Source organism: Corynebacterium mendelii, assembly GCF_017307055.1.
In the GTDB taxonomy this organism is placed as follows: Bacteria; Actinomycetota; Actinomycetes; order Mycobacteriales; family Mycobacteriaceae; genus Corynebacterium; species Corynebacterium mendelii.
In genome coordinates, this window is the sequence record NZ_JAFLEQ010000008.1 from 712,342 (window position 1) to 770,012 (window position 57,671).

General features: G+C 63.2%; 47 protein-coding genes, 3 tRNA genes and 1 pseudogene. 34 read left to right on the top strand and 17 right to left on the bottom strand.

Annotated elements, in window-relative coordinates; genetic code table 11:
• Positions 1-124: 124 nt before the first annotated feature.
• Complete coding sequence (locus tag JZY06_RS06300; RefSeq protein ID WP_207278672.1) at positions 125-1,531, bottom strand: carboxylesterase family protein; 1,407 nt, start codon at positions 1,529-1,531, stop codon at positions 125-127.
• Positions 1,532-1,596: 65 nt separating this feature from the next.
• Between JZY06_RS06300 and JZY06_RS12260 the strand changes: the two genes are divergently transcribed.
• On the top strand, positions 1,597-1,914 hold the full coding sequence (locus JZY06_RS12260) for a hypothetical protein (protein ID WP_242516668.1): 318 nt from the start codon (positions 1,597-1,599) through the stop codon (positions 1,912-1,914).
• Between the two features lie 192 nt (positions 1,915-2,106).
• Entirely contained in the window at positions 2,107-2,235 is a 129-nt protein-coding gene (locus JZY06_RS12440) for a hypothetical protein (RefSeq protein ID WP_255568460.1), read from the top strand.
• Positions 2,236-2,557: 322 nt separating this feature from the next.
• Here JZY06_RS12440 and malQ read toward each other — a convergent pair whose 3' ends face one another.
• Positions 2,558-4,753 carry a 4-alpha-glucanotransferase gene (gene malQ / locus JZY06_RS06310; protein ID WP_207278673.1) on the bottom strand — a complete coding sequence of 732 codons (2,196 nt, stop codon included), beginning with the start codon at positions 4,751-4,753 and terminating at the stop codon, positions 2,558-2,560.
• A 474-nt stretch (positions 4,754-5,227) separates the two neighbouring features.
• Here malQ and JZY06_RS06315 point away from each other — a divergent pair, with 474 nt between their 5' ends.
• From JZY06_RS06315 to JZY06_RS06385, 15 genes are all read left to right on the top strand, one after another.
• Positions 5,228-7,063, top strand: a complete 1,836-nt coding sequence (locus tag JZY06_RS06315; protein WP_330617159.1) for an AMP-dependent synthetase/ligase — start codon at positions 5,228-5,230, stop codon at positions 7,061-7,063.
• Between the two features lie 798 nt (positions 7,064-7,861).
• A complete protein-coding gene (locus tag JZY06_RS06320; protein WP_242516670.1) occupies positions 7,862-8,554 on the top strand; it encodes a hypothetical protein in 693 nt (230 codons plus the stop codon).
• 58 nt (positions 8,555-8,612) lie between these two features.
• Positions 8,613-9,788, top strand: a complete 1,176-nt coding sequence (gene hemW / locus JZY06_RS06325; RefSeq protein ID WP_207278676.1) for a radical SAM family heme chaperone HemW — start codon at positions 8,613-8,615, stop codon at positions 9,786-9,788.
• Positions 9,789-9,900: 112 nt separating this feature from the next.
• Entirely contained in the window at positions 9,901-10,920 is a 1,020-nt protein-coding gene (gene hrcA, locus JZY06_RS06330; RefSeq protein WP_207278677.1) for a heat-inducible transcriptional repressor HrcA, read from the top strand.
• Between the two features lie 569 nt (positions 10,921-11,489).
• On the top strand, positions 11,490-12,629 hold the full coding sequence (gene dnaJ / locus JZY06_RS06335) for a molecular chaperone DnaJ (RefSeq protein ID WP_207278770.1): 1,140 nt from the start codon (positions 11,490-11,492) through the stop codon (positions 12,627-12,629).
• A 130-nt stretch (positions 12,630-12,759) separates the two neighbouring features.
• Entirely contained in the window at positions 12,760-13,605 is an 846-nt protein-coding gene (locus tag JZY06_RS06340; protein WP_330617151.1) for a 16S rRNA (uracil(1498)-N(3))-methyltransferase, read from the top strand.
• 164 nt (positions 13,606-13,769) lie between these two features.
• Positions 13,770-14,765, top strand: coding sequence for a PhoH family protein (locus JZY06_RS06345; RefSeq protein ID WP_207278678.1), 996 nt, complete (start codon positions 13,770-13,772; stop codon positions 14,763-14,765).
• On the top strand, positions 14,762-15,391 hold the full coding sequence (gene ybeY / locus JZY06_RS06350; RefSeq protein WP_207278679.1) for an rRNA maturation RNase YbeY: 630 nt from the start codon (positions 14,762-14,764) through the stop codon (positions 15,389-15,391). The genes JZY06_RS06345 and ybeY overlap by 4 nt, the downstream gene beginning before the upstream one ends.
• A gap of 70 nt (positions 15,392-15,461) precedes the next feature.
• Positions 15,462-16,790, top strand: a complete 1,329-nt coding sequence (locus JZY06_RS06355; RefSeq protein ID WP_377768819.1) for a hemolysin family protein — start codon at positions 15,462-15,464, stop codon at positions 16,788-16,790.
• 192 nt (positions 16,791-16,982) lie between these two features.
• Positions 16,983-17,903, top strand: coding sequence for a GTPase Era (era, locus tag JZY06_RS06360; protein WP_207278680.1), 921 nt, complete (start codon positions 16,983-16,985; stop codon positions 17,901-17,903).
• Between the two features lie 28 nt (positions 17,904-17,931).
• Complete coding sequence (recO, locus tag JZY06_RS06365; protein WP_207278681.1) at positions 17,932-18,699, top strand: DNA repair protein RecO; 768 nt, start codon at positions 17,932-17,934, stop codon at positions 18,697-18,699.
• Between the two features lie 152 nt (positions 18,700-18,851).
• Positions 18,852-19,607, top strand: coding sequence for an isoprenyl transferase (locus tag JZY06_RS06370; RefSeq protein WP_207278682.1), 756 nt, complete (start codon positions 18,852-18,854; stop codon positions 19,605-19,607).
• Between the two features lie 13 nt (positions 19,608-19,620).
• Entirely contained in the window at positions 19,621-20,784 is a 1,164-nt protein-coding gene (locus JZY06_RS06375; protein ID WP_207278683.1) for a VIT1/CCC1 transporter family protein, read from the top strand.
• A 211-nt stretch (positions 20,785-20,995) separates the two neighbouring features.
• On the top strand, positions 20,996-21,808 hold the full coding sequence (locus JZY06_RS06380; protein ID WP_207278684.1) for an ABC transporter ATP-binding protein: 813 nt from the start codon (positions 20,996-20,998) through the stop codon (positions 21,806-21,808).
• On the top strand, positions 21,805-23,391 hold the full coding sequence (locus JZY06_RS06385) for a hypothetical protein (protein ID WP_207278685.1): 1,587 nt from the start codon (positions 21,805-21,807) through the stop codon (positions 23,389-23,391). Before JZY06_RS06380 ends, JZY06_RS06385 begins: the two co-directional genes overlap by 4 nt.
• 91 nt (positions 23,392-23,482) lie before the next feature.
• On the opposite strand, the gene JZY06_RS06390 is transcribed toward JZY06_RS06385, so the two are convergent.
• A complete protein-coding gene (locus JZY06_RS06390; protein WP_207278686.1) occupies positions 23,483-23,950 on the bottom strand; it encodes a Fur family transcriptional regulator in 468 nt (155 codons plus the stop codon).
• Between the two features lie 472 nt (positions 23,951-24,422).
• Here JZY06_RS06390 and JZY06_RS06395 point away from each other — a divergent pair, with 472 nt between their 5' ends.
• The 3 genes from JZY06_RS06395 (at position 24,423) to JZY06_RS06405 (ending at position 27,219) form a co-directional block, all read left to right on the top strand.
• The gene (locus tag JZY06_RS06395; RefSeq protein WP_207278687.1) at positions 24,423-25,808 is read left to right on the top strand and encodes a glycine--tRNA ligase; all 1,386 of its coding nucleotides are present in this window, start codon (positions 24,423-24,425) and stop codon (positions 25,806-25,808) included.
• A 136-nt stretch (positions 25,809-25,944) separates the two neighbouring features.
• A complete protein-coding gene (locus tag JZY06_RS06400) occupies positions 25,945-26,487 on the top strand; it encodes a hypothetical protein (protein ID WP_207278688.1) in 543 nt (180 codons plus the stop codon).
• A 249-nt stretch (positions 26,488-26,736) separates the two neighbouring features.
• A complete protein-coding gene (locus tag JZY06_RS06405; RefSeq protein WP_207278689.1) occupies positions 26,737-27,219 on the top strand; it encodes a hypothetical protein in 483 nt (160 codons plus the stop codon).
• A gap of 153 nt (positions 27,220-27,372) precedes the next feature.
• On the opposite strand, the gene JZY06_RS06410 is transcribed toward JZY06_RS06405, so the two are convergent.
• The gene (locus JZY06_RS06410; protein ID WP_207278690.1) at positions 27,373-29,562 is read right to left on the bottom strand and encodes a TPM domain-containing protein; all 2,190 of its coding nucleotides are present in this window, start codon (positions 29,560-29,562) and stop codon (positions 27,373-27,375) included.
• A 40-nt stretch (positions 29,563-29,602) separates the two neighbouring features.
• On the opposite strand from JZY06_RS06410, the gene JZY06_RS06415 reads away from it, so the two are divergent.
• From JZY06_RS06415 to JZY06_RS06430, 4 genes are all read left to right on the top strand, one after another.
• Positions 29,603-30,412 carry a YdcF family protein gene (locus JZY06_RS06415; protein ID WP_207278691.1) on the top strand — a complete coding sequence of 270 codons (810 nt, stop codon included), beginning with the start codon at positions 29,603-29,605 and terminating at the stop codon, positions 30,410-30,412.
• A 144-nt stretch (positions 30,413-30,556) separates the two neighbouring features.
• Positions 30,557-31,837: a deoxyguanosinetriphosphate triphosphohydrolase gene (locus tag JZY06_RS06420; RefSeq protein ID WP_207278773.1), complete on the top strand. Its 1,281-nt coding sequence runs from the start codon at positions 30,557-30,559 to the stop codon at positions 31,835-31,837.
• Positions 31,838-32,063: 226 nt separating this feature from the next.
• Positions 32,064-33,332: an MFS transporter gene (locus JZY06_RS06425; protein ID WP_207278692.1), complete on the top strand. Its 1,269-nt coding sequence runs from the start codon at positions 32,064-32,066 to the stop codon at positions 33,330-33,332.
• A gap of 115 nt (positions 33,333-33,447) precedes the next feature.
• The gene (locus tag JZY06_RS06430) at positions 33,448-33,795 is read left to right on the top strand and encodes an ArsR/SmtB family transcription factor (protein ID WP_207278693.1); all 348 of its coding nucleotides are present in this window, start codon (positions 33,448-33,450) and stop codon (positions 33,793-33,795) included.
• A 34-nt stretch (positions 33,796-33,829) separates the two neighbouring features.
• Here JZY06_RS06430 and JZY06_RS06440 read toward each other — a convergent pair whose 3' ends face one another.
• Both JZY06_RS06440 and JZY06_RS06445 read right to left on the bottom strand, forming a co-directional pair.
• On the bottom strand, positions 33,830-34,129 hold the full coding sequence (locus JZY06_RS06440; RefSeq protein ID WP_207278694.1) for a hypothetical protein: 300 nt from the start codon (positions 34,127-34,129) through the stop codon (positions 33,830-33,832).
• 17 nt (positions 34,130-34,146) lie between these two features.
• Positions 34,147-34,704, bottom strand: a complete 558-nt coding sequence (locus JZY06_RS06445; RefSeq protein ID WP_207278695.1) for a ribonuclease domain-containing protein — start codon at positions 34,702-34,704, stop codon at positions 34,147-34,149.
• A gap of 131 nt (positions 34,705-34,835) precedes the next feature.
• Here JZY06_RS06445 and dnaG point away from each other — a divergent pair, with 131 nt between their 5' ends.
• Complete coding sequence (gene dnaG, locus JZY06_RS06450; RefSeq protein ID WP_207278696.1) at positions 34,836-36,731, top strand: DNA primase; 1,896 nt, start codon at positions 34,836-34,838, stop codon at positions 36,729-36,731.
• Here dnaG and JZY06_RS06455 read toward each other — a convergent pair.
• The 3 genes from JZY06_RS06455 to JZY06_RS06465 all read right to left on the bottom strand — a co-directional run bounded on the left by JZY06_RS06455 (position 36,725) and on the right by JZY06_RS06465 (position 38,327).
• Entirely contained in the window at positions 36,725-37,597 is an 873-nt protein-coding gene (locus JZY06_RS06455; RefSeq protein WP_207278697.1) for a class I SAM-dependent methyltransferase, read from the bottom strand. The two genes, dnaG and JZY06_RS06455, sit on opposite strands and share 7 nt — an antisense overlap.
• A gap of 244 nt (positions 37,598-37,841) precedes the next feature.
• Positions 37,842-38,084: a hypothetical protein gene (locus tag JZY06_RS06460; RefSeq protein WP_207278698.1), complete on the bottom strand. Its 243-nt coding sequence runs from the start codon at positions 38,082-38,084 to the stop codon at positions 37,842-37,844.
• 171 nt (positions 38,085-38,255) lie between these two features.
• Positions 38,256-38,327: transfer RNA gene (locus JZY06_RS06465), tRNA-Asn, on the bottom strand.
• A 192-nt stretch (positions 38,328-38,519) separates the two neighbouring features.
• Here JZY06_RS06465 and JZY06_RS06470 point away from each other — a divergent pair.
• Positions 38,520-38,593: transfer RNA gene (locus tag JZY06_RS06470), tRNA-Ile, on the top strand.
• 1,100 nt (positions 38,594-39,693) lie between these two features.
• Here the strand turns inward: JZY06_RS06470 and JZY06_RS06475 are convergent.
• Positions 39,694-40,479, bottom strand: a complete 786-nt coding sequence (locus JZY06_RS06475) for a hypothetical protein (protein WP_207278699.1) — start codon at positions 40,477-40,479, stop codon at positions 39,694-39,696.
• 1,047 nt (positions 40,480-41,526) lie between these two features.
• Between JZY06_RS06475 and JZY06_RS06480 the strand changes: the two genes are divergently transcribed.
• On the top strand, positions 41,527-43,017 hold the full coding sequence (locus JZY06_RS06480; protein ID WP_207278700.1) for a dicarboxylate/amino acid:cation symporter: 1,491 nt from the start codon (positions 41,527-41,529) through the stop codon (positions 43,015-43,017).
• 245 nt (positions 43,018-43,262) lie between these two features.
• On the opposite strand, the gene JZY06_RS06485 is transcribed toward JZY06_RS06480, so the two are convergent.
• Positions 43,263-43,682, bottom strand: coding sequence for a hypothetical protein (locus JZY06_RS06485; protein ID WP_207278701.1), 420 nt, complete (start codon positions 43,680-43,682; stop codon positions 43,263-43,265).
• A gap of 111 nt (positions 43,683-43,793) precedes the next feature.
• On the opposite strand from JZY06_RS06485, the pseudogene JZY06_RS06490 reads away from it, so the two are divergent.
• Positions 43,794-44,486 (top strand): annotated as a pseudogene (locus JZY06_RS06490) (trimeric intracellular cation channel family protein); the annotation flags it as partial.
• 372 nt (positions 44,487-44,858) lie between these two features.
• Here JZY06_RS06490 and JZY06_RS06495 read toward each other — a convergent pair.
• Positions 44,859-45,725, bottom strand: coding sequence for a hypothetical protein (locus JZY06_RS06495; RefSeq protein WP_207278703.1), 867 nt, complete (start codon positions 45,723-45,725; stop codon positions 44,859-44,861).
• An 84-nt stretch (positions 45,726-45,809) separates the two neighbouring features.
• Between JZY06_RS06495 and JZY06_RS06500 the strand changes: the two genes are divergently transcribed.
• Both JZY06_RS06500 and JZY06_RS06505 read left to right on the top strand, forming a co-directional pair.
• Complete coding sequence (locus tag JZY06_RS06500) at positions 45,810-46,643, top strand: serine hydrolase domain-containing protein (protein ID WP_207278704.1); 834 nt, start codon at positions 45,810-45,812, stop codon at positions 46,641-46,643.
• 508 nt (positions 46,644-47,151) lie between these two features.
• Positions 47,152-47,550 (top strand): hypothetical protein, encoded by a 399-nt coding sequence (locus JZY06_RS06505; RefSeq protein WP_207278705.1) that lies wholly within the window; start codon positions 47,152-47,154, stop codon positions 47,548-47,550.
• Between the two features lie 10 nt (positions 47,551-47,560).
• Here JZY06_RS06505 and JZY06_RS06510 read toward each other — a convergent pair whose 3' ends face one another.
• Together JZY06_RS06510 and JZY06_RS06515 are read right to left on the bottom strand one after the other, a co-directional pair.
• The gene (locus JZY06_RS06510) at positions 47,561-48,361 is read right to left on the bottom strand and encodes an HAD-IIA family hydrolase (RefSeq protein ID WP_207278706.1); all 801 of its coding nucleotides are present in this window, start codon (positions 48,359-48,361) and stop codon (positions 47,561-47,563) included.
• Between the two features lie 37 nt (positions 48,362-48,398).
• The gene (locus JZY06_RS06515; RefSeq protein WP_207278707.1) at positions 48,399-48,707 is read right to left on the bottom strand and encodes an acyl carrier protein; all 309 of its coding nucleotides are present in this window, start codon (positions 48,705-48,707) and stop codon (positions 48,399-48,401) included.
• A 201-nt stretch (positions 48,708-48,908) separates the two neighbouring features.
• On the opposite strand from JZY06_RS06515, the gene JZY06_RS06520 reads away from it, so the two are divergent.
• Positions 48,909-50,084, top strand: coding sequence for an alpha/beta fold hydrolase (locus JZY06_RS06520; protein WP_207278708.1), 1,176 nt, complete (start codon positions 48,909-48,911; stop codon positions 50,082-50,084).
• Between the two features lie 46 nt (positions 50,085-50,130).
• Here JZY06_RS06520 and JZY06_RS06525 read toward each other — a convergent pair whose 3' ends face one another.
• Complete coding sequence (locus JZY06_RS06525; protein ID WP_207278709.1) at positions 50,131-50,715, bottom strand: LiaF domain-containing protein; 585 nt, start codon at positions 50,713-50,715, stop codon at positions 50,131-50,133.
• A 186-nt stretch (positions 50,716-50,901) separates the two neighbouring features.
• Positions 50,902-53,652 (bottom strand): pyruvate dehydrogenase (acetyl-transferring), homodimeric type, encoded by a 2,751-nt coding sequence (gene aceE / locus JZY06_RS06530; RefSeq protein WP_207278710.1) that lies wholly within the window; start codon positions 53,650-53,652, stop codon positions 50,902-50,904.
• Between the two features lie 479 nt (positions 53,653-54,131).
• On the opposite strand from aceE, the gene JZY06_RS06535 reads away from it, so the two are divergent.
• The 3 genes from JZY06_RS06535 (at position 54,132) to JZY06_RS06545 (ending at position 55,673) form a co-directional block, all read left to right on the top strand.
• A complete protein-coding gene (locus tag JZY06_RS06535; RefSeq protein ID WP_207278774.1) occupies positions 54,132-54,506 on the top strand; it encodes a DUF3052 domain-containing protein in 375 nt (124 codons plus the stop codon).
• An 82-nt stretch (positions 54,507-54,588) separates the two neighbouring features.
• Positions 54,589-54,665 (top strand) — tRNA-Val (locus tag JZY06_RS06540).
• 714 nt (positions 54,666-55,379) lie between these two features.
• Positions 55,380-55,673: a hypothetical protein gene (locus JZY06_RS06545; RefSeq protein ID WP_207278711.1), complete on the top strand. Its 294-nt coding sequence runs from the start codon at positions 55,380-55,382 to the stop codon at positions 55,671-55,673.
• A 325-nt stretch (positions 55,674-55,998) separates the two neighbouring features.
• Here the strand turns inward: JZY06_RS06545 and JZY06_RS06550 are convergent, their stop codons facing one another.
• Positions 55,999-57,606 carry a 3'-5' exonuclease gene (locus tag JZY06_RS06550; protein WP_207278712.1) on the bottom strand — a complete coding sequence of 536 codons (1,608 nt, stop codon included), beginning with the start codon at positions 57,604-57,606 and terminating at the stop codon, positions 55,999-56,001.
• Between the last annotated feature and the right edge of the window lie 65 nt (positions 57,607-57,671).

Below are 57,671 nucleotides of genomic sequence, written 5' to 3' on the forward strand. Positions count from 1 at the left end.
CTCATCCGGTGGTATTGCGCAGGTAAAACAACAAAACCGCAACAGTTGTCCGCTGCCTTTTTCCCGCATCGTGCTGTCGTTTTTTTCGTGCGGATACGGCACCCCCGGTGTGATGCGGGCGGTGCTAGCCGGTGGTGGTGCGCGGCTTGCCGCTGTTGAATGCGGCCCTGACCTGGCGGAGGGGATCGGTGACCGGGCCGATCGCCGAGACCGGTCCGGTCAACGGGATCGACAGTGCCCGGCGGTCGTCGCGGGTGTATTCCGGCCAGTCGGGCTGCTGGCCGCGGGCGAAATCGATGAGTTTGCCGTGCCACCAGCGGGCCACCCCGGCGAGGCGTTCGGGCTGGTTGCCCACCAGTTCGCTGATGCGCCGGGAATGGGCGAAGTCGGGAAAAACCAGGCCCAGATCACAACAGTGGTAGGCCGCCAGCGGCGCGCCGTCGGCGGTGGTGCCGGGAACAACCTGGGACAGCCAGGTGGGGCCCGGGGCGTTGGTGGCGACGTCGTCGACCCACTGGCTGATGACCGCATCGCCTGCCGCCCTGCCGGAGATATGTGCCGGATCGATGCCCCGGCAGTAGTCGAGGTAGTCGTCGATGGAGCCGGTGATGCCGAGAATGTTTTTGCACAGGTCCACCGACAGCGCCCCCAGTTTGAGCCTGTCGAGTCTCACCGCCGCCGGATCGTTGACGAACTCGTCGTGTACCTGCGACACCCAGATCGGCACATCGGCCAGGTCGGTGGCGGAAAACACGGCCGGGCCGACGGTGGCGTCGGTGAAGTAGCGCCGGTGCACCCGGGAAAACAGGGTGTCGAGTTTTTTCTTGGGCATGGACTGGAAATCGGCCCGGGTGAGACCGGTGCGCCCCAGCCGGGCGATGGTTGCCGAACGCTGCTGAAACGACTGGCGGGGAAATCCCGGCGACAGTGCCAGTACCCGGCGGAACAACCCGGTGTAGTGGTCTTTCCGGGCCAGCCACAGCACGATTCCGCCGCCGGCTGATTGGCCGACCAAGGTGACGTTGGTGGGATCCCCGCCGAAGGATTCGATATTGGTGGCCACCCATTCAAGGGCCAGGGCCACATCGTCGATGCCCCGGTAGTGGTCGGGTTCATCATCGTCAAAGGTGGCGAATCCGGCGAATTTTTTCCGGTAGCCCACCCCGACGAATACCGCGTCATCGCGGTTGAAGCTGGTGCGCTGTCCGGGGTGGCGGTCCGGGTGGCCGACCGAATAGTTGCCGCCGTGCACCCACACGATCACGGGAAGATCCCGCGGCGGATGCTGCGGGTCACGCTCCCGGTCGAGGGATCCTTCGGGGGTGCTCACCGTCAGGGCGACTTCCCGGGCCATCGGGGTGGTGCAGTCGACGGGCTCTGCCGTCGGCTGCGGCCGTGTCGACGGCAGGAACGGATCTGTCACCGTGGCGTAGGGGATGCAGTAGAAGACGTAGCGGGCGTCGTCGATTGTTCCGGTGAAGGTTCCGTCCGGGCAGGTGACAGTGACCGTGCGGTCGCGTGAAAGGGCCATACCAGACAAATGTATCAACCGGATGGTTGCCCCGGCCAGCCTGCGGTGCAGTTACCATCTAGGGCATGGATGATCTGGCGGCCCCCGGTGCGGGTGGGAACGCCCTTGACGGGGTGTTGCAGTGGCTGGTGTCGGCGCCGCTGTGGCTGCAGGCGCCGCTGGTGTTCGCGGTGATGCTGCCGTTGTGCGGGGCCGGTGCCGTACTGTATCTGACTGTCATCGATGTGTGTGCCGCCCGCCTGACCCGGTGGCGGCGCCGCCGCGGCCGTGCTACCCCCGCCACCCGCACACCCTCAGGGTTGCCGCCCCGCACACCCCGTTCTTCCACCGGTTTCCGCATCGTCATCGACACTGAACCCACCGATGCGGCCGGAAAGACCTGAGCCTGCCGGTCACCTCGGTTGCCTCGGCCGCGGTTGCGGGCACCCGGGAGTGGATCTTTTCCGCCCGCGACCTAGACTGTTGCCCAGCACGCCTTGCCCCGCACCGCCCACCGGCCCGCGGGAGTACAGGGTGACCGACCTGTCACCACCACCGGTGGCGGGTGAAAAAGACTAGTGAAAAGGGCCGCGAGAATGTCCGGGAACAAACCCACCGACAACCAGCAGCGCTACAAGCCGAAAAAAATCACCGGCGTGAAAATCGCGCTGGCGGTGCTCATCGCCCTGGTCGTCATCGGCTGGGCGGTCAGCCAACTGGGCTGATACGTCACCGGGAACACACCCGGCGCAACGGGCGCGGCGCTGCCCCCGTGCCGGGGGCGGGATGCCACAGGTGCCGGTGCCGTGGTCCGGTAGCTGTGTGCTGTTGCCCCCGCACCCGCACTGCCCCCGCCGGGACGCGTGTTGTGGCGCAGCGGTTGCGCCTGGCCGTGTGATGCGGCAAAAACCCGCGGGTTTGTCGAAGAAAACAGTCACCACGCAGTCAACCCGGCGCATCCACCTGCGGATGCGCCGGGTTGTTGTTGTCAGGCGGCTCAAGCTGAGGGAGGTGTCTTTTCCCCGCGTTGTCCCTTGGCGGTGGTGTCTAGCTGTTCGGCCGGGTGTGCGCCCGGGCGATGCGGGCAAACAGCGGATGGTGGGGCAGATCCTCGATCAGTACCGGATGGCCGTCGCCGTCGCACAGGGGGATGCACCAGTTCGGGTAATCCTCCCGGGTGGTGCCCGGCTGGTTTTGGGTGCGGGTGTCGCCGACCATGTCCACCAGCCCGGTGCATACCAGGGCCGAAGGTGTTCCGGCCGCAAAACGGTGCACCCCCACCAACAGATCGGCGATATCCCCGCGGTCATCCCGCCCGGCGCCGTCGAAGCAGTGCCCCTCCAGGGGGGTTCCGGAAAAACAGCCGGCCTCGGCGACGCGGCTGAGGATCGAATTCTGCCAGGCGGTGTCCTCGCGGTCTTCCTCTTCGACCGGGCGGTTCAAAAGCCCCAGTCGTTCGCGCAGCTGAACATGCTCGCCCTGCAGCAGACCGGCTGTGGGTGGCAGGTCATGGGTGGTCACCGATGTCAGTGCCATCGTCCGGTAGTTGCTCTGGTGCTTGGCCCCCGACCCGTCGGCCTCTGATTCGAACCATAAAACGGAGGTGCCCATAATGCCGCGGTCTGACAGATAATCCTGCACCCACGGCTCGAAGGTGCCCAGATCCTCACCGATGACAACCGCCCCGGCGCGCTGGGCTTCCAGCGCCAAAATCCCCACCATCGCCTCATGGTCGTAGTGGACGTAGGTGCCGGTCAGCGGTGACTGCATGCGGGGAATCCACCACAGGCGGAAAAGCCCCAGAATATGGTCGACCCTGATTCCGCCGGCGCTGCGGAACACGGTGCGCAGCATATCCCGCCACGGGTGGTATCCGGCTTCGGCCAGCTTCACCGGATGCCACGGCGGCTGCGACCAGTCCTGGCCTTTGGAGTTGTAGCCGTCCGGCGGCGCACCCACCGACGCGTCGGCGGCCAGCACATCGCCCAGAGTCGATGCCGAGGCCCCGCCGGGGTGGACACCGACGGCCAGATCGGCCATCAAACCGATCGACATGCCGGCTTTTTCGGCCCGCTGGTGGGCGGCCGACAACTGTTCGTCACAGATGAACTGCAGCCACTTGTAGAAAGTTTTGGTGGCCACCATCGCCGGGGCCGAATCGTCGATGTCGGTTTCGGCGGGGGCTTTCCCGTCGACACCGGCCACCGCATGGCCGGTCCGCCGGTATTTCAGCTCCTCCATCGCACACCAGTGGGCGAAAGCATCCAGCTCCCCGCCCTCCCGGTCGCAGTAGGCGTCGAAAGCGGCCAGCCGGTCCCGGCTGTTGTCCACCGCGAACAGCAGCCGCAGTGCCTCCAGTTTGGCTGCGTAGACCGGGTTGCGTTCAATGATCGCCGCGGTGGAATCACCGGTTTGGCAGGCGGCGGCCAACTCGTCGACCCGCTGTCGGGTGGCGGCATCGGCCAGGGCGTATTCCGCGGTGTCCTGGGGGCGGATGTAGATCGGGTTGACGAAACGGCGGGATGTCGGCAGATACGGCGAATCCTCCACCGGTGGGAAGGGTTCAGCCGCATGCAGCGGATTGACCAGCACGAACTCGGCGCCCGCATGGGCTGCGGCCACCTCGCTCAAAAGACCCAGATCATTGAAGTCACCCATGGCCCACGACTGGGATGAGCGCACCGAATACAACTGCGCCATAATCCCGCTGACCGGATCGGCGGCGTAGCGGTCACCGGTGGTCAGCCGCTGCGGGGTGATGATCAGTGAACAGGTGTCGCTGATCCCATCGGATTCCAGCCGCAGGGTGTGCCAGCCCAACGGCAGGTCGGCGGGCAGCGCAAAAGACGCCTCGCCCCAGGCCTGTCCGTCGACCGTGCGGGGCGGGACAAAATTGTCGACCTGGGTGACTTGTGCGGTACCGCCGTCTTCCAGGCTGATGGTCACCTCGGCGGGGCTTCCGTCATGGACGTGCACTTCAAACACGGCCCGGGTGTTGTGGCGGGCCACGACACACGGCGGCAGCGGCCGGGTGAACTGGCGGTCGTGGTGGCGCTCAATGGCGGCCACTACGTCGGCTTCCGTGGGTTGTCGCGAAGGCTCACACAGATGCACACCCATGGCGGCAAGAATTTTGACCAGGGTGTCCTCGGAGGCGTCGCTCCATTGTCCGTCGGCCGCCCAGTAGCCCGTGGCGACACGGTTGAGCTCGGCGAGTTCATGCAGTGCGTCGTTGAAAGTCACGCCAGTTATCCTGCCACCTGTGCCCCCGGTAGTGTGATTCAGATTTCATCCGGGGGAGGCAACTCCCCCCAAACGATGGTGGGCCGAAGCATTCGGGGTGGTGCGGGCGGTGCCCCGTGCCCGCCGGGAGAACGATGTGCCCGCCGTTTATTCGGTCCGCTCCTCACGGTCGGTTGCCCAACGATCCGTCGACACTGCTGCCGGCAGTGCGCCGACAGTGGTGTGCCCCGCACCGGCGCGCTGATTTTTTCCGGGTCGGGATGTGCCGGTCCGGGACACCGGGCGGTAGGCTCGCATGAGCGCCCCGGTCCCCGGCTTTGCGGTGGCCGCGTGATGGCCGGCCCAGCCGCTGATACCGGGCGAGGAAAAAGGCATCAACAATCGTCAACGACCGTATCCGGCCACCGGTCGGATGGTCGGCGGGCACCGGCTGCCCGGTACGAGCAGAAAGAAAGCAGACAAACCCAAGTGACCGTGGACCAGTACACGACAGAGGCCACCTACGATGTGGGACCCGACGAAACCTGTCTCACCTCTTTGATAGCGCTGTCGCAGGCACGTCCCTACGGGGTGATGTTCACCAAGCCCGCCAACTACGAGTGGGTCAATGTGACCGCCAAAGAGTTCGTCGACGAGGTGTTCGAGGTGGCCAAAGGCCTGGTGGCCAACGGCGTGGAACTCGGCGACCGGGTGGCGCTGCTGTCGGAGACCCGCTACGAATGGTCGCTGCTCGATTTCGCCATCTGGGCCGCCGGGGCGGTCAGCGTCCCGGTCTACGGGTCCAGTTCTTTCAGCCAAATCCAGTGGATCATCGAGGACTCCGGGGCGGTGTTCGCGGTGACTGAAACCATCAACCACACCGATTTGATGAAGCACCTTGAACTCGGCCCCGGCGGGGCGCCCGGAATCAAGGACTCGCCGTCGAAGCTGCGCCGCATCCTGGAGATCAACTCCTCGGCGATCGCCACCTTGAAATTCGAGGGCCGCGGGGTCAGTGACGAGGTCATCTGGGAAAGAATCAGATCCACCCACGCCGATGATCTGGCCAGCCTGGTCTACACCTCCGGCACCACCGGACGGCCCAAAGGCTGTCGGCTGACCCACCGTAACTGGCTGTCGGAGGTCCGCGGGCTGTTGACCCACCCGATCGGCCAGATCGCCCGGCCCGGTTCGCGGGTACTGACGTTCCTGCCGCTGGCGCACGTGTTTTCCCGGGCTGTCAGCCTGGCGGTGGCTATCTCCGGGGCCACCCAGTCACACTGGTCCGATTTCTCCTCGCTGTCGGTGGAATTCCAGCGTGCCCGGCCGAATCTGATTCTGGGGGTGCCGCGCGTGTTCGAGAAAGTCCGCAACGGCGCCTACTCCAATGCCCAGGACAAAGGGCCGCTGCAGGCGGCGACATTCCTGGCCGCCGAACGCTGCGCCCAGGAGTACTCCAAAGCCCTGGACACCCCGGAAGGGCCGTCCCGCACCCTGAAAATCAAACATGCCGGTTTCGACAAGCTGATCTACTCGAAAATCCGCGCGGCCATGGGCAACAGCGTCGACTACGCGATCTCCGGCGGCTCGGCGATGAGCACGGAACTGCTGCACTTTTTCCGCGGCATCGGGGTGACCGTCTACGAGGGCTACGGACTGACGGAAACAACCGCCGCGGTGGCCGTCAACTTCAACGACAACATCATCGGCACCGTCGGTAAACCGGTGGGCGGGATGAGCGCGAAAATCAACGGCGACGGCGAAATCTGCGTCAAGGGTGAGATGCTGTTCGACGGCTACTGGAACAACGAGGAAGCCACCGCCGGCGCCATCGATGAGGACGGCTGGTTCAACACCGGTGACCTGGGTGAAATACAAAAGACCGGGCATGTGGTGATCACCGGGCGCAAAAAAGATCTCATCGTCACCGCCGGCGGGAAAAATGTCTCCCCCGGTCCGCTGGAAGACCATCTGCGCAGCCACCCGCTGATCAGCCAGGCCCTGGTGGTCGGTGACGGCAAACCCTTCATCGGTGTGCTGGTGGCACTCGACGACGAAGCCTTCACCCGGTGGAAGGCGGGCCGCAACATCCCGGCCGGGAAAACCGTCTCCGACCTGGTCACCGATCCGGTGCTCAGGGCCGAAATCCAGGATGCGGTCAACCACGCGAACTCCACTGTCTCCCATGCCGAGGCGATCAAGAAGTTCTACATCCTCGACCGGGATCTTTCCGAGGAGGAAAACGAACTGACCCCGACGATGAAAATCAAACGCAACGTTGTCACCCGGCGGTTCAAAAAAGAGATCGATCACCTCTACAAGCGGCGGTAACACCCGGCCTGCCCACCCCCGGTCGGGTGGGCGGGCAAGGGTGTGCGACAGATCATAAAAGCCAGTCACCGGCCCCGACATCCCGTCGGGGCCGGTCGACGTTGGGGTGGCGGGCGGGGGGATGGCCTCACGTCGTCGCTGCCCGCCCGGTGATTCCAACCATCCAGCAAGAGCACACAAAAGGCGCTGACGGCACACCGGGACCCGGGGCGTGCGGTCCCCGTGTACGGAATACACCAAACTCCCGCCCACACGCGGTCGTCAATACCCTATAGGGGCAGCTTGGGGCGGTTTTTCCGGTGCCGCGCATTCGTTTGCCGCGGGAGCCGGGCGATATCATCAGTCCTGACAGGGTGTTTGTCGGCAATTTCGTCGTGGCCGGGCAAACGCTCCCAACCCTGTTTGGGCCGGATATACCTGACAGTTATCCTTCCCGCACCCACCCGCACTGCGGCGCACCGGCAACTCCTTCCCGCCCACGCGCCCGTGCAGGTGGGTGTTTTTTGTTCTCCCCGGTGGCCTGTTGGCGTGGAGGAAAACGGTGCCGTGACAGCAGTGGCCTGGGCGGGGGAGAACCAATATGCGGGAAAACATGGCGACGGCACGCCGAAAAAACGGGGTAGCGGGCAATCCCTCAAGCCGTAATTTAGAGTTTTCATGTGCGACGGTCACATCCGGCTGCCGGGTTTTTCTTATCTGGCGTTGTGGTGGCGCTAACCGTCGGTGGTAAACCGTGTGCCCTTGGTGGGACGCGATATTTTCGACGACTTTTTTCTCAAAGGAGCTGGGCCCGTGCAGATGCTCACCGCCACGCTGCGGCACCGCGAGCTCACACAGGAAGTGTGCGATATCGGTGATGAGGTCTCCGAATACATCGGTAACCTCGCCGAAGCCGTCGCCGACTTCGATGTGGAACTCGTCGAGGACTGCATGGCGGAATTCACAGCCATTCTCGCCGAGGCCCGCAGCGATTCACGCCGGGTGGTCAGTGAGCTGACCGGGCTGCGCCGCGCCCTGGTCAGCGGGGTGCGGGCCGGGCAGCTGTCGGCGCCGGTGGCGGCCCCGGGAACCGGGGAAGTCCCGGCGGTGGATGCGGTTACTGAACAGGAGCTTGACGACACTTTCCCCCTGTCCAGCCAGCCGGTGTCCGCCGGGGTGTTTGCCGCCAACCTGGATGGCCGCACCGAGACTGTCGTCAACCGGCTGGAAGCCATCGGCGACTGGGTGGCTGACCGCTGTGTTTTGGCGTCCATTGATCCCGAGCAGGCATCGCTGCCCCTGGTTTTTTCCCGTACCGGACAGGCGGTGACCACCACAGTGGAGACCTGGCTGAGCGGTGTCGGCTACAGCAACCCGGTCTACTGCCAGACCATGCGGGGCAGTAATCCGCCGGAGTTTCTGGCCGAACGTGCCCGCATCGACGCCGTTGTCGCCCGGGTCAGGGCGCGCATGAACAACCGGTCGGCGGCCTCCGGCGGGCTGGTGTCCTAGCACCCCACGGGCTCCCGGTTTCTCCCGCCTGGTTTGCCATGGCCTAGATTGAGTGACCATGCCGCAAGTGTTTTCCTCCCCGCCGTTGGGCGTGTATGTGCATGTGCCTTTTTGTGCCTCCCGCTGCGGATACTGTGATTTCAACACCTACACACCACGGGAATTGGACGGCAAAACCGGCCCCGAGGCCTATCTGGAGGCTCTTGAGAAAGAACTCGCCATGGCGGCCGCACAGCTGGCCGACAGCTCCACCCCGGGGCCTGCCGGGACAGTGTTCGTCGGCGGCGGAACCCCCTCGCTTCTGGGGGGCCGGGGCCTGGCACGCATCTACCGGGCGATTGACCGCACCATCGGTATCGCCCCCGGCGCTGAGGTGACCACCGAATCCAACCCCGAATCCACCGATCCCGGATTTTTCGCCGCGATCCGCGAGGCCGGATACAACCGGGTGTCACTGGGCATGCAGTCAGCCAGTGCCGGGGTGCTGGAAGTACTGGGCCGCAGGCACACCCCCGGGCGGGCGGTGGCCGCGGCCGGGGAAGCCGCCCGGGCGGGTTTTTCCCACATTAATCTGGACATGATCTACGGCACCCCGACCGAAACCGATGCGGATGTCGAAGCGACTCTCGACGCGGTGCTGTCGGCGGGTGTCGACCACGTCAGCGCCTATTCGCTGATCGTCGAGGACGGCACCGCTTTCGCCCGGAAAGTGGCCAAAGGGATTCTTCCCGCCCCCGACGATGATGTGCTCGCGCACCGCTACCAGCTCATCGACACCGCTTTATCCGGTGCCGGCATGCAGTGGTACGAAGTCTCCAACTGGGCGGCCCCCGGCGGGATGTGCCGGCACAATATGGGCTACTGGTGCGGGGCGAACTGGTGGGGCGCCGGGCCCGGCGCCCACAGCCATATTGACGGCAGGCGTTTTTTCAACGTCAAACATCCTTTCCGCTACCACGCCATGCTCACGGGGGGACAGTCGGCGGTCGACGGCGGTGAAACACTGTCCACCGCCGACCGCCACACCGAAGAGATCATGCTCGGGCTGCGGTTGAGACAGGGTATCGACATCTCCCGCCTGTCTGCGGCGGCGCAGGCGGAAGCGGCCGCATATTCCCGCCGCGGCCTGCTGCACACCTTCCGCGCGGCGGGAACCACCCGGCTGGCGGTCACCGGCGCCGGGCGGCTGTTGGCCGACGGAATCATCGCCGCGCTGCTGGCCGCCGAGGACTAAACGCCCGTCGGCTGCCCGCCGGATGCCGGTTGCTTACCACCGGTGCTCCACTACCCTTGGGGGACAGAGTTTCCCGTACTTCCCACCGACCACGTTAGGCAGGCTGTCACCGATGACCGGACAGACCCAGAAACGCCGCCGCGAAGTGCTGCGCGCCATCGTTGCCGACTACATCGCCTCCCAGGAGCCGGTGGGCAGCAAAACCCTGGTGGAACGCCACCGGCTGGGGGTCAGCTCGGCGACGATCAGAAACGACATGGCGGTGCTGGAATCGGAGGGCTACATCGTCCAGCAGCATGCTTCCTCGGGCCGTATCCCCACCGAGAAGGGCTACCGGCTGTTTGTCGACACGCTGCAGGAAATCAAACCGCTGTCAGCACCCGAACGCCGGGCGATTTTGAGTTTCCTGGAAGACGGCGTTGACACCGAAGACGTGCTGCGCCGCAGTGTGCAGCTTCTCAGCCAACTGACCCGGCAGGCCGCTGTGGTGCAGCTGCCCGCCCTGTCGGCCTCCCGGGTGCTGCACCTGGAGATCGTCCCGCTGGCCGTGGGCCGGGTGCTGCTGGTCCTGATCACCGACTCCGGCCGGGTGGAGAAACGAAACGTCGACGTCGACCAGGTGCTGGACATGGTGGCCCTGGCCAGGATCAAAGAACTGTTCAACACCGCCCTGGGCGGCAAAACACTGTCCGAAGCGTCCGTGGCGCTGGCCGATGTGGCCGACACCGCCCCGGCCGATATCCGCACCCCGGTTGTCGCCTGTGCCACCGTGCTGATCGAAACACTGGTGGAAGCCCCCAGCGACCGGATGATTCTGGCCGGCGCGTCGAATCTGACCCGTGAATTCCCGGTGGGTCTTCCGGCGGTGCTTGACGCCCTGGAAGAACAGGTGGTCGTGCTCAGGCTTCTGGCGTCGGCGGCTGACACCGGACAGGTGTCGGTGTCGATCGGCAACGAAAACGAAGCCGAAACCCTGCATGCGGCCAGTGTGGTCACCACCGGCTACGGGACGGCGGAAGTGCCGCTGGGCGGGATGGGCGTGGTGGGGCCGACCTGGATGGACTACCCGCAGACCATCGCCAAAGTTGCTGCCGTCGCCCGCTACGTCAGCCGGGTGCTCGGCGGGAAATAGCCGCCGTGTTTTCCTCAAGCCCCTGCTGCCGGGGCGGCAGGGGCGGCGACAACGGGAGTGCACTTGCGGCCGTGATGTGCCGTTGGCTTTGGTCCTGCGGCAGCACGGGGATGAGTCAGAAAAAAAGGATGATCCCCACCGTCGGCCGCCACCTGTTTCCTGGTGCCGTGTCTGTGGTGCCGCGCCGTGCCGGGGAAAGGGAAACCGGCCCCGCCGCAGCCTGCGATACCGCGGTGTCCGGGAGCTGATTGTCGTTTTGTGCGGCCCACCCGGGGGAGGGGACCACACCCGCCCGGGGGCATCTGCGGTGGAAGGGGGCGGCACTACCCGGCCGCTTTGTGCCGGGGAGAGGGAATAAAACCCGGTGCGGCGGGCGTTGGTTGGTTTGTCCCGCGGGGTGCTTGAAAAGCCCCGGTGACTGGCTGGCCGGGGCACCCGATACGATGGGCCTCGGAGTTGTGCGCACCGCACACAAGCCGCACCGTGTGGTTTCTCCCGCGGGTGCACCGACATGACATGGTGAATAACCGAAGCTTGACCGACGAGTACAAAAAGGAACGTTGACTTTCGTGGCGCGTGACTACTACGGCATTCTGGGCGTTGACAAAAACGCCACCGACGCCGAGATCAAAAAGGCCTACCGCAAACTGGCGAGAACCTACCACCCTGACGTCAACCCGAGTGAGGAAGCGGCGGAGAAATTCCGCGAAATCTCGGTGGCGCAGGAGATTCTCCTCGACCCGACCAAAAGACGCATCGTCGATGCCGGCGGGGATCCGATGGAGCAGCGCGGCGGCGGTGGTGCCCCCGGCGGCTTCGGCGGTTTCGGCGGCTTCGGTGATATTTTCGATGCCTTCTTCGGCGGCGGGGGCGCCCAGGGGCCGATCCCGCGGCGCCGTCCCGGCGAGGATGCGCTGGTCCACACCAGTATCACGCTCCAGCAGGCCTACACCGGTGTCACCCAGGAGATGACCGTCGATACCGCCGTGCTGTGCCCGGACTGCACCGGCTCGGGATCGAAGAGCGGGAAAAAACCCACCACCTGCACCGTCTGCCAGGGGCAGGGGCATGTGCAGAAAATGCAGCGCAGCTTTATCGGCAATGTGGTCAGCGTCGGGGTGTGCGACAACTGTGAGGGCACCGGCGAGATCATCCCCGATCCCTGTACCGCCTGCTCCGGTGACGGCCGGGTGCGCAGCCGCAAGGATTTGACGGTGCGCATTCCCCGCGGAATCCACAGCGGCATGCGCATCCAGTTGGAAAGCCAGGGCGAGGTCGGCCCCGGCGGCGGACCGGCCGGTGACCTGTATGTGCAGGTCGAAGTCCAGCAGGATCCGGTGCTGGTGCGTGACGGCGATGATCTGCACTGCCGGCTGAAGGTACCGATGGTTGATGCCGCCCTGGGCTGTGAAACAACGGTCGACGGCCCCGACGGGCAGCCGGTGACCATCACCATCACCCCCGGCCAGCAGCCCGGCGCCAGCATCCGGGTGGAAGGGGCGGGCATGCCCAAACCCCGGGAAGGCTTCGGTGATCTGGTGGCCAACCTGGATGTGGTGGTGCCCACCGATTTGGATGATAAATCCCGCAAGCTGCTCGGCCAGCTGAAACACCACCGCAGCCACCACGACAAAGTCAGTGTGCTCAGCGCCAACGACGAATCCGAGGGACTGTTTTCCCGGATGCGCCGCCGTTTCTTCCGCCAGTAGCATCCTCAGTTTTGCCTCCCGCCGTGCCCCGGCGGCCGCCAGTTCCCCCGGGCAGGCCGCCCGGGGCGGGGGCGTGTTTTTCATCAACCGAACCGTCAACCGAACCACCACCACAGAAAGCGATCCAGCCGTGACAGATCCGGTGTTTTTGTGTGACGGCTGCCCGCAGGATCCGCAGGCGGTCGCCGCCGCCGCGGCGGTGCTGGAACACGGCCCCGGACAGTCGGTGACCATCACCGGCGACGAGGGTTTCCATGCGGTGACCGTCAAAAGGATCAGCTGCGGTGACACGATCACCGTCACCAACGGCCACGGCGTTGCCGCCACAGTCCGGGTGACCGACACCACCGGCAAAGACCGGCTGACGGGAACCATTGTCGGGGGTGCAGAAAGAGCACGCCCCGCCGTCGGTATCGCGGTGGTGCAGGCACTGCCGAAATCGGACCGGGCGGAATCCCCGGTCCAGTTGGCCACCCAGGCCGGTGCCGCGGTGGTCGTGCCCTGGCAGGCGGAGCGCTGCATCGCCAAATGGAAGGGCGCGAAAAAAGACCGGGCGCAGGCCAAGTGGCGGTCCGCCGCGATTGAGGCCGCCAAACAGTCGCGCCGCACCACCGTGCCCCGGGTCACCGATATGGTCACCACAGCGCAGCTGGCCGGGCATATTGCCCGCGTCCGCGACAACGGAAGTGTGGTCATTGTCCTGGACGAGAACGCCCGGCAGCCGTTGACCGGCCTAGCCGTCTGGGACAGGATCGCCGCTGGCCCGGTGGGCGGGGACACAGATCCGGACGCACTGTTCAGCGGCTGTGACGTGGTGGTCATTGTCGGCCCGGAGGGCGGGATCGGGGACGGGGAGAAACAGCGCCTGATTGACGCCGGGGCCATCCCGGCACTGTTGGGGCCGGAGGTCTTTCGCACGGTCACAGCCGCCATGGCGGCCTGTGTGGCCGTCAGCGTGCTGACCGGGCGCTGGTAGAAAGTGGCAGCAGGACAGCCCGCTGACTTACTCTGGTGCCCACCCGAAGTTTAAAAAACCCTGGCCAATCGGGGCCGGATTTTTCCGCGGCGGTGTCACCGACAGTGGCGCTCCCCGCCGCGGGGGAGTTTTTCTTTCAACCGTGAAGTGAGGCAAAAAGCCACGTGCCAGCAAACGAGTCGCTGATCAGCTGCCCCTACGATTTGGATGAGAGCACCGCAGCTGCGGTGCTGGGAACAGCCGACGACAATCTCAAAGCAGTCGAGGAACTCTCCGGCTGCAGCGTGTTTGTGCGCGGAACCCGCGCCACCGTCACCGGACCCGGGCCACGGGTTGCCCGGTGCGTGCGGATTCTCGACGAACTGGCCGCGATGGCCCGGCGCAAACACGAAATCACCCCGGCGACGGTCAAACATGTCGCCGGCCTGGTCACCGATGACCGGCCGGCCAGTGTCCGCGGGGTGGTCAGCGGCGACATCATCGCCCGCCGCGGCAAAGTCATCCGGCCGAAAACCCGCGGCCAGAAAGACTACGTTCAGGCCATCGACGACAACACGATCGTTTTCGGACTGGGACCCGCCGGATCGGGCAAAACCTATCTGGCCATGGCCAAAGCCGTGCAGGCACTGCACGCCAAACAGGTCTCCCGGATCATTCTCACCCGCCCGGCGGTGGAAGCCGGGGAGAAACTGGGTTTTCTGCCCGGTACCCTCGACGAGAAAATCGACCCCTATCTGCGTCCGCTGCACGATGCGCTGCGCGACATGGTCGATCCGGAGATCATCCCCAAACTGATGGAAGCCGGGGTGATCGAAGTCGCCCCGCTGGCCTACATGCGCGGACGGACCTTAAACGATGCCTTCGTCATTTTGGATGAGGCGCAAAACACCACCGCGGCGCAAATGAAAATGTTTCTCACCCGGTTGGGCTTCGGCTCGAAAATGGTGGTCACCGGTGACATCACCCAGGTCGATCTTCCCGGCGGGCAGCATTCCGGGCTGAAAGTGGTGCGGCGTATCCTCAGCGGCGTGGATAGCATCCGTTTCTGCGAATTAACCAGTGACGATGTCGTCCGCCACCACATTGTGGCCGCTATTGTCGACGCCTACGCCGACTGGGAAGACAACGCCGCACGCGGCAGGGAAGAGAACAACCGATGAGTATCGAGGTCGTCAACGAATCCGGGGCCGAGGGCATCAACGAGATGATGCTCATCGATGTCGCCGGTTTCGCGCTGGGCCGGATGGATGTCCATCCGGCCGCCGAACTGACCATCTCCCTGGTGGAGGAAAAAACCATCGCCGACCTGCATGTGCGGTGGATGGATCTGGAAGGCCCCACCGATGTGATGAGTTTTCCCATGGATGAACTCTCCCCGGGGGCCGGGCGGCCGGATGCAGCTGATCCCGGTCCGGCGATGCTCGGCGATATTGTGCTCTGCCCCGACTTCGCCGGGCGTCAGGCGCAGCTGGCCGGGCATGGCCTGGACCACGAACTGGCGCTGTTGACCGTCCACGGCTGCCTGCATCTTCTGGGCTACGACCATGCCGATGCCGAGGGGGAGAAAGAAATGTTCGCCCTGCAGAACACCATTTTGAAGGCCTGGTACGACGACGTGGAGTGCCGGGGGGTGGTCTACCAGCCCAAGCCGACGGGTCTGGGGGCTTTCCCCTCGGCGGCCGACCGGCAGGATCTGGACAAACAGATGAAACAACTCGGCTCGATTCCACCGGTCGCTGAACCCGCCGTGCGCGAGACACCGCAGCCACCGGATACAATGGCGTGACTTTTGTTTTTACGGACGGCAGTTCCTGCCGGTGCTGTTCATATCCCCAACCCAGGCGGCAGTAAACCCTGTGACCACACATGATGTTCTTCTCGCCCTCGGCGCCATTGTCACGATGGTGGCCTCCGGTGCCATAGGTTCAGTTGAATCCGCCGTCTCGGCGATCTCCCGGGCGCGGGTGGAAGAGTTCGTCCGCGATGAGCAGCCCGGTGCGGTGGCGCTGATCAAAGTGCTGCGGCGGCGGCCCGACCACATTAACCTGCTGGTGCTGTTGCGGACCTTCTTGGAAGCCTCGGCGGCGGTGTGTGCCGCGGCTTTGGCGCTGCATGTCATCGACGATGATGTGTGGGCCGTGGTGGCGGCCATCGCCGCGGTCACCTTTGTCTCCTATGCGATTGTGGGTGTGCTCTCGCGGACGGTGGGACGGAAAAACCCGTACACGGTGTCGCTGAAGTCGGCGCAGGTGCTGTCGGTGCTGGCGGTTATTTTGGGTCCGGTGAGCAAAATCCTGGTGTGGCTGGGAAATAAACTCGCCCCCGGGGAAGGGTTCAAAGCCGGACCGTTTGCCACCGAGGTGGAACTGCGGGAAATGGTCGACATCGCCCAGGAACACGGCATTGTCGAGGTCGGGGAACGCCGCATGATCCAGTCGGTGTTCGACCTGGCCTCGACCACCGCCCGCTCGGTGATGGTGCCCCGGCCGGAAATGATCTGGATCGAACACGACGCCACCGCCGGGGACGCGACCGCTTTGTGCGTGCGCTCCGGGCTGTCGCGGCTTCCGGTTATCGGTGACACCGTCGACGACATTGTCGGCGTGGTGTACCTGAAAGACCTGGTTGCCAAAACCTACACCTCCACCGACTCCGGTAAATCGGTCACCGTGGCGGAGGTGATGCGTAAACCCAGCTTCACCCCGGAGAGCAGGAACCTCGACGACCTGCTGCGGGAAATGCAGCTCAACCGCAACCACATCGCCCTGGTCGTCGACGAATACGGCGCAATCGCCGGGCTGCTGTCGATCGAGGACATTCTGGAAGAGATCGTCGGTGAAATCGCCGACGAATACGATGCGGGCGAAAAAGCCCCGGTGGAACGGCTCGGTGACCGCCGCTACCGGGTGCTGGCCAGACTGACCCTGGAGGATTTGGCCGACGTCATCGAAGAGGATCTGGGCCACAGCATCGATTTCGACGACGACATTGTCGACGAAGTGGAGACCGTGGCCGGACTGATCTCCTACCAGTTGGGCAAAGTCCCGCTTCCCGACACTGTCGTCGACATCGCCGGACTGACCCTGTCCGCCGAAGGCGGACGGGACCGCCGCGGTCGGCTGAAAGTCACCACCATTGTGGTCGACGTCCACGAACCGGTGGCCGACGAAGCCGACGACACCTAGCCCGGCGGTGGGCACCACCAGCGGCCGACTAGCCTCCACCACCCACCCGGCCGGTAGGCTGGAAACCCGGTGCCCCCACCCGCGCCGGCGGCATAGCCGTGCCGCCGACGGGGAAAGAAAGATCACAGAAAGTTCTTTCCCGACAACCGAACGGCACCATCTTTTATCCGAAACCACACAGACAGCCGGAACATGACCAATTTCACTGACACACCCGAGGGATTCCGTTCAGGTTTCGTCTCCTTCGTGGGGCGGCCCAACACCGGCAAATCCACTCTCACCAACGCATTGGTGGGGGAGAAAATCGCCATTACCGCCGACCAGCCGGAAACCACCCGGCATCCCATCCGCGGTATTGTCCACCGGCCCGACGCCCAAATCGTGGTGGTCGACACCCCCGGGCTGCACCGGCCCCGGACCCTGCTGGGCGAGCGGCTGAACGAGATCGTCAAAGACACCTACGCCGACGTCGACCTGATTGCGGTGACAGTACCGGCGGATGAGAAAATCGGCCCCGGTGACAAATGGATTCTGGACGCGGTCAGGCAATCGGCCCCCACCACCACCCTGATGGGTGTTGTCACCAAAATCGACAAAGTCGGCCGGGACGCCGTGATGGTGCAACTGCAGGCCCTGCACGAGCTGCTCGGCGGGGACAAGGAAGTGGTGCCGGTATCGGCCGAATCCGGCGAACAGGTCGACGTGCTCGCCGATGTCATCGCCTCCCTGCTGCCGGAAGGCCCCAAGTTCTACCCCGACGACCACATCACCGACGATGACACCCGCACCCGCATGGCTGAACTGATCAGGGAAGCGGCACTGACCGGTTTGCGCGATGAACTGCCGCACTCCGTGGCGGTGGAAATCGATGAGGTTCTGCCCGACCAGCAGCGGGAGGGAGTCACCGACATCCATGCGGTGATCTACCTGGAGCGGCCCGGGCAGAAAAAAATCCTGGAAGGAAAAGACGGCCGCCGCATGGGCCGGATCATCACCCAGTCGCGCGCCGGGCTGATGGAGCTTGTGGGCACGAACGTCTATCTGGACCTGAGGATCAAAATCCTGAAAAACTGGCAGTCCGACCCGAAGGCGCTGGGGCGCCTCGGATTCTAGATTTTTCGACCGAGAAGGTGGAAAACCCATGGCCCGGGCCAACTACCGGGACCGGGCGCTGGTGGTGCGCACCCACGACTTCGGTGAAGCCGACCGCGTTATCGTGCTGTTGACCGAACACCACGGCATTGTCCGTGCCGTGGCCAAAGGTGTCAGGCGCGCCACCTCCCGTTTCGGATCCCGCCTGCAGGTGCTGGTGCTGCTCGATGTGCTTGTCTATCCCGGCAAGAACCTGGCCAGCATCGCCCAAGCCGACACCGTCGCCTTCTACGGCGCCGGGGTCATCGACGACTATTCCCGCTACACCTGTGCTGTGGCGGCCCTTGACTGCGGGCAGGCGATCATCGGCGCCGGGGAATCGGATCCGGTGATTTTCGGCCTGCTGGTTGATTTTCTGCAGGGACTCAAAGACAGTCCCGATCCGGTGGTGGATGTGGACGGTTTCCTGCTGCAGGCCATGGGCCGGGCCGGCTGGCTGCCCAGCTTGTTCGACTGCGCCCAGTGCGGTGCGCCCGGGCCGCACGGTTTTTTCTCCCCTCAGGCCGGCGGGGCAGTGTGCCGGCTGTGCCGGCCGGTGGGGGCACTCACCCCGGCGCCCGGTGCGCTGCGGCTGATGTGGTGGCTGGCGCACGGCAGAAAAGGAAAAATCGACGCCCTGGCCACCGGCCTGACGGGCAAAGACAGCCACTACTTCACCGCGGCCGCGGCCTCAGTGCACGCCATGACCTGCGCCCACCTGCGGTTTCATCTTGAGCGGGGTTTCTCCAGCCTGGAACAGATCACCGCCACACCCTAGCGGGGAGGAAACCCTGGCCGCGGCGCGCAGACGGTGCGCAATGATGGTGGTGGCACGCAGTTGAAAATTCGGTCCGGCCAACAAAGTCAGCGGCTTCCACCAGCCGGTTACCGGTGTGGGCGGTAAGGCAAACCATTTGGCACAATGGGCGGGTGAGCGATTTTCCCCAACCCCCGGATATTCCGGCCGAATTCATTCCCCGACACATTGCGCTGGTCATGGACGGCAACGGACGGTGGGCGCAGCAGCGGGGATTGCCGCGTACCGAAGGTCATCGGCGCGGCGAAGCTGTGCTGCTGGACATCGTCGACGCCTGTATCGCATTGGGGGTGCCGTACCTGTCGGCCTACGCGTTTTCCACCGAAAACTGGAAACGCTCCGCCGATGAGGTGCGCTTTTTGATGGGATTCAACCGCGATGTTCTGCGCCGCCAGCGGGACGGCCTGCACGCCAAAGGGGTGCGGGTCCGCTGGGCCGGGCGCAGGCCCCGCCTGTGGCGGTCAGTGATCAAGGAACTCGAACAGGCCGAACAACTCACCGAAAACAACACCACCATGACGCTGGCGATGTGCGTCAACTACGGCGGGCGGGCTGAACTCGTTGATGCTGCACGAGCCATCGCCGAGCAGGCCCGGGCAGGGCAACTCCGGCCCGAGCAGATCAGCGAGAAAACATTTTCCCGTTTCCTCGATGAACCCGACATGCCGGATGTGGATTTATTCCTGCGGCCCTCCGGGGAAAAACGCACCTCCAATTTCCTGCTGTGGCAGTCCGCCTACGCAGAACTGGTTTTCCAGGACAAGCTGTTTCCCGATTTCACCGCCCAGGACCTGTACGACGCCGTTATCGAATACGCTCACCGGGACCGCCGCTTCGGCGGCGTGGGAAATACCGGCCCTAGCGCGTAAGGACTGTTTTTCCATGGCTAAACGCAAAAAAGATACCGCCACCGGGGGTGACACCACTTTGTTGGACACCGGCAGCGAAACCCCGCCGAGCAAACAGCAGATCAAACGGTGGCGCCGGTATTTGGCCGAAGAACGCGCCGAAGCTGCCGTCTACCGGGAGCTCGCCCGGAAGAAAAAAGGCGTTGAACGGGAAATCCTGCTCAATATCGCCGCAGCCGAAGCCCGCCACGAAACGTACTGGCAGCACCGGCTCGGCGAGGAGATCGGTGCACCGCAGTCACCGGGTCTGAAAACCCGCATGATGGTATTTCTGGCCCGGCACTTCGGTTCCGTGTTCACGCTGGCGCTTTTGCAGTCCGCTGAAACCCGCACCCCCTACGAACACGACACCGACGCCACCGGCCAGATGGCCGCCGACGAGCGTATCCACGCCGAAATCGTCAGGGGACTGGCCGCCAAGGGCCGGGAGAAAATGTCCGGTAATTTCCGGGCCGCGGTCTTCGGCCTCAATGACGGGCTGGTATCCAATCTGGCGCTGGTGCTCGGGGTGGTCGGTGCCACCAGCAACAACGGCATTATTGTGCTGACCGGCCTGTCGGGACTGCTGTCGGGCGCGTTGTCGATGGGGGCCGGTGAATATATTTCCGTCTCCAGCCAGCGGGAACTGCTGGAAGCCTCCACCCCGGATCCATTGGCCGCCGAGAAGCTGCCCGAACTCGATGTCGACGCCAATGAGCTGGCGCTGGTCTACCGGGCGCGCGGCATGGATGAGGGCGAAGCCCGGGACAAAGCGGCCAGGGTACTGGCCGGAATCAACGCCAGGCAGGAGCGGGCCAGTGACCCGCAGCGGATAGGGGATGTGATCGGGGCAGTGGAACCGACCGATGACCCGGAAGTTGTCGGCTCCGGATGGTCGGCTGCGGTATCCAGCTTCATGTTTTTTGCCACCGGCGCCCTGATCCCCTGTCTGCCGTTCATCGTCGGTATGGCCTCCACGGCGGCGGCGGTGGCCGCCTGTGTGCTGGTCGGTGTCGCCCTGCTGTGCACCGGCGCTGTTGTCGGCATGCTGTCCGGGGTCTCCCCGGTGAAAAAGGCACTCATCCAGGTCTCGATTGGTTTGGGGGCCGCGGTGGTCACCTTCGGACTGGGCCGTGCCCTGGGGGTTTCCCTGGGCTAGCGGGCCTGTTCACACCTGGCGGGCATCCTGCCGGGTGCAGGCGGTGTGCCGGTCCATTTGCTTGTCCTGGACCGGCGGGATGGTTGGCTGGTTGGTGTAACCTGGGTCTTCGCCAACACCGGAACAACAAGCCACCACCGTGGGGCGCGGTGGCCCCGGGGATCGTTGGCCGACGGTTTTTCCGCATCCATATCAAGGGAGGACAAGGCCCATGGATACCTTCACCGATCCCACCACCCAGGCACTGGCCTGGCGGCAGGTGAGCAAAAAATTCGGCGATCAGATCGCCGTCAACGAGTTGAGTCTGGATATCCCGCACGGATCCTTCTACGGCATTGTCGGACCCAACGGGGCCGGTAAAACCACCGCGATCACCATCGCCACCGGCCTGCTGCGGCCCGATTCGGGAACCGTGTTCATCAACGGCCACGATGTCTGGGGCGGCAATGCCACAAAAGCCAAGGCGTCGTTTGGATTATTGGCCGATGGGCTGCCGGTGTTCGACCGGTTGTCGGGCAAGGAATACCTTGACTATCTGGGCAGGCTGCGCGGCATGGACACCGCTGTGATTGCCGACCGGGCGGACAGTCTGCTGGATGCCCTGGGGCTGATGGACGCGGGCGATAAAATGATCGTCGACTACTCCGCCGGTATGACGAAGAAAATCCTGTTGGCGGGTGCCCTGCTGCACAAGCCGTCGCTGCTGGTGCTCGACGAGCCGCTGGAAGCCGTCGACCCGGTTTCCGCCCGGGTGATCAAAGATATTTTGGCGAAATTCGTCCACGGCGGCGGAACGGTGATGATGAGTTCCCATGTGATGGAAGTGGTGGAAACAACCTGTGACCATGTGGCTTTAATCACCGATGGGCGGGTGTGTGCCGCGGGAACCCTGGATGAGGTCCGCCAAGGCAACAGTTTGGCTGAAACGTTCGTGTCCCTGGTCGGTGGCAGTGACATCTCCGGCGACACCCTCGATTGGCTGGATATCACCGACACCGTTACCCCGGCAGGTGAACAGCCGTGACGAAGACACTGTTTTCCCTCCACCGCACCCTGCTGAGAAGGGTGCTGAAAAAAGAAGCCGCCGCCTGGATCAATATTGTTGTCGTTTGGCTCTACGGATGGTTGTCCGCGCTGGGGCTGGGTTTTGCTGTCTACTACGCCTATCTTGTTGACGCCAACCACTACGCTCTGGCCCGGCCCCTGGCGATTGGTGTGCTGGCCTACTGGATGCTGTCGTTGCTGTATCCCAGCAGTGAAAACCAGCTCACCCCCGCCTGGTTCGCGGCCCTTCCGGTCACCGCGAAAGACCTCATGCCGGGGCTGATGATTGCCGCCATCTGGCAGTCCCGGGGGCTGCTGGTGATCGTCAACTCGCTGATGACCTTCGGTTTCGGGGCCGCGGCCCTCCACGAGGCGGGGGAGTCGGTGGCTATCGCTGTGTGGGCGTGCGGGGTGGTGCTGGCCGGATGTCTGTCGATCATCGGCGGTGAGGCACTGTCCACCGTGGCTCTCGGCCTGCCGAAAGGCCGGGGAGTCAAGGAAAAACTCGGCATGGTCGCAGGCTTCGGCGTGATGGTGGCGATCATGGCGTTCAACCTGGTTGTCAACAACATCAACCCCGAAGCCGACATGAGCCGGTTCGACCGGATCATGGCGTGGACCCCCTTCGGTGCCGGTGGCGGCATGGCCGCAACGGCCGCCGATGGCCGGTGGGGTATGACTGCCGTCCAACTGGTCCTGGCGGTGGTGCTGCTGCCGGCCGGGATCGCCCTGTGGCGCAGAAATATCGCCCAGGGGCTGGTCACCGTCACCGAGACCGGGTCAGCCGAACGGCTGTCGACCAAAGGAACCGTCATGGTGCCGGGGATGCCCGACAGCCTCACCGGTTCCCTTGCCTCCCGGCAGCTGATCTATTTCCGCCGGGACAGGCGCCTGCTGGTGTCTTTGGTGACCATGCCCCTGTTCGCCGCCATGTTCATGGTGATAGGGCTGGCAAACGAATCCAATCCGCTGGAGTGGTACGGCGGTTTCATGGTGGCCCTGTTCGGGGTGCAGATTCTGTCCAACACCCTCGGCTACGACGGCCCGGGAAACTGGCTGCACCTGGTGGCCGGAGTGGACGCGAGAAAAATGCTGCTCTCCCGGGTGGCGGCCATGGCCGTCATTGCGGTGCCGATGTTCGTCTTGATTCAGATGGCGCTGGGGTTTTTCAAGGACTTCAACCAGACGTGGATTTCTGTCAGCGTCATTTGTTTCGCGGGAATGATCTCGGGGGCAGGATTCGGTTGCCTGCTGTCGGTGTTCAATCCTTTTCCCACGGCCCGCCCCGGAACCAACCCGTACAAGGATAAATCCGGCTACAGTTCGGCGGCTTTCATCACCGCCTTCGGCTCCCTTTTGGGTGTCTGGCTGCCCCTGGCCCCGGGCATCATCATGATCATGGTGGCGGAAAAACTCACCCATTCCATGGTCTGGTACTGGTCGGGGATCGTGCTATGTCTGCTCCTGGGCGTGATGGTCGCCGTCATCGGGTTCCGCATTTCGGCGGGCAGGCTGGAAAAAACCTGGCCGGAAATCTTCGGCAGAGTCAACCGCTACGTCTAGCCCCGAGCCGGGATAAGCCGCGGCAACACCCGGTGGGTGCCCCTGATGGTTGGTCAACCGGCAGCAGAAGCCGTCGTGGCCGGGTGTGTCCTTACCCGTGGTGTGCCCCGCCGGCCGCCGCGGCGGGGGCGGTTGCCCCTTTGTCGTGACATTGGGCGCACAAACCGAAAACTTCGGCAGTGTGCCCGGTCATGACGAAACCGGATTTACCGGATTCCTCGCGTGCCCATTTTTCCACCGGGCCGCCGGAGATCTCGACGGTCAGACCACATTCAGTGCACACCAGGTGGTGGTGGTGACGCTCATTGTCGCAGGACCGGTACAGCGATTCCCCGGAGGCCATGTGCAGCACATCGACCGCATTGATTTCGGCCAGCGACTGCAGGGTCCGGTAGACGGTGGTCAGCCCCACCGAATGGTTGCGGGATGACAGTTCCTCGTAGATGGTTTTCGCGGAAGCGAAATTGTCGAGATCCCGCAGCACCTCCACGACAGCGGCCCGCTGCCGGGTGCTGCGAACGCCCAATTTCGGGATGTTCTTGTTCTCGGTCGCGGTCATAGGTGATCTACCTCACTAATCTGGGGGAGGGCGTGCTGTCGGCTCAGCCGGTTGCGGATGTTCGGCCGGGTCGATTTTCAACTAGCCTACGCGCTGCTGTCGCCGACCGGGGTTAGCCGCCTGGCGGGCGATGCCCTCAAAGTGTTATCTACCAGCATAATAGATGCATTGTCAGTTTCGTTGCAGGGGTGAGGCATGTCTGATCTTCGGGAATTCCTTTTCCAATAAGGGTTGTTCTTCCCATAAGGCCGGCACACCATGCCGATGTGGTGGGCGGCTATGATGGTGCACCGGTGCCACATGCACGGCGGGGACGTTGTGTCAAGCGCATTTCAGATATGTTCCGGCTTGCCGGAGGTGACGCAGTGGCACCGGCCAAACGGTTGTCTTTTCCGGCGGCCGGCAGTGTCCCCGGCAGCGCTCCGGGACCGTTTTTCCATGTACCCCATCTCGTAGAAGGACCATCACTCTCGTGGCCAAGCAATCGAAGATCGACACCGTCGCCAACCTGTGCAAGAGGCGTGGATTCGTCTACCCCTGCGGGGAGATCTACGGCGGCACCAGGTCCGCGTGGGACTACGGTCCCCTCGGCGTGGAATTGAAGGAAAACATCAAAAAGCAGTGGTGGCGCTCCATGGTGACTGCCCGCGGTGATGTTGTCGGTCTCGACTCGTCGGTGATTTTGCCCCGCCAGGTGTGGGTGTCGTCCGGGCACCTGGAAGTATTTACCGATCCGCTGGTCGAATCCCTGCACACCCACAAGCGTTACCGTGCCGACCATCTGCTGGAAGCCTACGAGGAAAAGCACGGCCACCCGCCGGCAAACGGCCTGGCCGACATCAACGATCCGGAAACCGGCCAACCCGGCAACTGGACCGAGCCGAAAGAATTTTCCGGCATGCTCAAAACCTTCCTCGGCCCGGTCGATGACGAAGAAGGCCTGCACTACCTCCGGCCGGAGACCGCACAGGGCATTTTCGTCAACTTCAAAAATGTGATGACCACCTCCCGGATGAAGCCCCCGTTCGGTATCGCCCAGATGGGCAAGAGCTTCCGTAACGAGATCACACCCGGCAACTTCATCTTCCGTACCCGCGAGTTCGAGCAGATGGAGATGGAGTTTTTCGTCAAACCCGGCGAAGACGAGACCTGGCACCAGTACTGGATCGACCACCGTTTCAACTGGTATGTCGATCTGGGCATCGATCCGGAGAACCTGCGGCTGTACGAGCACCCGAAAGAAAAGCTCTCGCACTACTCCAAGCGCACCGTGGATGTGGAATACGCCTTCGACTTCCAGGGGTCGAAGTGGGGTGAGCTGGAAGGCGTGGCCAACCGCACCGACTTTGACCTGTCGACCCACGCGAAGGGGTCCGGCGAGGATTTGAGCTACTTCGACCAGGCGTCCGGGGAGCGCTGGACCCCGTACGTCATCGAACCCGCGGCCGGTTTGGGCCGGTCCATGATGGCGTTTTTGGTTGACGCCTACCACGAGGATGAAGCCCCCAACGCCAAGGGCGGGGTTGACAAGCGCACTGTTTTGCGGCTGGACCGCAGGCTCGCGCCGGTCAAGGTGGCGGTGCTGCCGCTGTCGAAGAAAGACACCCTGACCCCGCTGGCCGAGGAAGTCGCCGAGATGCTCCGCGGCCTGTGGAACATCGACTACGACACCTCCGGTGCAATCGGGCGGCGCTACCGCCGTCAGGATGAGATCGGTACACCGTTTTGCGTCACCGTCGACTTTGATTCCCTGGAAGACAATGCCGTGACCGTCCGGGAACGCGACACCATGGCCCAGGAACGCATCAGTATCGACGAACTGGTCACCTACCTGGCCGGACAGCTGGCCGGCTGCTAGTGAACCCGCCCCCACCGCTGCCGGCGGCGGCCCCGCTTCACGCTCACCGGGGGCCGTGCCGCCGCCGGCGGCGGTGTGGACCGTGCCACCACCCGGTGTGCGCGGTTGAAGTAAACAAACCCTAAGATGAGAAGACATGACGGATAACCTGCGTTGGGGAAAGCTCGAATCAACGTCCGGTGGACACACCCAGCCGCTGGTCACCGCAGACGGTGACCCTGTGGCCGTGTACGCCGTGACCGACGGCACCGTCTCGATCACCCCCACCGGCACCGGGCCGTGGAAGATCACCGGCAGCCCCGAGTCGGGACTGTCCGCCAGCCTTCCCGACGGCAGGGTGTTCACCGCCACCGGCCGGGACAAAAAAATCGGCCGGGCCGAAAGAATCGACGCCAACCTTTCGGGCAGCACGTTCACTTTCGTCAATGAGGTTAAATCCGACTGGATCATCGACGACGCCGAAGAAAACAAAGTCGCCCAGTTCACCGGCGCCAACCACGGGGTGCGCCATCCGGTGGTCGAGTTCGAAGATGGCGTGTCCATCGGCTGCGACGAGGCGGTGTTTTTGAGCTGGATCGCCCGGGAGGCCCTGGAACGCAAAATGCTGTCCAGTACCGCGATTTTGACGATCTGCCTGATCGTTCTCACCCCGATCATCATCGCGTTTTTCCTTCTGTAGCCGCGGCACCCCAGTTCGCCGGTTCCTGTCCCACCCGGTGGTATCTCGGACTGCGTGCCACCGTGTGGCCAACCCCCGACCGGGGGTGCGGCCACTGCCGGATCCGCCCGCATCCCGTGGCATGGGGTTTGTGGAATCCGGCATGGTGATCCGATACTGTTCACTGAAGGACAACAAGGCGCCTGGTGCTGTCTGGTTGTGCTCCCGCCCAATCAGTTTTGATTTCCGGACACGAGGACGATTGTCACCATGACCCACCACCGCCCGCAGACACACGCGTCAGCTACCGGGCAGTTCGGCACATGGGTGTGGAACAACGCGGAGCTGTTCGACTCCAACGGCTCATTGATTGCCATGGTCTGTGCCGATGTGATCTGCATCGGTCCTGAACGGCTGCTGTGTGAAAGCGTGTCCGGCCGTTTCCGTTTCCGCTGCCGCGCCACCAGCGGCGGGGGAGAAGTATTCACCATCTCCAGCCATGGACTAACCTCGGCGAGCCTTGTCGCCGACTGCTGCGGAAACAAATACCGGCTGCGCCGGATTCCCGGTATCAAAACCACCCGCATGATCAGTGATACCGACGGTGATATAGCCACTGTCAGGCCCGGGGCCGACGGCACCATGGAGGTGCATGTCAAACCCCGGGTGGAAACCACGCCGAAAACTGACTTCGTCTTTTTGACCTGGGCGTGCGTGCTCGTCGACGGGCCGGACCAACGGCAGCTGTTCTAGTCGGCCGCTTTTTCTTTTTTCTCTGCAGCCACCGGTCCCGCCCCGTCCGGCCGGGCGGAATCGTCCACGGCAGTCGTTGGCGAACCGGCGCAACAGCCTGTGGGACAGCAACACAGCCCCGGTGGACAGGGTGAGCGCAAAGCCCGGCGGAAATCAGAAGGATCCGCCGGAAAAACCGCCCCCGCCGCCGCCGAAGGAGCCGCCGGAAAAACCGCCGCCGCCGAAGGATCCGCCGGAAAAGCCGCCGCCGCCACCGAAGCCGCCGGACCCGCGGAACATGTCGCTCATCATGTCACCGACCAGCGCACCGGCGATAAAGGTCCCGAAGCCACCGCCGGAACCGCCGCGGTAGTTGCTGCGCATCCGGGAGTTGTAGTCGTCGAGGTCCCGCCGGGCGGCGGCGTAAGCGCTGCGGGCGGCATCGTTGGCCTGCCTCAGATGGGTGATCGCCCCATCAAGATTGGATGACTGCTCGTTCAACGCCATCGCCCGGTACTGCTGCGCCCGGGCTAATGCGGTGCGGGTATCCGCCCCGATGACCGTGGGCCGTGAACCGACCAGGTCGTTGACTCCGTCGATCATGCTGGTGGTGGGGGGAAGCATCTGGTCGAACAATTCCTGCTTGCGCGAATGGGTTGATGCTTTCTGTTTGACGGTGGCGATCACCTCATCGAGCCGGGCATCCAAATCGGTCAACTGCGCATAGGTTCCCAGCGGATCGGTGTCTTTGTCCGCCGCGCAGTCGGCCAGCACCTTGTCGACCTGGGCGAAATCGGCCAGGGCATCTTCTTTGTTGGCCACCAGCCCGCTGTTGCGGGGATTGTCCAGCAGTTGTTTGAGTTCCGCGGTCTCCTGCCGGATTTCGCTGATGAGGTCGTCAATCTTGGTGGTGGCCGCCGCCAGCTTCGGACCGGCCTCGTCAACTGTGTCCAGCAGGTGATCTGCCTGCTGCAGGCCGTCTTCCGCGCCGCGGATGTAATCAATCAGCCCGCCCTGGCTGCCGGCCGGTTTTTTGATCAGTTCCCGGGCGGAATCGATCAGTCCGTCGGCGTGCTTGAGATGGGCCTGGGCGAGTTCAATGTTGTCGGCCACCGGCGCCAGTACCTGCTCGGAGTAGCTGGCCTTCAGTTTGTTCAGTGTCTGGTCCGCCTGCGGGATGCGGGTGGTGACAGCCACTGTCTTCCGGGTCAGCTCCTCGACCCGTTCCGGGGCGCGGACAAGCAGATCGCGCATTTTCTGGAAGTCCTCGGACTGGGCGGCCAACGCCTGGTCGGCCTGCCCGCACTGACTGACCACCCGGGCGAAAGCCTCCGCCTGGGCTTCCCGCGGAACACCTGCGGTATTGGCGTTGTTGTAGGTGCTGAAAGCCTGCTGCAGGGTGGTGGTTGAGGTGTTCATGGCGGCGGTAAAACGGCGGGTGCGCTCCATCCCGAACTCGTCACGGGCAATGTCCAGTTCCTGTTTTGCCCGCCGGTTCAAACTGTCAGTCGAATTGAGTTCCTCTTCCGCGCGGGTTTTCAGGATGCCGAAGGGCAGCGCCCGAAGCGCCGTGATATCGGAAGGATCGATCTGCCGGGCCTGCTCCAGGGTCACAGGCTTGCCGCCACCACCGGAGGCAATCGCCTGCGGTGAAGTGTGGGAGGTGGATTTGCCCTTCTTGAGCATTTTGCGCACTCCGAAGAAGCCACCGGCCAGCAGGGCCAGGACCAGTACCAGGGAAAAACCGCCGGCCACCCCGCTGCCGCTGTCGGTTGCAGGAACCTGCTCGACAACGGTTCCTGTTCCGGTGCCCGCTCCGGTATTGGTGCGGGGTTCCTCTGCTGCTGCGGTCTGGGTTTCGGCCTGCACCCGGTCGGCGAAGATCTGTGCCGCACCGGCAATGTCACCGCTTTCCAGGCGGGCGCGCACTGCATCGGAGACCGTTGATTCCGCCGCCGGGGGCCAGCCCTGTTTGTTGGTGGCAATCGACCAGTGCCGGTCACCCACACCGATACCCAGGGCAATGAAATTCGGGGAGGAGGAGTTGTCCTGGTACTGGTTGGCCGCCCAGGTAGCCGGGTCCCCCAGGTTGTCGACCAGATACACGTGGGCGTCCCCACCCTCGGCAGCGATCTCACCGAGCACAGCATCCAGCTGGTTCAGTTGGGATTGGCTCAAGGTGCCGGTGTCATCGGTCACGTATGAACCGCTGCCTGCCGCCAGCTGCAGCACCTGGGCTGACGGGGCCGGTGCTTCGGCGGCCATGGCCGCCGGTGCCAGCACCAGGGCACAGGCCGCGGCGCACGCCGCGAGCGCGTGCACGGGGCGGGGGTTACGGGGGAAAGGGCTCAAAGTGCGGGACATGGGGTTCATGGTAGCCGCCCCGGCGTGGAGAATGTGACCCATGGATATTGTTCACCGCGCTTCCCGCCCGGTCGTGGCCTTCATCGGGATCGGTCTTTTGTGGCTGGCGGCGGATGCCGTCCGGGTGCTGTCGGCGGCGGTATCGCGCACCCCATCCGGACCCGACAGCGCCGCATGCATCCGCAGACTCTGCGGCAAGCAGGCGGACACAGGGAAAGCCACTGCCGCTGCCACGGTGGTGGCGGTACCGGGAACCGCCTGTTACGGGATGGTCCCGTCGGCACAGTTCGCCGCCCGCCTGGCGCAGGCCGCTGCCGTGCAACAGGCACTGGGATACGCAAACACCCCCGGCACACCAGGCGACAACAGTCATCTGCCGGTGATTGCGGTGCTTGGTGGTGGTTTGGACGGTGACATATCGACCGAAGCCGAGGTTGGCTGCACCTGGCTGGCCGGCCACGGAGTCGCCCCACAGACCACACTGCCCGTACCTGTCGGGCACTCCACGGCTGAGTCTTTTCAGGCGCTGCTTGACCGTAGCGGCAACCGGAACCTGATTGTCGTCACCGATCCCAACCATGTTCTCAGGGCCGGAATCCTGGCCCGGATGACCGGTTTTTCAGCGGTTGCCACCATTGGTGCCGCTGGTTGCCCCACCAGTTTTCCGGCTGTCGCCTGGTGGTGGACCCTGGCACATGAAACAGCTGGACTCGTGGTCACCGACATCACCCGCCTGGTACCGGGAAAACCAGGGCGGCGGCTGGCTGCTTGCGTCCAGTGGACACTCAGAACCGTCTCCTGCCTGCTGCGGCCGTCTCGGCGAGCCCGCATATCGGCTCTGCGTGGCTGACCGCACAGGGGCGCACAAGTCGGCTAACGTGAACAAACAACACCGCCCACACCCGGTCTGCGGCTTGCCACGGCGGGCCGATTCAGCCGGGAACCAGCAACAACGACCGGACAAAAGCAAAGAAAAGGGGGCTTGCCGTCACCGATGGCCAACCGCTACAACTACGCCGCCGCTGATGTCGAGCGCCTGTTCGGCGAATCTGCAAAAGGCGCCGCGATGGTCGATGGCGCCGATCACCGGGGTGCTTTTGCCCGTGACAGGGCACGGGTGCTGCATTCGGCAGCTTTCCGGCGGCTGGCGGATAAAACCCAGGTTGTCGGTCCGCGGGACGGGGATACCCCCAGAACACGGTTGACCCATTCCCTGGAGGTCGCCCAGATTGCCCGGGCCATCGGCGAAGGGGTGGGGGCTGACGGGGATCTGTGCGAATTGGCCGGGCTGGTCCACGACATCGGGCATCCGCCCTACGGCCACAACGGGGAAAATGAGCTCAACATTCTGGCCCAGGACTGCGGCGGTTTTGAAGGAAACGCCCAGACACTGCGGATTCTCACCTTCCTGGAGCCGAAGATATTAACCCCTGACGGTGAATCCGAAGGACTCAATCTCACCCGGGCATCGCTGGATGCATCCTGCAAATACCCGTGGGGCCGTCTCGACCAGACCGGATCCCCGCGGCGAAAATACGGTGCCTACGACACGGATCTGCCCATCCTGCACTGGGTGCGGCAGGGCCATGAGAACACCACCCCGTGCCTGGAAGCCCAGTGCATGGACTGGGCCGACGATGTCGCCTATTGCGTCCACGACGTTGAAGACGGTATTCTCGCCGGCCGGATCACCCTGAAAGTTCTGTGGGATTTCGTGGAACTGGCGGCACTGGCCGACCGCGGGGCCGCCGCCTTCGGCGGCGATCCGGCCGACTTGCTGGAAGCAGCCGACCGGCTGCGGCAACTCGACACCGTCGCCCGGGCCGCCGATTTCGACGGCTCCCTGGCAGGGTTGGCGACCTTAAAAAAACTCACCAGTGAACTGGTGGGCCGCTATGTGGGGGCGGCTGTCGCGGCCACGGTGGAGCGGGCCGGGCACACCCCTTTGGGCAGAATGCACGGCCGCCTGGTGCGCCCGCCGCAGGCGCAGGCCGAGGTGGTGCTTTTGAAAACCATTGCGGTGCTGTATGTGATGAGTTCTCCCAGCCACACCCATCGGCAGGACCGGCAGCGCGAACGACTGGCCCGGGTCTACGACTATCTGGCGTTGGGGACTCCCGGAACCCTTGATCCGGTATTTGCCGCCTGGTGGACACAGGCCGACACCGATGCCGACCGGTGCCGGGTGATCATCGACCAGATTGCCTCCCTGACTGAAACCCGGTTGGAACGGCTGGCCCGGCAAGCCACCGATATTGCTTCTTTCTACGGCTGACCACCCCCGCGCCAGCACCCCTGTCGGCCACGGTGGGGGCAGGACAGCTTGGCCATGGTCACCGGCGGGGGTTACACTACGGGACAACATGTGCACAGGTGTGCACATAAGATCGCTTTGAAGAGCGGGTAGCTGCGCGTTGACCATCGCCGCACGCCAACAACCCGGCCGGCACCCGCTTTTCCGGTTATCCGCCACCGATTGTCCACCTGAAAGAAGCCCGCTTATGTCCGGTTTGTTGTCCAACCGCACCTACCTCCACCTGTTCGCCGCCCAGGTGGTGGCGTTGACCGGCACCGGTATTTTGACCGTCGCCCTGGGGCTGCTGGCATTCGACATCGCCGGAAGCCGGGCCGGAGTGGTGCTCGGGTGGGCGCTGACGGTGCGCATTCTCGTCTACGCTTTCGGATCCCCGGTGATCACCGCCCTGGTGCGGCGTCTTCCGGTGACCGCGGTGCTGGTCAGCGCCGACCTGGTACGGGTGGCTGTCGCCCTGTCGCTGCCGCTGATCACCACGGAGGCGCAGCTGTACCTGGCGGTGTTTGTCATCCAGGCGGCCTCGGCCTGTTTCACCCCAACATTCCAGGCGCTCATTCCCCGGGTGGTCACCGATGAACGCGACTACACCAAAGCACTGTCACTGAGCCGGTTGGCCTACGACCTCGAGCAGGTGATCTCCCCGTCGGTGGCGGCAGTGCTGTTGACCTTCATGAGCTACCACAACCTGTTTGCGGCAACCGCGGTCGGTTTCGCTTTGTCGGCGCTGTTCGTGCTGACCGCTGCCGTGGGCACGGCCGCCCCGGAAAAACCCACCGACGAATCCTTCCTCACCCGGTTGAGCAGCGGGTTTTCAACCATGCTGCGCACCCCGGCGCTGCGGGCGGTCGTGGGGTTCAATATGGCGGTGGCCGCCCCCATGGCCTTTGTCCTGGTGGACTCGATTGTTCTGGTCAAAGCAGGTATCGGCTTCGACGACCACTTTTTGGCGATAGCGCTCGGCGCGTTCGGCGCCGGGTCGATTGTCCTGGCGCTGGCTTTGCCGCGCCTGGTGGACAAAGTCGGGGAAAAAGCGGTGATGGCCGCCGGGGCTGTGGGATCGAGTCTGGTCCTGGCCAGCTGCGCCCTGGCACTGCCGTGGCTGGTCGACCCGACCCATCCCGCGGTGGCCTACAGTGTGCTGTGCCTGATGTGGTTTTGGGCCGGGGCCGGTATCTGTGCCGTGCACACCCCGCTGGGCAAACTGTTGCGCGCCAACGCCGATGACGAGCATCTTCCGGGACTGTTCGCCGCCCAATTCTCTTTGTCCCACGCCTGCTATCTGGTGACCTATCCGGTAGCAGGCTGGGTGGGCAACCGACTGGGGCTGTCCGCTGCAGCCTGGATCCTGTGCCTGGTGACTTTTGCCGCCACCGGCTGGGCGCTGACCCAGCTGATTGCCTCGTCGCGTGAGGGGGCAGACCGCGCCCGGTCGGAACCGGCGGCTGCACATTTGTAACGGTTGCACCGGCCGGTGGCCGGTGGATAGAGTTTGTCCCACCCCTGCCACCCCGACCCCGTTGCGGGTGCACCCCTTATATTCCACGAGCATTGAAACGATCACCAGACGCACCATGACCACCCGCAACCTGTCGCTTCGCCACAATCCGGCCCCTTCCGACGAGTTGTTCGGGCAGGCGGCCGACATTTTGAAACTCCTCGGTGAACCCACCCGGTTGCGCCTGCTGTGGCTGCTGTCGGACAAAGAGCACACAGTCGGTGAGCTGGTTGAGGCCACCGGCGCGCCGCGCACCGTGGTCAGCCAGCATCTGGCGAAACTGCGGCTGGGCAATCTGGTGTCCTCCCGGCGCAACGGCCGCAACATCATCTACCACATCTCTGACGGGCATTTGAAAAGGATGGTTGCCGAAGCAGTCAACCGCGCCGACCACATGGTCAGCGGCGAGCCTTTGCATGACTGACTGATCAGCTTCTTCCCGCCTGCCCGGCGGGCTGTCACCCCCCGGGGAGGGCACGCGCATCGACGGTGACCCCGTTGGCCGCGCACACAGCCAGCACCATGATGGCACGGTTGCGGGGCAGCCGGGACAGTCCCGGCGCTGTGACGCGGACCGTTACTGAGGCGGACATGGCTGCCAGAAGCTCATCGAGGCCGTCAAGATTGCGTGGCACGGGGCTGCCGTTAGCGCACCCGGCCGCGGCGGCGGCCGCATGCAGATGCCGGTAGAAATCCGTCTCCGTTGCCGACTGGGCGGTCGTCAGACGCACCGGCACAACCAACTGGGATCCAGCCATGGTGTTGCAAACACTCCTCAACGTTGACGTCCCCGCCCGGTGATCAGGCAGAACGAGTCATAGTGGTCAAAAGTGTAGTAGTAGACCTCAGGGCGGGTTTGTCGGTCCCCGCCGGTGACAATCCGGCGTGCCCCGCGGGAACGCTCACCCGGCGTATCGACGGTGTACTCCCGGTAGTAGTCGCGTGGCCGACGCGGCAAATGATTTTCATAGTTGCCAAAGCGGCTGCCGTCTTTATCCGGATGATTGAACGGCCCGCCTGCGTCAATGGCGCGCAGGACCTGATCAACCTGCGGCGGAAGACTGCCGTCCCGGCAGGGGGCAATACCCTGCGGCGGTGCGGCGGTGGGGGAGGACACAGCCGCCGTGGATTCCTGCGTGACCGGCCCGGCAGATGACGGCCGTTTTTCCCGGCTGGTGTCCCAATCCGCGGAATCCGACGAAGAGATGGTGGTCACCGACACGCCGCCAGCCGGTGCGGCGGTATCGCCGCCGCCGTCGGACAGCCACCACACCGCCACAAACAGCACCGACACCACAGCGCCAGCAACACCACGTTTCGTCTTCGCGCCCATGGCCCCATCGTCTCACACAGCCGCCTCCCATCTCCGTGCCCGGCCGGCCCTGTGGATTGTCCCCGCCGGTCCACAGCCATCGACGGGGCTTGGGCAAGCGACCGCCGGCAGGCAACAGTATATTGACGTCTATGGGCAAAGGACGCATTCCCGAACAAGACATCGCGGCTATCCGTGAACAAACCCCCATTGAGGACGTCGTCGGTGAATACGTGCAGCTCAAACCAGCCGGTGCCGACTCGTTGAAGGGATTATCGCCGTTCAAAAGCGAAAAAACCCCGTCGTTTCACGTGCGTCCGCAGCGCGGTTACTACCACTGTTTTTCCACCGGGCAGGGCGGGGACGTGTTCAAATTCCTCATGGAGGTTGAACATCTCACCTTCCCCGAGGCAGTGGAATACTGCGCCGACAAAATCGGCTACCGCATCAACTACGAGGGCGGCGGAACCGGCAGAAGGGAAGAACCCGGCACCCGTAAACGGTTGATGGAGGCCGGTAAAGCAGCCCACGCCTTCTACCGCAAACAGCTGGAAACCCCGGAGGCCGGGCCTGCCCGGCATTTTCTCACCGACCGGGGATTTTCCCAGGACGATGCCTACACCTTCGAATGCGGCTACGCGCCCGGCGGCTGGGACACCCTGACCAAACATCTTCTGCGGAAGGGATTTTCGGTGCAGGAACTCGAGGCCGCGGGGCTGGTGTCCATGGGCAGGAAAGGCCCCATCGACCGTTTCCACCGGCGGCTGTTGTGGCCGATCAAATCTGTCACCGGTGATGTCATCGGTTTCGGGGCCCGGAAACTGTTCGACGATGACCGGCTGGGCAAATACATGAACACCCCCGAGACCATGCTGTACAAAAAATCGAAGGTGCTGTTTGGTCTTGATGTGGCCAAAAAGCATATCGCCGCCTCCCACCGGGCGGTCATTGTCGAGGGCTACACCGATGTCATGGCCATGCATGCCGCCGGTGTGCCGGAGGCGGTGGCCGCCTGCGGTACGGCCTTCGGTGACGAGCACCTGCAGATGCTGCGCCGGCTGATGCTGGATGACAGTTTCTTCCGCGGGGAGATCATCTACACCTTCGACGGGGATGAAGCCGGGCAGAAAGCGGCGATGCGGGCTTTTGAGGGCAACCAGAACTTCACCGGCCAGTCCTATGTGTCGGTGGCCCCCGACGGGCTGGATCCGTGTGATCTGCGCCTGCAGCGCGGCAATGAAGCGGTCCGGGATTTGGTGGCACGGCGGGTACCGATCCTGGAGTTCGTGGTGCGCAGCCTGATCTCCTCGTTTGATCTCGGGCACCCGGACGGTCGGTTGACCGCCCTCAAGCGGGTGGTTCCGGTACTCGGACAGGTCAGGGATGAAACCCTGCGCAACCAGTACGCCCGGCTTTTGTGCGGCTGGATCGGCTGGCCGGATGAATCCGAGGTCCTCCGGCTGGTGTCCCGGGCGGCCCAGACGCCGCAGAAAACACGCCGTCAACCCGTCAAGCGTTCACCGATAGGGGAAACAACACCGGGACAGCCGCACAACGCCCTGCCGATGCCGGACCGGAAAAACCCGCGTCTTCTTCCCGAACGCGAGGCAATCAAACTGGCACTGCAGTACCCGTCACTGGTGGGGGTGTCTTTCGACGAGTTGGCCGACGACCACTTCACCGATCCCGCCTACCGGGCGCTGCACAAGGCCATCGCAGCCGCCGGCGGGGCAGCACAAGCCACACCGGGGGCCGGATACATCGATGATGTGGCCGCCGGAATCGGTGACCTGATCGGTAAAACACTGGTCAGTGAGTTGACTGTCGAGCAAATCCACTGTCCCGAACACACCCTGCAGGCCTATGCCTCATCGATTATCGCCCGCCTGGAAGAAGCCCACGTCGGCAATCTGATTGCGCTGAAAAAAGGCCAGCTGCAGCGTATGCGCCCCGACGATGATCCGGCGGCCTACGAGGCACTGTTTGCCACCATCATCAGCCTGGAACAAAAACGCCGCGAACTAACCGATACCCTGATGCGCTACTGAGCGGCTGGCCGGTGATCCGGGCCGTCCCAGGCAATGACTTTGCAGGAATAGGTGTACTCGCCGGTGGCCAGGGTAAACAACCCTCCTGCCCGCCCCGCCCAGGTGTGGGCGCCGGTCAACGGCATCTCGGCGACCGGCCGCCACCCGGGGCACAGGCCAGCCAGACCGGCGGCGGAATCCACGGCGAAACTCACCGGTCGGCCGGTTGTGTCGGCGACGATTTTTTTCAGCGGCAGTGCCGCCGGGCTGGTGTGGTGGGTGTCGGCGACAAGCCACACCGGGGCCTGCATGTGGCCGGTCACAGCCTTCATGAACGACTGCACCTCACCGGTGGTGAAATAGCGCAGCAGACCCTCGGCGATCAGACAGGTTGGCACATCGGGGTCAAGCATGTCGCACCACCCCGGTTCGGTGACCGACTGGGCGACGCACACAACCGGATCATCGTCGAAAAGCTTCTCGCGCAGGGTCACTGACCCGTCGAAGTCCACGCCGATCCAGGTGGCTGCCTCATCGGCCAGCCGCTGCGGCCGGGTGTCCAAACCGATACCGACGATCACGATCTGGTGGCTGGTGGGGTACAGGCGGCGGAATTCGGCGAGAAACCCGTCGGTGACACGCGACCGGGTGATAATTCCCACCCCGAGGCTTTTGGATCCGCTGACAAGCCGCCGCGGATCATGCCCGCACCGGCGGCCGATATCGGCCAGCTTCTCCCAGGCCTCGACGGCTGCCGGATCCGACCAGCCGTCAATGCCGTAGCGGTCGGCGGCGAAAGCACGGTTCCATAAACCTTCGGCCGCGGTGGAACCAATCCCGGTCCCATAGACCCTCATCAATGTTGCCTGGTCAATATCGGCTGTCATCAGTGGGCGATGTCCCCTCGAAAAAAATACGTGGCGGAAAAAATTTGTTCCGGTGCACCAACCGGCCGCACCAACAAGCAAGGCTACCGTGTCCGCCCCGGTTGGCGGGAACGGGCCAACCCACCGGTTGGCCACGCTATTTCTACCGGTGGCCGGAACAAAAATAAAGGGCGCCGTCTGCAGTCGGGCGCCCTGGGGGATTGTGGGTCGGTGGGGAAAACTCACCGGGGGAGAGGGAGAAAAATCAGTCGTCGTCCGGTTCCAGAATCCGGTTGCTGCTGCGGCCGCGCAGATTTTTGACCTCTTTCATGCGCGGCTCCGGATCGAGTTTGCGGGCAACCGCTTTCCGGGTGGCTTTCACAACAGCTTTCGTCGCGGGGGAGCTGACTGCGGCCTGGGCGCCACGCTTGATCTGGTCGTAGCGTTTGCGGCCCGCTTTGGTGCCCATGAGGTACCCGGCGGCTGCCCCGACAACGAACTGGATCATAAAAAACCGTTTTCCTTTCCGCGCACTGCCGACGGGGATATCCACCGGCACCAACGAAGTTGTGTGGTCCGGATTCCCATTGTACCGGTGTACCGGCCCCGGGATGGCGACGCCCACTGCAGCGAAAAAACCGGCGTTTCCTTTCCGAGAAAGGAAACGCCGGTTGCGGTGCTCCCCATACTGGACTCGAACCAGTAACCCTTCGATTAACAGTCGAATGCTCTGCCATTGAGCTAATGGGGATCATGTTTGCCGCGGTAACCGCTGCAACGAGAAGAAACTATATCCGGCACAGTCCGGGTGTGGCAAATCGGCCTGTAAAAGGGGTGAAAGACACAGCTGAGCCACCCAATTCGCGGAATACCGGCATGGGGTGGATATACTTAGCTGGCTGCCAGTGACGACCCGGTGACGGGATCTTCAGGTGGCAGTGGCGGGGCTATAGCTCAGTCGGTTAGAGCCGCGGACTCATAATCCGTTGGTCGTGGGTTCGAGCCCCACTGGCCCCACTGTGTGGAAATCCCCGGTTGTCACCAACCGGGGATTTTCTTGTTTTTCGCTGGTTGGACCCTATGCGGGGTATCAGTCACAATGTGTTGGTTCAACTCTGGTGGCGTCACAAGGTGACGGGCAACGACTTATATCGGGCACGTTCTGGGCACGGGCAACGGCTCGAAACAACCAGTGTGGCAACGAGCACGGCCGTCATTGTCTTCGGGCATGTTCCAGGGGGCCACGGCGCCGCGTTGAGGTGCACCGCACTGCACGGTGTGCAATGTCCAGCTTATGCAGTGGCTTTCCTGGTGCGGGCGTGCGGCACAGCCGGTCGTGCACCCCGGGCCACGGGGGAGGGGGTGGGCTCGATTTCCCACCAGATCAACCGAACGACGCTGCGGATGGCAACGACAATGTCGCGGGACACGCCGCCGGGGTGTGCTTGACAATGACCCGGTTTTTTACTGTTGGTTGGCGCTGGGACAGGGGTGTTGTCCCGGTGGGTTTCCCGGCCACAGTCCTTGTGGTGTCTGCCCGGACAGGAACCTGCAGACAGTGCGTGACTGCCTGCCCCTCCGGGGAGCAGGATCGGTGTCTTTGACGGCGACGATTGCCTGATTGCCCTGCTTGATACCCGCCGGGGTCGGGCAAAAAGTTGTGGCGCGCTGGTCTGTGGGGTTGCCGGTCATGAATGCCTGCGCTCCTCATGCCCGGCTCACCTGGAAGGTCGTCATAGTGTCAGCGTCGGCACGCGGGCGGGTTTTTGGGGCGGCAGGTGGGGCGCAGTCGGGGGAGATGAACACGACCGGGACTACGGGGTGCACGTGCACGGGATTGAATGGTGGTGGCGCCTGGCCGCATGGCCCTGTGCCAGGGGGTTTGTCACCTGCCACAGCAGTATCCGGGTACCGGAACCAGGATACGGCACAGACGTGTTGCACCGCGGTGTCAGTGGACATCCGGCTGCCCTGCCAGCCCTCTATCGCATGGGCGTGGGGCGGACGGCTCCGGTTGCGTATATGAGCTGGTGCGGATGTCCACCAACAACACAACACCACCGCACCGGGAGCGGTTGCGGTGGTGTGATGTGATGTCAGACGCGGTGGAAGTGTTCTTACATCTTCACAGCCGGCAGCGGCAGGGAGATGCCGGGAATCATGCCGCCCACGGCTGCTGCCGCCAGTCCACCCAGGACCGCCAGAACAGCCAGCACGCCGATGACCGGTCCGCCAGTTTCCCCACTGGAACCCTTGGCCGTTTCAGTGTTGCCCTCACCATGATCGTTGTCATGACCGTCTCCATGGTCATGGCTGTGGTCGTGGCAGTGATCGGCAGGTGTCACAGAAATATTTATCTGTGAAATACGGAAGCCGTCACCATCTTGTGCCGGAGTCGTATTTTTGAGGATGAACTCGGATGTCTCTCCCTTTTTGAAAACCGGGGCTTTACCCTCAACGTTCATCTCGGCAAGAGTGTTGGACTCTGCGAAACCGGCAAGTTCTTTGTCTTTCGCCTTTTTCTTCGCGGTTACCGTAGCTTTACTACCCTCGATCAGGACAGTGAGATTGGCCCATTCATTGTTTTCTTCCTTGTAGACCGGAAGAGTCTCGTTGATGTGGAGTTTCGCCTCGTTTTCGGCGTCAATGTGGCTGTGCCAAAAAACGCTTCCGTTCATCGTCTGCTCTTTGTCGCCGAGGACATACGTGATATCGGCTGTTCCTTCTTTGCCTTGTTCACTGGCGACGAGATGGCAGTGGGACATACCGTGGCCGCCGTCATGATCGTCATCGGCCCAGGCCGCAACGGGGCTTAAAGCCTGTGCGGCCATGGTGGCCGCACACGCCACAGCGGCTGCTGTCTTCTTGTACCGGCCGGAAAATGTTGTGTGGTGGGTGGTCAAGAGTGCCTCCTGTAGGAAAACGGGATCTGATGGGGTTGGTGACGACGATGGCCCGCCCCGGCGACAGTTCACGTTGTCCGCGGGGTGGGCGAATCTCGCACCCTGCGGACAACCATACATGATTTCATGACAACTGTTTTCATTAGCGCATTGGCTTCCCCGGCCGTGGCGCAGGTTCTGGCTGTTGCCACGAAACAACAGATCCGGGATGTTGTGCGGTCCCCGCCGGGGTTTCCGGCGGAAAAACAGCAGTGCCCTACCGCGGGAGTGGGGTTTGTCTGGCGAGTTGGCCCTGACGGAGGGCGGCTGCACCGGCGGCTGCCGGATCATGAAGTGGTGGGTTTCCGGCACCACTGCACCGGTGGGGCCCGCGTTGGATCAACTTTGTGGGGGTGCAGCCGCCGCATGAGCGCCATGCCGGATGCACCGGCCGGAACACCACGCTTTCCCGCACTTGCCGGGGTAACTGGTCCCCATTTTTTCCTGACGGGTCGATCCCGGGGCAAAGCCGGGCAGGCGATGTGCGGGGGCATGCCGGGACTGCGCGCGGTTTCCGGTTGGTGTGTGGGGTGAAACGGGTCCCGACGCTGGTGGGCGGGTACCTTTATTGGGTTCCCGGTCTATTTGGAACAGACAGACCGGTATATTTCGTGAATGGTAGTTGTAGCTGCGGTAATGGCGGATTTGTGTGTTGTCTTCCGCGGCTTTATGGCCTTTTTTCGCGGGGCTGGATTGACTTTGCTGGACACTGCGGTCTATGTTGCTTGATGTGAACGAACGCAGGAACTTCCCCCATGGCACACAGATGGTGTGCAGATGTTCCCGGTGCTGTCCGTGCGGCATGTGTCCGGGGATCGCCGGTGGCGCGCTGGTCTAGCGCACCTTTGACGTATCCTTTCTCGTTTTCATTCCCCACATCCTGCCGGTGGAACAATCCGGCCAAGCCCCCGGGGCGCCGATCTTTTCCGTGCCCGTGCGTGATGGCTTGGACCCGCAGCCCTCCACCACAGGCGGGTCCCCTTTATTTACCGAAAAAGAAAGTCAGTTATGTCCGCAACAACTGTGTCCACCGGCAGTGCGCCGGTGGGGCAAAAGGAAAAAAAGAAGTCGTTTTTCACCGGCTTCGGCGCCCAGGTCATCATCGGTCTTGTTGTCGGTGTTGTTTTGGGTCTTGTCGGCGCCCGCGGCGGTGATTCGACCGCCTGGATTGTCACCGCTTTGGGCGGGATCGGCTCGGCCTATGTGACGCTGCTGAAGCTTCTCATTCCGCCGCTGGTGGTTACCGCTGTGGTGACCTCGATCGCGAATCTTCGGCAGGTCCAGGGGGCGGCGCGGCTGGCCGGCCAGACCCTGGTGTGGTTTGCTGTTACCGCTTTTGTATCGGTGATCGCCGGTATCGCGGTCGGGTTGATCCTCAACCCCGGCAAGGGCGCCGGGGTGGATGCCTCCACCGCGCAGGATGTCGGATTTGTCGGCAGCTGGTGGGCGTTCATCGAGTCGATCATCCCGTCGAATATCCTCGGCCTGGAGATCAGCGCCCGCTCGTCGGGGGACTCGATTACCGCCCGGCCCGGTTTCAATGTTCTGCAGCTGTTGGTGCTGTCGATCGCCTTCGGCATCGCCGCGGTCCAGTCGGGTAAAAAAGCCCAGCCGGTCATCGACTTCGCGGAGTCGCTGCTGGCGATCGTGCAGAAAGTGCTGTGGTGGATTATCCGCCTGGCACCGATCGGCACCGCCGGTCTGATCGGCCGGGCCGTGGCCACCTACGGCTGGGATGCGATTGGTTCGCTGGGCAAGTTCGTGCTGGCCATCTACATCGGTCTGGCGATTGTACTGGCCGTGATCTACCCGGCGGTACTGAAACTCAACGGCCTGCCGGTGAGGCATTTCTACCGCAAAATTTGGCCCGTGACCTCTTTGGGGTTTGTCACCCGTTCCTCGATGGGCACGATGCCGGTGACCGAACGCACCACCGAAAAAGCCCTCGGTGTGCCGCGCTCCTACGCCTCTTTCGCCGTGCCGCTGGGCGCGACCACCAAGATGGACGGCTGCGCTGCCATCTACCCGGCTATTGCGGCGATTTTCGTCAGCGGTTTCTACGGTGTTCCGCTGTCCCCGGTCGATTACCTGCTGATCATTTTCGTCAGCGTCATCGGTTCGGCGGCAACGGCCGGCACCACCGGTGCGACCGTCATGCTGACGTTGACCCTGTCGACTCTGGGGCTGCCGCTGGAAGGCGTGGGCCTGCTGCTGGCTGTCGAACCGATTGTCGATATGGGCCGTACCGCCGTCAACGTCACCGGGCAGGCCCTGGTGCCGCTGATTGTCGCCAAGCGTGAAGGCATCCTGGATGAATCGGTGTTTGTCTCCGAAGCCGGTGCCGATACAGCCGACTGGGATGATGAGGCAGGCGATGGCAATAACGCGGCAGCTGCAGGCGCCGACAATGATGAGCTGATTTTTGCCGGCGGCGCTGCCGGACACACAGACCGTGGCAGCTCATCCGGGAGTGGCTATGCGGAAGTGGCAAGCCGCTGACCGGATATCGGGCCGGGGTGAGTCCCGCCCGGCAACAATGGTGCACAAACCCGGCACCATTGCGGTACCGGGCGGCAGCCCCGGCCTGATGCGCCGGGAAGACTAGAAAAACACGGCATAAGCCCCGCGGGAGGAACACCGGCCGGCCACCAGGTGGTGGCGGAGTCCGTTCACCCGCGGGGCTTGGCGCATGCGCCCGGCAGCAGGCCTGTTTACTGCCCTGGTGCCGGGGCATCTGCCGGTTGTCACTTTCTCGGTCGTGTGAGACCTGAAATAAACGCGGCGATCAGGCCGACAAGCGCCAGGCCGACGAAGCTGCCGACGGTAATCATCATGACGCCCACCCCGTATAAGCCGGTGGGGTCATCGCGTGAGAAGTCGATGAAAACAATCGCCCCCAGTCCGACAGCGGCACCGGCGGCGGCGCCGAAGGCCCCGTCGCGCCGCAGAAACCAGCCGCAGACAACTGCCACGGCGATCATGATCAGCGCGCCTGCAATCACCTGCCACGGCTGGTAGGGGCCGTGCACGCTGCCGTCCGCCTCGGTGTAGTAGCTGTTGTCGAAGAAAAACAGCGCCAGCCACATCACCACACCGGTGACAGCGCCCAGTCCCGCGGCGCGCACAAACCGCGCCCGGGGATTCAATTGCTGATGAAGCAACATGCGTGTGTCCTCCATGGTGCCCCAGGCTAGTCCTGCCCTGATGCAACAATCACCTAGCGCCTGTGCGGCGGGGGTTTTCCCGCGGGCAACACCTGTGTGACAATTGCACCCATGCAAGGTGTGGACCCGACGATTCTCGCACTGTACAAAATCCTCGATTTGATCGGTGTGGTGCTCAACGGGGCGATCGGCGGAACCATCGCCCGGCAGCGCAACTTCGACATCATCGGTTTTGTGTTTCTGGCGATTTTCTCCGCCCTGGCCGGCGGCATGATCCGCGATACCCTCATGCAGCGGGGAACACCTGCGGCCATCGCCCAACCGTCGTATATGGGGTTTGCCATTCTGGGTGCCCTGCTGGCCCTGGCGGTCAATCTGAAAGGCCGCAAATGGGAGCTGTTCAAAGTCCATGGTGACGCCGTTATTTTGGGGGTGTGGACCGTCACCGGTTCGATCAAGGCGCTCACCTACGGCATGCCGGCGGCTTCTGCGGTGTTCATGGGGGTGTTGACCGCCGTCGGCGGCGGCATGATCCGCGATATCGCCATCGGCACGATTCCGTCGGTGTTCGGCGGCAACACCCTCTATGCCACTCCGGCGATCACCGGGGCCGCCACCATGGTTGTGTTCCACATGATGGGCCTGGATGCCGTCGGCATGATCATGGGCACTGTGGTGGGCGCGGGTTTTGCCATCACCGCCTACTGGCGTGGTTGGGTTTTGCCGATGAACAGCGAATTCGCCCCGGTGAACATGACTGCCGCCCAGCTGCGGCGGATGCTCAAACAGGCCGAGAACAAAGGCCGCCGGGCCGGGCTTGAGGCCGGTGCCACCCAGGGCATTGCAGCCGGTATCGCCCGCGGGGCAAAAATAGGGTCTCTGCGGCAGCGCCGGCGGTGGCGCAAAGAGCTGAAAAAAGGTGAACTCACCCGGTCCGAACTCGACCGGATCATCGCCCAGCGGCTGGATCAGGCACACAATCCGACCACCTCACCGTTATCCCCGGCGCAGGGGGATCCGCGCACCTGTGACGCCACCGGAAACATCCCGGACCCAGACCCGGGCAGCGGCCCGGACAACCGCGGCAACGACACTGGGCGGCGCTGAAAAACCGCCGCGGCCCGGGGGACCGGCCGGTGCGGAGGCAACGCTTGGGCGCGGCAGGTGGCCGGGGGGTTAACTGCGGGCAGTGGCCACACGATTGCCGGCGGCGGGATCAACCTCGGCGCGGGAAGCCAGCACCATGCACCCGGCGAGGGTGGCCGTAAACCCGCCCAGGGCCAGGGCAGTAAAACCATGGCGGATGTCATCGCCCAGCCACACCACACCGACAGCCGAGGGAAGCACCGTCTGGGTGGCGAAACTGACCGCGGTCACCGTTGTCACCGGCGCCATATCCAGGGCGGTGCCGTAGGCGATGAGGCCTGTGACCCCGCCGACAACAATCGCCCAGGCCATGGGGTCGGCAGCCAGGCTGACAGGATGTCCCGGAATCACCAGCAGCCGGGACGAGATCCCGACGACGGCAAAACCCACCCCGGCGGCCGCCGCCAGAACGACCCCGGCTTTTCCCGGCGTGACCACGGCCCTGGTAACCGGCACCAGGAATCCGACTACGGCCACAGCTGCCAGACACAACCATCCGACCATCCGGCCCACCGCCACCGCCGGTCCCGGATCAGCACTGACCGACAAGGCCACCAGACCGGCCACCACCGCAGCAAGTGCCGCCATCTCTTGTCCGGAAAGCCGCTGTTTGAGAAAGACCACCGCCAGCACCGCGGTGACCGCCACCGAGGAGGCGATCGCCGACTCCACCAGAAACAGCGGCAGTATCCGCAGCGCGGCGAAACTGGAGACGTAGGCGATGAAGTCGAAGCACAAACCGGCCGCGAAAGGCCAGCCGGCCAGGATCTTTTTTCTCCACCCGCCACCGGTGGCGGCCATACGGTAAACCCCCACCGCCTGGGCTATGGTGCCCACCCCGTAGCCGACGGCCGCCGTCAGTGCACCGGCCAGGGCCATCACTGCGCCTGTAGTCATGGGAAAATCATAAATCCCGGCCGGGCGGGCAATGGCCGTCGGTGACGCAAACCACCCGCGGCAGAGCCGATAGACTCGACGGTTATGGTATCCCCCAAAGCTTCTGCCCAACTGGCACACCTGATCGGGACCTGGCCGGTCGACACGTATGCCGCAGCCGTGATCGACAACGGCCGGCTTCTTGCCGCAGCCGGTGCCACAGACACCGTGTTCCCGCTGGCCAGTGTGACCAAACCCATTGTCGCCTATGCGGTGATGGTGGCCGTTGAAGAAGGTGTCTTCGACCTGGATGATCACCTGGGGCCTGAAGGATCAACAGTCCGGCACCTGCTCGCCCATGCCTCCGGGGTGGGATTCGACAGCCCCACGCCGCAGAAAAAACCCGGCGAACGCCGCATCTACTCCTCGGCCGGCTACGAGATTCTGGCCGACGCTGTGGGCGAAGCATCCGGTATCGATTTCCCCGACTACCTGCGCCAGGCGGTGTTCGAACCGCTGGGCATGACCCAGTCGCGGCTGGCCGGCTCTGCCGGGCACGGCATGGAATCGACCGTGGATGATCTTGTGGCTTTCGCCTGCGAGGTTCTCGAGCCGACACTTCTTGCCCCCGCCACCGTCGAAGAGATGACTGTCTGCCAGTTCGAGGGCCTGGACGGTGTGGTCCCCGGATACGGCATGCACAAGCCCTGCCCGTGGGGGTTGGGCTTTGAGATCAAAGCGGCGAAAACCCCCCACTGGACCGGCGCCACCATGCCGGCGGACACCATCGGGCACTTCGGCCAATCCGGTACCTACCTGTGGATCCACCGGCCGACCGGCCGCGCCGGGATCGCGGTGACCAACCGGGATTTCGGCGACTGGGCACAGCCGTTGTGGGCCGAAACCAATGACGCCATTTGGCGGGCCCTGGACCACTAGCGTGACACGGTCCCTCACGCTCAACTTCAGGTTGAGACATTGGGGGTAGCCTGCGCAAAGCAGGGTTGCCGGTGTGACTGGCGGGGCTTAAAAATAGGGGACATACACCATGTGGCAGATGTGGCGGCTGAAATGCAGGGGAAAGCTTCAGCCGCTGCCGCACCTGGTTCGTCCGGTCGCGCCCGGACACGGTCATGTCCATAATTTTTTTACCCAACCGCGGGAAAAAGTTCTCGGATGGCACGCACTGTGCCGGGAACTGTTGTCCCGCCCGGAGGTGGGACATGCCCCCACGTCACCGTGACTGTCCGGCGCGCCGCCCGATCATCAACGAGGCCGTAGGGGAAGACGTACCTCGTCTTGGGGCAACCCGATCAATCACGCGCGTATGGCTCCGCCTGCTTTTTGCCGGCGGCGGTGCCGCAGCAGTGTCTGCGGCCACCGTGGACCGGACCGCCGTGGCCAAGCCGGGTTGCCGCCAACCGCACCAAGGATACAAACCCCAAGGATGTCTTCCATGCTTTCCACCGCCTACTGCCCGGCACACACCACGCCCGGCACACGCCACCACACCCCCGCCCCGGCCCGCCACACCGGTGGTGTGTGCCACCCGGTGGCCGAGGAGCAGGTGCGGGCTGTCATCGCCGTCGACAGAATGCCGAAAACCCTGCGTTTGACCATCGAACAGGCCATGTCGGTGTGCCTGAAATCGCAGCCGGAACCCGCCCCCGCCGGTGCCGATCCCTTCGATCTGGGCTGGTGCACACGCTGGGTGAGCCAGCCCGGCGGGTTGACCGCCTGCCGGCAGACAGTCACCGCCACCGCCGGGGAAATCGACCACCTGCAGGCGATTGTCGAGGGCCTGGCCCGCAGCCGCAATTTTTCGGCCAGCGTACGGCTGGTGTAGCGGCAACCGGCTAGACGTCGGCGTAGCAGCCGTCACCGAAGGGATCATCGACCCGGTCGACCAATGCGGCCACCGAATCAATCATGGCGGTGGGCCGGTAGGGGAATTTCTCCACTTCCGTCTCATCCGAAATCCCCGATTTCACCAGCACGGTGCGCATCCCGGCTTCCAGCCCGGCTTTGACGTCGGTGTCCATCCGGTCACCGATCATCACGGTGCGCTCAGAGTGCACCCCCAAGTGATTGAGCGCCGAACGCATCATGATCGGATTGGGTTTCCCGACGAAATAGGGGTCTTTGCCGGTGGCGGCGGTAATCAGGGCCGCCACCGCGCCGGTGGCCGGAAGCACACCCTCCGGGGCGGGACCGGTGACATCGGGGTTGGTGCAGATAAACTTCGCGCCCCGGTTGATCAGCCGGATGGCGGTGGTGATTGCCTCGAAAGAATAGGTGCGGGTTTCACCCAGCACCACATATTCGGGATTGACTTCGGTGAGAATCCACCCGGCCTTGTGCAGGCCGGTCGTCAGCCCCGATTCGCCGACCACATAGGCGGTGCCCTGGTCGAGCTGGCTCTGCAGGAAAGCAGCGGTCGCGGTGGCCGACGTCCAGATTCGTTCCGGCTCGATGGTAAGGCCCGTGGCCTCCAGCCGGGCGGAGAGATCCCGCGGGGTGAAAATTGAGTTGTTCGTCAGCACCATGAACGGGATGTTTTTCTCCCGCAGGGCAGCCAGGAACCGGTCCGCCCCGTCGATCATCTGGCCCTCTTTGATCAGAACGCCGTCCATGTCGGTCAAGTATGAAATCGCCATGGCCCCGATTGTGCCACTGCTGTGGCCACCCGTGGTTCTAGACGCCGCTACGGCGGGAATCAATCAGTGTTTCCAGCTGCCCGAGCGTGGTCGACGGGGTGATGTCCTCGTCGGTGATGCGAACCCCCAGTTCATCTTCGATACGGATGGCGATTTCCACCCGGGCTATGGAATCAATGCCCAGTTCAGCCAGACCGGCTTCCGGGCGGAGATCCTCCTCATCGACGCCGGCGGCGCGGATCACAATGGTGGACAATGCTCCCGCGGTGGTGCTGGCGCCGGTGTCGTCACCGTCCTCGGGATCATCCAGAAAAGCCTGCAGGGCAGTGGGATCAATGGTGGCCACGGCGGACACTCCTCGGGTTTTCTGCGGTGTGAAATAAAAAAGCGAAGCAAAAAGTCAGTCTAGCCGGTGGCGCTCCGGGCCATCCGGCGGGGGAGAAGGGCCCGGGGCAACACCCCGGTACTTCTCGATTAGGGTGGAGGGAATGGGTTCGCCCGCACCGGCGGACCTGGTAGACCACGGCTTCAAGGAGGCGGCACCGTCATGGGCATTGCTGTACCACGGCTTGTTGGGGCACTTCGTCGGCTGGCGCTGCGGGTCAGTGAACCCGGCAGACAGCATCTGGACAAAGTCCGGGACCGGATCCACGACGACAGCCGGCGCCCGGGGCTGGCGGATATCGATGAGGAAACCACCATCGACGGGCCCGTGTGCCGCCTGCACGTCTACTGGGCCGGGCCGAAAGATCCGGCGGTGACCGTGGTGTTCATCCACGGTTTCACCCTGGCGGCGGAAGCGTTTTTCAGCCAGGTCGACTACATCCGCGAACAGTTTCCCGATGCGGCATGCCTGCTTCTGGATGTGCGTGGCCACGGCGCCACCGGTGAAGTGCGGGAGGAGTATCTCACCGTCGACGGTACCGCCGATGATGTGGAGGCCGCCGTCACGGCATTCGCCCCGACCGGTCCGCTGATCCTGGTGGGCCATTCGCTGGGGGGAATGACCGCCCTTAATCTCATGCGGCGCAAAGACCGCCGGCTGACTTCCCGGGTGGCGGGCCTGGTGCTGATCAATACCGCCTCGGCGCCGATGGCCAGTTCCGGAACACCGATGATCCTGGACACGAAAGTCGGCAAACGATTCATCGACGCGGTCACCGACGACAAAGAGGAAACCGATGCGATGCGGGCGAATCTGAAAGAACTGCTCGCCCCGGCCCTGGCGGCCACGGTTTTCCACAACGACGGGGTCGATTTCGACATTGTCGAATTCCACGCCTCGATGATCAACAACACCCCCACCTCCACGTTCACCGGCTTTTACCCGGATCTGCGCGACCACGCCGAAACCGCGGCCGGACAAGCAATCAGGGATCTGCCCGGCTGTATCCTGGTGGGCGCCAAAGACCAGGTCACTCCACCGGATCAGGCACAGGCTTTGAGCCGGATGTGGCCGGCCGCGGATGTGGTGGAAGTGGACGGCTGCGGCCACATGCTGATTCTGGAGGCCCCGGGAAAGGTCAATGACGCCATCGGCGGGCTCGTCGAAAAGGTCACCGACCTGACAAGGAAACACCCCGACCGTTCCCGGGCGCGGGCCGACTGCCGGGAAGCGCAGGATGCCCGTGACGATTACGGCGATCCGTTGACAAGCGGCAACCGGGATGATCCCGGCTACAGGCATTGCCCCGACGGGTGCGGTGACTGCGGCGGCAATTAGGAAAGCAGCCCGGGGCGCCCGGCAATCCCGGAACCTGCGGAAGCTTTCAGTAGCGCGCCGGTTCGGTGGTCACGGTGGTGTCCCCCAGCAGCGAGCGGACGGTGATTTTTACCGTGGGGGAACCCGGCCGTGGGGTGAAGGTTTTCCCGGTGGTGTCCCCCAGCAGGCCGAAGCCACTTATCTCCACACCGATGGTTTCCGGGATGGTGACCCTCACATCACCCATGACGGTCAAGACCGTGATCTCGGAAACATCGGCGGTGATGCGGGCACGGGTCAAATCTAAAATCACATCGCCCATGATCAGCGTCAGGGAGGTGTGCGGGGCCAGGGTGAATTCCCCGGAGCGGATGATATCGCCCATCAGGCTGAAAAAACTCGACTGCGCTACCGGCTGCCGGGCACCGGTATCCGCGGCCCCGGTGACCGGTCCGACGGGTGCGGTTACCCGCTGCAGATCACCTGCGGTGGCATCGACAGCCCAGATGACTTTCGTGATGTCGTCGAATTGGCCGAGCGTGATGCGGCCGTCCCCGACGGCATCAACCGCCAGCTGCTGTGCCCGGTGACGCACCGGCGAATCGGCGGGCAACGGTTCATTGGTGGGCTGTGGTGCGCCGGTAGATGCCATAGGCACCACCATAGACAAACATCCACCCGGGACAGGGAGGAACCGGCGCCGCCGGCCTGCGGGAGAGACAACAAGCTCCCGCCGGCAGGTGGACACCGGTGGTGCCGCCTGCCTGCGGGAGCTTGCGCGGAATTTTTTCTTTTCTGTTCAACGCGGTGACGGTGGTGTCCTCGCGCAACAGGTCATCTAGACGGTGGTCGGATCATCCAGCTGGTAGCGGCGGGCGGCTTCAGCCGCCACCTGCATATCGATCTCACCGGCGCGGGCCAGACCCATCAGCACCGCAACAACAACAGATTCGGCATCGATGTTGAAAAAGCGGCGGGCGGCGGGCCGGGTGTCGGAGAAACCGAAGCCGTCGGCGCCGAGACAGGTGTAGTCGCCCGGCACCCACTTGCGGATCATCTCCGGCAGGGAAGTGGTGAAGTCGGAGACTGCCACAAACGGGCCCTCGTAGCCTTCCAGCTGCCTGGTGCAGAACGGTTTTTCAATCTCATCACCCGGGTAGCGCAGCTGGTGCTTTTCTTTTTCCGCACCGTCGCGGGCCAGCTCCACCCAGGAGGTGGCCGAGAAAATATTCGCCGAGACGTCGAATTCCTCCTTCAGGATTTTCTTCGCCTTCAGTGCGGCCTGCATGCCGATACCCGACGCCAGGATCGAGGCGGTGTGCGAGGCACCTTCCTCGGCTTTTTCGTAGCAGTAGATGCCCTTGTGCAGGCCCTCCACATCCAGATTGTCGGGTTCTTTCGGCTGGTGGGTCGGCTCGTTGTAGACCGTCAGGTAGTAGATGACGTTCTCGCCGCCGTCGGGGCCGTACATGCGGTCGATACCGCGGTGGACCAGGTGCGCGACCTCGAAGGAAAACGCCGGATCATAGGTGACAACAGCAGGGTTGGTGGATGCGATCACCGGCGAGTGGCCGTCCATGTGCTGCAGGCCCTCACCGGTCAGGGTGGTGCGTCCCGCGGTGGCGCCCAGCAGGAAGCCACGGGCCATCTGGTCTGCGGCAGCCCAGATCGAGTCCGCGGTGCGCTGGAAACCAAACATCGAGTAGAAGATGTAGAGCGGAATCATCGGCTCGCCGTGGGTGGCGTAGGCCGAACCCGCGGCCATGAACTCGGCGACCGAACCAGCCTCGTTGATGCCCTCATGCATGATGTGGCCGTCGGTGGCCTCCCGGTAGGACAGCATCAGATCGTGGTCGACCGGGGTGTAGACCTGCCCGTGCGGGTTGTAGATCTTCAACGTCGGGAACCACGAGTCCATGCCGAAGGTGCGGGCCTCATCGGGAATGATCGGCACGAAACGCTTCTTCAGCTCCTTGTCCCGCATCAGTTCCTTGAAGGTGCGCACCAGCGCCATGGTGGTGGCGACTTCCTGCTTGCCGGAACCCTTGCGGATAATCCGCAGCGAATCGATCGGCGGCACCTCGATGGGGGTGTAGTTGGTGCGGCGTTCGGGCAGGAAACCGCCCAGTTGTTTGCGGCGCTCCAGCATGTACTTGATCTCCGGGCTGTCAGGGCCGGGATTGTAGTACGGCGGAAGGTAGGGATCCTTTTCCAGCACCTCATCGGAGATCGGGATGTCCTGCTTGTCGCGGAATAGCTTCAGATCATCCAGGGTCAGTTTCTTCATCTGGTGGGTCGCATTGCGGCCCTCGAAATTATGGCCCAGACCGTAGCCTTTGATGGTGTGGGCCAGGATCACCGTGGGACGATCCTTGGTCTCCATCGCCCGCTTGTAGGCCGCGTAAATCTTGCGGTAGTCATGCCCGCCGCGCTTGAGACGCCAAATCTCGTCGTCGCTCATATCGGCGACCAATTTCTTGGTCTGCGGGGTGCGGTTGAAGAAATGCTCACGCACATAGGCGCCGTCGTTGGCCTTGAACGTCTGGAAATCGCCGTCCGGCGTGGAGTTCATCAAATCAACCAGTTCACCGGTCTTGTCGGCCTCGAACAGCTCATCCCATTCCCGGCCCCACACAATCTTGATGACCGACCAGCCGGCTCCGCGGAAGAAGCTCTCCAGCTCCTGGATGATCTTGGTGTTGCCGCGCACCGGGCCGTCAAGACGCTGCAGGTTGCAGTTGATGACAAAAGTCAGGTTGTCGAGATTGTTCAGCGCCGCCATCTGGATCAGACCACGGGATTCCGGCTCATCCATCTCACCGTCGCCGAGAAACGCCCACACATGCTGGTCCGAGGTGTCCTTGATGCCGCGGTCAGCCAGATACCGGTTGAACCGGGCCTGGTAGATCGCATCCATGGGGCCAAGACCCATCGACACGGTGGGGAATTCCCAGAAATCGGGCATACCGTGCGGGTGCGGGTAGGAAGGCATACCGCCCTGCGGGCGGGACACTTCCTGGCGGAAACCGTCGAGATCGTCTTCTGTCAGACGCCCTTCGAGGAAAGCACGCGCATACATGCCGGGTGAAGCATGCCCCTGGAAGAACACCTGGTCGCCGCCACCGGGATGGTCTTTGCCGCGGAAGAAGTAGTTGAAGCCGACCTCATACAGCGGTGCGCCGGAAGCATAGGAGGAGATGTGTCCGCCCACACCGATACCGGGACGCTGCGCGCGGTGCACCATAATCGCCGCATTCCACCGGATCCATTTGCGGTAGCGGCGCTCGATCTTCTCGTCACCGGGAAACTCCGGCTCCATCGAAGTCGGAATCGTATTGACGTAGTCGGTTGAGGTCAGCGGCGGGAGCGGCACACGTTTGGCGGTGGCACGCTCCAGAAGCCGCAGCATGATGAAGCGGGCACGGTCGGGATCGGCGTGCGCCAGCATGCCGTCGAAACTTTCCAGCCACTCGCGTGTTTCTTCCGGGTCGGAATCGTTCAAATAGCTGGCGACACCGTCACGGATCAGGGCGAAATTGCTCTCATCACCTGACGCCGGTGTGTTCTTTGTCGTGGCTTCATCGGCCATGCGGGCATCTCCTCAAAAGTTGGTCAGTCCTCGTGCACACGCCAACCCCACACCACCGCCTGCCGGCCACAAACCGACCGTGCTGTCGCGAGGGGCTGCTCCCCCCAAAGGGAAGGATGCGCACCATCACAGACAAGGATAGAGCGGATTGCCCAACTAAGCTGCCCCAACCCTCGCCAAGAGAGGGCCGGACCCCCATACCTGCCCGTCACAGCGTCGGGTCACCGTCTTCCCGGACACCCACATCTTCCCGCCGGGGGTAAACAGTGGGTGACCGGAAAAGGCACTACCACGGCACCCGGTGCCTACCGCGGTAAGTCACACTGTAATCTCTTAGTGACCGTTAAAGGCACCGCCGGGAAGAACCAGGTCGTTTAAGATCACCGGCGGGAATGCCCTAACCACACAACAGGAGGACTTGTACCGTGACGGACACCTCGGGCTCCGGAAGCTCCGGCACCCAGGCATACGCAGAACTAATGGATGTCACCAAAGGTCAGATCGTCCAGGAAGTCGGCTGGGACGATGACTGTGACTCCGAGATCAGTGAATCCCTCGAGGATGCCATCGGCGACCTGCTGGTCGGTGAAGACACAGATGAAATCTGCGACGTTGTTCTCCTGTGGTGGCGCGCCGACGATGGTGACTTAGTCGATGGACTGGTCGATGCCATCAGGCCGCTGGCCGAAGACGGCTGTATCTGGCTTCTGACTCCGGCGCTGGGGGACAAGGGATCCGTTGAACCCGGCATCATCAGCGAGTCAGCCCAACTGGCCGGTCTGGTCCAGACCTCCGCTGAGCGTCTCGGCGACTGGCAGGGTTCCCGCCTGGTACCCCGCGGCACCAAAAAGTAAGACACAATTTCCCTCCGGCGCCCGGCACCGGTAGTGTCTTTGTTCGGCAATAAAATCGCGGATGAAAAATCATCCGTACCTTGCGCCCTTAGCTCAGCTGGTTAGAGCACTTCGTTTACACCGAAGGGGTCGGCGGTTCGAATCCGTCAGGGCGCACCACAAGCTTGCGCTCCCGCACCTATTAGAATGGTTCTGTCTCCTCTCCCGAGGAGTTGGTCCATAGGTGGTTTTGGAACTGCACGTGAACCGTAGAGTTGTCTCCGCCCCGGCGGAGTCAAATCCCTCTTCCCTCTCAGGAAGAGGGCTTTCTGCTTTTCCAGCCCTGAAAGGGGTACTGATCTCGGGGCGGAAATTATCTTGACAGTATGTTGAGCTTATCGAACTTGAAAAAAACTAAGTCACAGTGAATCTAAAAGCTACTTCAGATTTATGTTCCCGCAAGTTGATAAGCGTTGTCCCCGCGCGAGCGGGGTTGATCCGGACCGCACTACAGCGCGCAAACCATGTTGACGGTTGTCCCCGCGCGAGCGGGGTTGATACTGGGTACGGATCGAAAGTTTGTGGTGCGCCCTAGTTGTCCCCGCGTGAGCGGGGTGTACAGCAACATTAAATCATCGAAGTGTGTTGTCTCCGTGGGGAAGGGGATTTCCTGAGGACGTTCGGCACACATAGCTTTCCCTTTCTCTTTTGTTTGAAGGTGGCATTAGCTGATTTTCTCTTCACAGATCAGGTTGGCTTTCTAACTATGGTCGCGGGTTTTGCCGGACCCGGTATCGAGGACATCAAGGCCACCCAGTGTTTCTGTCTGCGGGTCCTGCCGCTTGATTTCGGTGTCATCGACGCCCACCTGACCGCGACAGTGAACCGCTTTTCGTGGACGTGGCCGACGCCATCAAAGCGTCGATGCAGCAGACCTGGTGGGCCTGTGACGAATTCACTGTCCTCCCCAAGGAACAGTTCGCCGGTGATGCCATTAATGCTGATCTGCTCACCAAAATCGCCGCCGACCTGGAACTGACGTGCCACCTCGATCAGGAGTGGGACCGCTACGAGATCGGGGCCGGTGACACCCTGTCAGCCATCATCGAAGAAGACCCTTCCGGCCAGCTACGCATCTGGTGGGAGATGACCATAGAGGACACCGAAGACTTCCACGACGAGGACTAATATTTCGGCGCGCTGCTGGCACTTGACGGAGTGCAGGGACAGGACGCCACACTGCGGATGAGTCTGACGGAAGCCGTCGACTACACAGCCACCTTCCACATCGAAAGCGTGCTGGGTATCCCCGAAGGCGAACCCAACACCGACTAGATTGCCGCAGCGATAGCTGGTGTTTTCAACGCCGCGGCACAATTCGAATCTAGGCTGGGAGAGATGATCCTGGTCGGCAGCACAGAGAAGTAATCGGGGAACCATCTCCGGAAGTCGCACTGGGGGAATCGGCTGGACGAAACATCCCTAATCTTCCATGCGCCCCCGAAGTGGCGGTTCAGCTTGCCTTCGCTGCGTTAGCGACAATCCAGCCGCAGGCCTTTGCATCCGAGGAAGCCTCGTGGTGTTTAAGCCGGTAGCCAGGTTTCACATGTTTAACCACCGTGGGAAGCTTGTGGTTTTTCAGATTCGGCCACAGTTTTTGGGCCAGTTTCACGGTGCAGAAAAACCGTTCGGGACAGGTGTCAGTGCCGTAGTGCTCATCGAGTTTTTGCCATACAGTGTGGTCAAAGGCAGCGTTGTGTGCATAGACCGGCGCATCACCAACAAACTTTCCGATTTCTTCGGTCAGAGCATCCCAGGTAGGGGCTTGGCGGACCGTTCTGGGTTTAATGCCGTGAATGTAAGTGAAAGTGAATTCATTGCATTCGGTTGGCGGCTTAATATAGCTAACTAGCTGGGCATGCGGGGCGCCGCCAATGAATTTGACCAGAGCTATCTGGCAGGCCGAACGGCGGTCTTCGTTGGCGGTTTCGAAATCGACAGCGACAAACTCTAGTTCGTTAAGTTCTGCGTTAGTGGGAGTGTCTCGCCAAACAGACCTTTTTGAGCTACGAGTACCAGGTATCCCCTTCGTATAGGTTCTTATCTCCCACTGGATCCCTACCTGTGAAGCGCCAGATGCTATAAAAACCGCCCCAAGGCGACGTTCGGATTTCATGCGTTCCTCCGCCTCGCGTTCCTTTGCCCTGTAAACCTTCCACTGCTCTTCGAAAGGCCCCGGATCGCCGCCTGTTTGACGTTGTTTCTTGGCCATTGCTTTGGCTCTGCGCTTGAGGAGGTTGTAGTGGTAGTCATCGCGTTGTACAGGCCACGAATGCCCCAACCACCGGTCCAAAGTCTCTACCAACTCGTCGTTTCGGCCAAGTTTTGTTTGCAGGATGGCCACCTGAATGACGTAGTGCTCCATCGCGCAATTCGGGGTTGTTTTGCAGGCTTCCTCCAGAACTTCCAGGGCGAGCAGTGCAGTATCAAGGGCTTTTTCATGTTCCCCCTTCTTTTTCAGCTCTGTCACTTCTTCGGAGATCTCCCACAGGCAGCGGCCATCAAGTGTCGGCATGTACCAACCGTCGGGGACTCGCGAAGGATCATCGGGGTCCACACGGCCCATGCGTGATACCACTGTGGTTTCCAGATCAGTTCGCGGTACCAGCTCGGTCCCATTTGCGACCGGTGTACTGCCGAAGTGCTCTTCCCGCTGCAGAGGATGCACAGGATCCTGCTTCTCAGGTTTGGTGTGTAACGGGTACTGGGGTGGTTGTGTGGTTCCGGGCACTGGTGGCACAGCACCTTCTGCCACCCCGCTATCGGCGTGAGGAGTTTTCCCATGTGTTTGCTGTTCAAGCGTGGAAAAATCGGGGTTGTGGGCAGGAGCACCCAGATTTCCAGCGAGAGGCTCCACGGTGGGCTGAGCGGTAGTGCTTCGATTCTCCTTAGACCCCTTCGGCAGGGTAAACACGAGGCCGATGACCGGACCTGCCGTAACGAACAGCGAAAAAACACCCGCTCCGACTTCTCCCATCGAAAAAAACGCAATAGTGACGATAGCCATGAACGCGGCTATCAGGCCCAAAAAGACAGACAGGATGATTCGGATGATCTTCATCTCTGCGGTACTTCCTCATAGATTCAGGGTTTTGATCAGCTACCCCCTCAAGATACGCGCTACCT

What these genes read in the sequence shown, in the direction of transcription:
- JZY06_RS06415 (WP_207278691.1), top strand. Translation starts at nt 29,603, where the DNA reads ATGGATATTGTTCACCGCGCTTCCCGCCCGGTCGTGGCCTTCATCGGG.
- JZY06_RS06425 (WP_207278692.1), top strand. Translation starts at nt 32,064, where the DNA reads ATGTCCGGTTTGTTGTCCAACCGCACCTACCTCCACCTGTTCGCCGCC.
- JZY06_RS06420 (WP_207278773.1), top strand. Translation starts at nt 30,557, where the DNA reads ATGGCCAACCGCTACAACTACGCCGCCGCTGATGTCGAGCGCCTGTTC.
- JZY06_RS06410 (WP_207278690.1), bottom strand. Translation starts at nt 29,562, where the DNA reads ATGTCCCGCACTTTGAGCCCTTTCCCCCGTAACCCCCGCCCCGTGCAC.
- era (WP_207278680.1), top strand. Translation starts at nt 16,983, where the DNA reads ATGACCAATTTCACTGACACACCCGAGGGATTCCGTTCAGGTTTCGTC.
- JZY06_RS06320 (WP_242516670.1), top strand. Translation starts at nt 7,862, where the DNA reads ATGCTCACCGCCACGCTGCGGCACCGCGAGCTCACACAGGAAGTGTGC.
- JZY06_RS06400 (WP_207278688.1), top strand. Translation starts at nt 25,945, where the DNA reads ATGACGGATAACCTGCGTTGGGGAAAGCTCGAATCAACGTCCGGTGGA.
- JZY06_RS06390 (WP_207278686.1), bottom strand. Translation starts at nt 23,950, where the DNA reads ATGACCGCGACCGAGAACAAGAACATCCCGAAATTGGGCGTTCGCAGC.
- JZY06_RS06495 (WP_207278703.1), bottom strand. Translation starts at nt 45,725, where the DNA reads ATGACTACAGGCGCAGTGATGGCCCTGGCCGGTGCACTGACGGCGGCC.
- dnaG (WP_207278696.1), top strand. Translation starts at nt 34,836, where the DNA reads ATGGGCAAAGGACGCATTCCCGAACAAGACATCGCGGCTATCCGTGAA.
- JZY06_RS06445 (WP_207278695.1), bottom strand. Translation starts at nt 34,704, where the DNA reads ATGGGCGCGAAGACGAAACGTGGTGTTGCTGGCGCTGTGGTGTCGGTG.
- JZY06_RS06405 (WP_207278689.1), top strand. Translation starts at nt 26,737, where the DNA reads ATGACCCACCACCGCCCGCAGACACACGCGTCAGCTACCGGGCAGTTC.
- aceE (WP_207278710.1), bottom strand. Translation starts at nt 53,652, where the DNA reads ATGGCCGATGAAGCCACGACAAAGAACACACCGGCGTCAGGTGATGAG.
- JZY06_RS12440 (WP_255568460.1), top strand. Translation starts at nt 2,107, where the DNA reads ATGTCCGGGAACAAACCCACCGACAACCAGCAGCGCTACAAGCCGAAA.
- JZY06_RS12260 (WP_242516668.1), top strand. Translation starts at nt 1,597, where the DNA reads ATGGATGATCTGGCGGCCCCCGGTGCGGGTGGGAACGCCCTTGACGGG.
- JZY06_RS06520 (WP_207278708.1), top strand. Translation starts at nt 48,909, where the DNA reads ATGGGCATTGCTGTACCACGGCTTGTTGGGGCACTTCGTCGGCTGGCG.
- JZY06_RS06500 (WP_207278704.1), top strand. Translation starts at nt 45,810, where the DNA reads ATGGTATCCCCCAAAGCTTCTGCCCAACTGGCACACCTGATCGGGACC.
- JZY06_RS06380 (WP_207278684.1), top strand. Translation starts at nt 20,996, where the DNA reads ATGGATACCTTCACCGATCCCACCACCCAGGCACTGGCCTGGCGGCAG.
- hrcA (WP_207278677.1), top strand. Translation starts at nt 9,901, where the DNA reads ATGACCGGACAGACCCAGAAACGCCGCCGCGAAGTGCTGCGCGCCATC.
- JZY06_RS06535 (WP_207278774.1), top strand. Translation starts at nt 54,132, where the DNA reads ATGGATGTCACCAAAGGTCAGATCGTCCAGGAAGTCGGCTGGGACGAT.
- JZY06_RS06430 (WP_207278693.1), top strand. Translation starts at nt 33,448, where the DNA reads ATGACCACCCGCAACCTGTCGCTTCGCCACAATCCGGCCCCTTCCGAC.
- JZY06_RS06460 (WP_207278698.1), bottom strand. Translation starts at nt 38,084, where the DNA reads ATGATCCAGTTCGTTGTCGGGGCAGCCGCCGGGTACCTCATGGGCACC.
- JZY06_RS06550 (WP_207278712.1), bottom strand. Translation starts at nt 57,606, where the DNA reads ATGAAGATCATCCGAATCATCCTGTCTGTCTTTTTGGGCCTGATAGCC.
- JZY06_RS06375 (WP_207278683.1), top strand. Translation starts at nt 19,621, where the DNA reads ATGGCTAAACGCAAAAAAGATACCGCCACCGGGGGTGACACCACTTTG.
- recO (WP_207278681.1), top strand. Translation starts at nt 17,932, where the DNA reads ATGGCCCGGGCCAACTACCGGGACCGGGCGCTGGTGGTGCGCACCCAC.
- JZY06_RS06455 (WP_207278697.1), bottom strand. Translation starts at nt 37,597, where the DNA reads ATGACAGCCGATATTGACCAGGCAACATTGATGAGGGTCTATGGGACC.
- JZY06_RS06510 (WP_207278706.1), bottom strand. Translation starts at nt 48,361, where the DNA reads ATGGCGATTTCATACTTGACCGACATGGACGGCGTTCTGATCAAAGAG.
- JZY06_RS06485 (WP_207278701.1), bottom strand. Translation starts at nt 43,682, where the DNA reads ATGTTGCTTCATCAGCAATTGAATCCCCGGGCGCGGTTTGTGCGCGCC.
- JZY06_RS06525 (WP_207278709.1), bottom strand. Translation starts at nt 50,715, where the DNA reads ATGGCATCTACCGGCGCACCACAGCCCACCAATGAACCGTTGCCCGCC.
- ybeY (WP_207278679.1), top strand. Translation starts at nt 14,762, where the DNA reads ATGAGTATCGAGGTCGTCAACGAATCCGGGGCCGAGGGCATCAACGAG.
- hemW (WP_207278676.1), top strand. Translation starts at nt 8,613, where the DNA reads ATGCCGCAAGTGTTTTCCTCCCCGCCGTTGGGCGTGTATGTGCATGTG.
- JZY06_RS06505 (WP_207278705.1), top strand. Translation starts at nt 47,152, where the DNA reads ATGTCTTCCATGCTTTCCACCGCCTACTGCCCGGCACACACCACGCCC.
- JZY06_RS06440 (WP_207278694.1), bottom strand. Translation starts at nt 34,129, where the DNA reads ATGGCTGGATCCCAGTTGGTTGTGCCGGTGCGTCTGACGACCGCCCAG.
- JZY06_RS06480 (WP_207278700.1), top strand. Translation starts at nt 41,527, where the DNA reads ATGTCCGCAACAACTGTGTCCACCGGCAGTGCGCCGGTGGGGCAAAAG.
- JZY06_RS06300 (WP_207278672.1), bottom strand. Translation starts at nt 1,531, where the DNA reads ATGGCCCTTTCACGCGACCGCACGGTCACTGTCACCTGCCCGGACGGA.